We start from the raw sequence: 42,329 nt of genomic DNA on the forward strand, positions 1-42,329 counted from the left end.
GTTCTTAAGTAAATAAGGTTGGTTAAGTGTTTGTGCACTTATCATGCCATAAAATCCACGTTTGTTTGTGAGCGCTTGTAAAATTTTATTAGCTTCATTTTTTTGTTTATTATTGAGTAATACTCGAGCTTGCCAGTATTGCCATTCTTCTTTTAATTGATCTTCTGGTGATAATTGCGCTAGCCAATAGGCAATATCAGAAAAGTTATAGGCATCTATGGCAAGGCGGATACGCTTTTCGACCAATGCCGTATCATGATATTTAGTAATATAGCTATCACGCCATTTTATTTGTTCATTAGTAGCGGAATCTTTAAAGTAGCTGTTGGCTAAACTCTTTTGTAATTCAGCTTGCTCTACTTCAGTTAACGCCTGCTGTTTAACTAATTTTGGCAATAACAATGCAGCTAAATTCATATCAGTTTTTACTAAGCGAGGGAATGATGCTAAGACTACTTTTTTAGTGAAGGTGCTAGCTTTAATATTTTTTGAAAAATCCTCTAATTTTTTGGGATTATCAAGTACAGCGAGCAAATTGATTTTAGTTGTTTTGTTGTTGTCATCAAGTAGGTTAGTTAGATGTTTGGCCAATTTTAAATTATTTGCTTCAATAGCAAGTTCAATGCGTAATAGTATTAAATTAGCTGTTCGTTTACCTGCTTGAGTCCAAGCGTTGATTAATGGATCACATGCAGAAGGAAGCTCTTTGCCAGTCTTCCAAAGTGATTCGATAGTACTGAAGGTAGTTTGGTTATTTCCTTGTTGTAGTAATGCATACTGATAGCGACAATTAGAGAGAATAGAATTATCTTTTGGAAAAGAAATGATTGAATTCCAGTCTTGACGAGAACTTAGTTCTGTTAGATAAGATTGTATTAGTGAGTCTGTTAATGGAAAGTCCTTATATTGGTTAACAAAGTCACTTACCATTTCAGGTGAAACCAATTTGATATTTTTTTGAAAAAACTGTACAGCAGCATAAGGATATAATGGATAATTTTTTATGCTAGAAAGCAATATTTGTTGGTCTTCAAAATTAAGCGATTGATAGGAATTAAGCCATTTTTGATAATGTTCTCGTTGCTCCTTTTGCGACCTGTCTGCGTAAACACTACCTGTGTAAATACTACATGTACAAAGTAGACATATTATCAAAAAATAACGTAATACTAATTTCATCCCTTAACTCCTATATTAATTTAGTTCGTTAGATTAGCATATTCTGTTACGATTCGTCGATAATCAACTAACGGCTTAATTCCTACTAAAATACTCAACTAAATACTTGACTAAATTAAATGGATATATACAATAAAGCGATAACGCATAGGGGAATGATTAATGAAATTGACATCAAAAGGACGATATGCGGTGACAGCAATGCTTGATGTTGCATTACATGCTGATTCAGGGCCTGTATCACTTGCAGAGATTTCAGAACGTCAAGAAATTTCACTTTCTTATCTTGAACAATTGTTTGCTCGTTTACGTAAAAATGGCTTAGTACAGAGTGTTAGAGGTCCTGGTGGCGGTTATATATTGAGTCGCTCTATGGATCAAATTGCGATTAGCTCAATTGTTAAAGCTGTTGATGAGACAGTGCATGCAACAAAATGTCATGGGCAAGATGGATGCCAAGGTGGTGTGAGATGTTTAACTCACACATTGTGGAATGAACTAAGTGAGCGAATTGAGGACTTTTTAACTAGCATTACGTTAAGTGAATTGGTTAATGATAAAGAAGTTAAAGCCGTTGCTAGCCGACAAAGTAATATACAACACGTTCAGATCAATTAATAAAAATAGAATATAGAATTTGTCATTGGGAGTGATTAATGAAACTACCTATTTATATGGATTATGCAGCGACAACCCCTGTTGATCCTAGAGTTGCTGAAAAAATGATGCAGTATTTAACCCCAAATGGGATTTTTGGTAACCCGGCATCTCGTTCTCATAAATTTGGTTGGCAAGCAGAAGAAGCAGTTGATATTGCTCGCAATCAAATTGCTGATCTTATTGGTGCTGATTCACGAGAAATTGTTTTTACATCTGGTGCAACTGAAGCCGATAATTTAGCGATCAAAGGCGCTGCTCATTTTAATCAAGCGAAAGGTAAGCACATTATTACTTGTAAAACTGAGCACAAAGCCGTGCTTGATACTTGTCGCCAGCTTGAGCGAGAAGGTTATGAAGTAACTTATTTAGCTCCTGAATCAGATGGTATTCTTGATTTAGATAAACTTGCAGAGGCAATGCGTAGTGATACAACTGTTGTATCTATTATGCATGTTAATAATGAAACAGGTGTTATTCAAGACATCGAGAAAATTGGTGAAATGTGCCGTGAACGAGGCATTGTCTTTCATGTTGATGCAACGCAATCTGTAGGTAAATTACCCATTGATGTGGCCAAGTTAAAAGTTGATTTAATGTCATTTTCTGGTCATAAGATTTATGGTCCAAAAGGAATTGGTGGACTTTATGTAAGACGTAAACCTCGTGTGCGAATTGAAGCGCAAATGCATGGCGGTGGTCATGAGCGGGGTATGCGCTCAGGCACGTTACCTGTGCACCAAATTGTCGGCATGGGTGAAGCGTACCATATAGCCAAAGAAGAAATGGCAGCTGAAATGCCTCGCCTTTTAGCGCTAAAAAATCGTTTATGGAATGGGTTAAAAGATATCGAAGAAGTTTACCTTAATGGTTCTTTGGAACACAGTGTACCAAATATTTTAAATGTGAGTTTCGCGTATGTTGAAGGTGAATCGCTTATGATGGCTTTAAAGGATTTAGCAGTTTCATCTGGTTCGGCATGTACATCTGCGAGCTTAGAGCCTTCTTATGTGCTACGTGCATTAGGGCTTAATGATGAGCTTGCACATAGCTCAATTCGTTTTTCATTGGGTCGATTTAGTACTGAAGAAGAAGTGGACTATGTGATTAAATTAATTAAAAATTCTATTGATAAATTAAGAGATTTATCGCCACTTTGGGAAATGTTTAAAGATGGTGTTGATTTAACAAAAATTAAATGGTCAGCCCATTAATATTAGGAGCAAATTATGGCATACAGTGAAAAAGTTGTTGATCATTATGAAAACCCTCGTAATGTAGGTTCTTTTGATCAAAATGATCCTAATGTCGGTAGTGGCATGGTTGGGGCGCCTGCGTGTGGCGATGTAATGCGTTTACAAATCAAAGTGAATGATAATGGCATTATTGAGGACGCTAAGTTTAAAACCTATGGTTGTGGTAGCGCAATTGCATCAAGCTCTTTAGTAACCGAATGGATTAAAGGTAAATCATTAGATGAGGCCGAAGCGATTAAAAATACGGATATTGCTGAAGAGTTGGCTTTACCGCCTGTTAAAATTCACTGCTCGATCTTAGCCGAAGATGCGATTAAAGCAGCAATCGATGACTATAAAACGAAAAAAGGACAACGTTAATGGCAATCACATTGACTAATAGCGCTGCTGATCGTGTTCAAGCTTTTTTAGCTAATCGTGGAAAAGGTATTGGATTACGATTAGGTGTTAAAACATCCGGTTGCTCAGGTATGGCCTATGTTTTAGAGTTTGCCGATGTGATTAATGATGATGATAGTGTTTTTGAAGATAAACATGTCAAAGTTATCGTGGATAAAAAGAGCTTAGTTTATATTGATGGTACTGAACTTGATTTTGTTAAAGAAGGATTAAATGAAGGTTTCAAGTTTAATAATCCTAATACAAAGCACGAATGCGGTTGTGGCGAAAGCTTTAATGTGTAGTTGGACTAGTTATGGTTAATTACTTCGAGCTATTCAATTTACCACCTCAATTACCGGTGGATGTAGCGCTGTTAACAACTCATTATCAGCAGTTACAACGGCAATATCATCCAGACAATTTTGCTGTTGCAACCGATAGTGATAAAGTGGCAATGGTGCAAAAATCAGCAGCGATTAATGATGGTTATCAAATCTTAAAAAATCCAATTAAAGCTGCGGAATATTATCTATCTTTGCAAGGTTTTGATGTTGCCACAGAAAAAAATATCATTCATGATGCCGATTTTTTAATGGAGCAATTTGCTTTACGTGAGAAGCTTGATAGTATTGAAAACCAAGCTAATTTTCAAGCATTAGATGACTTTCATAAAGAAATTATCGAACGTGAAAAAATGGTATATAACCAATTATTACAACTCATAGTAAAACAAGACATAGTAAAACAAGATTGGCAAAGTGCGCTTAATCAAATCTATAAGCTTCGTTATCTAGCTCGATTGATTGAACAAATCGAAAAGTTACAAGACAAACAATTTGATTTATAATTTACGATAAATGATGAATCAATAGAGATAGATTAAATGGTATTATTACAAATTAGTGAACCAGGACAAACACCAATGCCACATCAGCGTCGCATTGCAGTGGGTATCGATCTTGGTACAACTAATTCACTCGTAGCAACGGTTCGTAGTGGGCAAGCCGAGGTTTTACCCGATTTGCAAGGCGATTCATTGTTGCCATCGGTTGTACATTACGGTGTTGATCATGATGATAACCCTGTTATTACTATTGGTAAATATGCCAAATCCAATGCTATAAATGATCCCCAAAATACGGTTAGTTCTGTTAAACGATTAATGGGTAGAAGTTTAGCAGATATAGAACAATCCCATTTTCCTTATACCTTTTCGCAAACAGAAAGTGGTGTCCCGTTATTAAATCTGCCTAATGGTCAGGTCAATCCAGTACAAGTCTCTGCTGATATCTTGGTTGCACTCGCCGAACGAGCAAGAGAAAGTTTAAACGGTGAAATTGACGGTGCTGTGATAACTGTGCCAGCTTACTTTGATGATGCCCAGAGGCAAGCAACTAAAGATGCAGCAAAATTAGCTGGTTTACATGTGCTTCGCTTATTAAATGAACCAACTGCCGCGGCCATTGCTTATGGCTTAGATTCTAAAAAAGAAGGGGTCATTGCCGTTTATGATTTAGGTGGCGGAACTTTTGATATTTCGATTCTTCGCCTAAATAAAGGCGTTTTTGAAGTGCTAGCAACCAGTGGTGATTCTGCTCTTGGTGGTGATGATTTTGATAGGTTGCTTGCTGATTATATAAAAAAGGAATTTGGCTTAACTGATAATATAGATCCTATTATTAACCAAAATATTAGCAATAAAGCGACGGATATAAAAATATTACTGAGCAATGAAGATGTTGCTATGTTTACACTTAATAATCAATCATTAACTATTACTCGTCAGCATTTTCAACAATTAATAGAGCCATTAGTTAAACGCACTTTGGCTGTTTGCCGTCGGGCGTTAAAAGATGCGCAAATAGGCGTGGATGAAGTGCTTGAAGTCGTTATGGTTGGTGGTTCTACTCGCGTACCGTTAGTAAGAGAATTAGTTGGTGATTATTTTAAAACCCAGCCGTTAACGTCTATTGATCCAGATAAAGTTGTTGCTGTTGGAGCTGCCATTCAAGCGGATATATTAGTAGGGAATAAATCTGATTCTGATATGTTGCTACTTGACGTTATTCCATTGTCTTTAGGGATTGAAACTATGGGGGAATTGGTCGAAAAGATTATTCCTCGTAATAGCACTATTCCATGTGCAAGAGCGCAAGAATTTACCACTTTTAAAGATGGTCAAACAGCCATGATGATTCATGTTTTGCAAGGTGAGCGTGAAAGTGTTGCCGACTGTCGCTCCTTAGCTCGGTTTACATTGAGGGGAATTCCTGCTATGCCCGCTGGCGGTGCACATATACGGGTGACTTTTCAAGTTGATGCTGATGGTTTATTAAGTGTTACGGCGATGGAAAAATCAACTGGTGTAGAAGCTACAATCCAAGTTAAGCCTTCTTACGGGCTGACCGATAAAGAGATTGCAACCATGATTCAAGATTCAATTAGTCATGCACAGCAAGATAAACAAGCCAGAATGCTTGCTGAAAAAAAAGTTGAGGCGGCACGTGTGCTAGAGAGTTTACAAGGTGCTTTAGCCAAAGATGCTGATTTATTAAACGATAACGAACTTAGTCAAATTTTAGCTGCTCAGCGCCAATTGCAAGTAGCACGTGAGTCAGATGATAGTTATACAATTGAAAAGTACATTAAAATTGTTGATAGTGTGACACAAGATTTTGCCGCTAGACGAATGGATAGGTCAATCCATCGTGCCTTAGCTGGCCATAAAGTTGATGATATTTAACTAACGAGATTATTATGCCAAAAATTACTTTTTTACCCAATGCCGATCTTTGCCCCGAAGGAAAAACTGTTGAAGCGCAGGAAGGTGAATCTATTTTAGACGTGGCATTGCGCAATGATATTGAAATCGAGCATGCTTGTGAGATGTCCTGTGCTTGTTCTACATGTCACTGTATTGTTCGTAAAGGGTTCGAGTCACTTGAGGAAAGTGATGAGCAAGAAGATGATATGTTAGACAAAGCCTGGGGAGTTGAGCCTCATAGCCGTTTAAGTTGTCAAGCTCGTGTAGCGAATGAAGATCTAGAAGTCGAAATTCCAAGATATAGCCTTAATCACGCCAAAGAAGATCATTAATTAATAGTCAGAATGATTATCTACCTATAATTTGATGTAAAGAATAATATTAAGCTTGGTGATTCGTTTTAAATTTCATAATTTTGAACCGATAATCAAGCAAACAGCCATATCTTTCGATTCTAAATATCTGTATTTATTTCTTGCCGTTAGTTAATTAACAGGGTATAATCAGCCCACTTTGTTTATTGCCTTTATATAAACAAATGATGAAAAGATATAATTTCTACATCAGAAAATAGTTAATTATATCGACAATACTCCCGATTTGGGGGTTACGAAAAAGAACGGATTACACTCTCCTGTCAATCGAAACAGGGAAAGAGGAGTAGTCTTTTGTTATAACTTTTAAATAATGGAGCTCTGGTCTCATGTCGAACCAAAGAATCCGTATCCGGTTAAAAGCGTTTGATCATCGTTTGATTGATCAATCAACTGCTGAAATTGTAGAAACTGCGAAGCGCACAGGTGCGCAGGTTCGTGGTCCTATTCCATTACCGACACGCAAAGAGCGTTTCACTGTATTGATCTCTCCGCACGTTAACAAAGATGCGCGTGATCAGTATGAGATTCGCACTCATAAGCGTCTAGTTGATATTGTTGAGCCAACTGAAAAAACAGTTGATGCCTTAATGCGTCTAGATCTTGCTGCCGGTGTTGATGTGCAGATCAGTTTAGGTTAATCCTAGGCTGAATGATTGAGAGGTCGAAACAATGATTGGTTTAATCGGTCGTAAAGTAGGAATGACACGAATCTTCACTGAAGAGGGTGTTTCTATTCCTGTCACCGTAGTAGAAGTTCAAAGTAATCGTATTACTCAAGTTAAAACCCTTGAGAATGATGGTTATCAAGCTATTCAGGTTACTACTGGCAGTAAAAAAGCAAGCCGCGTAAATAAACCTGAAGCAGGTCATTTCGCTAAGGCTGGCGTTGAAGCTGGTCGTGGTCTATGGGAATTCCGTTTTGAAGAAGGTGAATTTACTGTAGGTCAAAGTATTAACGTTGATATTTTTACTGACGTTAAAAAAGTTGATGTTACTGGAACATCTAAAGGTAAAGGTTTTGCTGGCGTTACTAAACGTTGGAATTTCCGTACTCAAGATGCGACTCATGGTAACTCTTTGGCACACCGTGGTCATGGCTCTATCGGTCAAAACCAAACTCCGGGTAAAGTGTTTAAAGGTCGTAAAATGGCAGGTCACTTAGGTAATGAACGTGTAACAGTTCAAAACTTAGATATTGTGCGTGTTGATGCAGAACGTAACCTTTTATTAATTAAAGGTGCAGTTCCTGGTGCAATCAATAGTGACGTAATTGTTAAACCGGCAATCAAGGCTTAACGTCGAGGAGATAGAGATGGAATTAGTAGTAAGAGACGCGCAAGCGCTTTCTGTTTCCGAAACTACCTTCGGACGTGAGTTTAATGAAGCGTTAGTTCACCAAGTAGTTGTTGCTTATGCATCTGCTGCTCGTCAAGGCTCACGCGCACAAAAAACTCGTGCAGAAATCGCTGGTTCAGGTAAAAAACCATGGCGTCAAAAAGGCACTGGTCGTGCTCGTTCAGGTTCTATTAAGAGCCCAATTTGGCGTAGTGGTGGTGTAACATTTGCAGCAAAACCACAAGATCATAGCCAAAAAGTTAACCGTAAAATGTATCGTGGTGCATTAAAGAGTATTTTCTCTGAATTAGTGCGTCAAGAACGTTTAGTTGTGGTTGAAACATTTACTGTTGAAGCACCTAAGACTAAATTATTAACTCAGAAATTAAATGATATGAATCTTAATGATGTTCTTATTATCGCTTCTGAAGTTGATGAAAATCTTTTCTTAGCAGCACGTAACTTGCATAAAGTTGATGTGCGTGATGTAGCAGGTATTGATCCAGTTAGTTTGATTGCATTTGACAAAGTGGTTATCACTGTTGATGCCGTTAAACAAGTAGAGGAGATGTTAGCATGATTCGTGAAGAGCGTCTGCTTAAAGTCCTGCGAGCACCACATGTTTCTGAAAAAGCATCTATTTCAATGGAAAAAACAAATACATTAGTATTGAAAGTTGCTAAAGATGCTACTAAGAGAGAGATTAAAGCCGCAGTTGAACAACTATTTGAAGTTAAAGTAGATGACGTTAATACACTTGTTGTTAAAGGCAAAGTTAAACGTCGTGGTCAACAAATCGGTCGCCGTAGCGACTGGAAAAAAGCTTACGTTACTTTAGCAGAAGGTCAAAATTTAGACCTTGCTGGCGTCGCTGAGTAATTCGGAGGAGTAAGAACAATGGCAGTTGTTAAGTGTAAACCTACATCTCCGGGTCGTCGCCACGTTGTTAAAGTGGTTAACCCAGAGTTGCATAAAGGTAAGCCTTATGCACCGTTGCTTGATTCAAAAAGCAAAACTGGTGGTCGCAATAATAATGGTCGAATCACTACCCGTCATATCGGTGGTGGTCATAAGCAACATTATCGTATTGTCGACTTTAAGCGTAATAAAGATGGTATTCCAGCAGTTGTTGAACGTTTGGAATATGATCCAAACCGTAGTGCAAATATTGCATTGGTTTTATATAAAGACGGTGAACGTCGTTATATTTTAGCGCCTAAAGGCTTAAAAGCAGGTGATCAGATCCAATCTGGTGTTGATGCATCAATTAAAACAGGTAACTGTTTACCAATGCGCAATATTCCAGTCGGTTCTACCGTGCATAACATTGAAATGAAACCAGGTAAAGGCGGACAACTTGCTCGCTCGGCTGGTAGCTATGTGCAAATCGTTGCACGTGATGGTGCTTATGTAACATTACGTCTACGTTCAGGTGAAATGCGTAAAGTATTATCTGATTGCCGCGCCACTATTGGTGAAGTGGGTAACTCAGAACATATGCTTCGCGTACTAGGTAAAGCGGGTGCAACGCGTTGGCGTGGTGTTCGTCCTACTGTTCGTGGTACAGCAATGAACCCGGTAGACCATCCACATGGTGGTGGTGAAGGTCGTAACTTTGGTAAACATCCTGTGTCTCCATGGGGTCAAAAAGCCAAAGGATTGAAAACGCGTAGCAACAAACGTACTGATAAGTATATTGTTCGCCGTCGCAATAAGAAATAATTAATATAGAGGATTAGCTATGCCACGTTCTCTCAAGAAGGGTCCTTTTATTGACCTACACTTGCTGAAGAAGGTAGAGAAAGCGGTGGAAAGCGGGGACAAGAAACCAATTCGTACTTGGTCCCGTCGTTCAACGATCTTTCCTAACATGATCGGTTTGACCATCGCTGTCCATAATGGTCGTCAGCACGTTCCAGTTTATGTTTCCGATGAAATGGTTGGTCATAAATTGGGTGAATTCGCGCCGACTCGTACTTATCGCGGTCACGCAGCTGATAAGAAAGCTAAGAAGAAATAAGTAGGAGAAAGAGATGGAAACAATTGCAAAGTACCGCCACGCTCGTTCTTCTGCACAAAAAGTTCGCTTAGTTGCAGATCTTGTTCGCGGTAAGAAAGTGTCTCAGGCACTAGATATTTTAACGTACACCAATAAAAAAGCGGCTGTACTTGTTAAAAAAGTATTAGAGTCTGCTATTGCTAATGCAGAGCATAACGATGGTGCTGATATTGATGATCTAAAAGTTGCGAAAATTTTCGTAGACGAAGGTCCAACCATGAAGCGCATTATGCCTCGTGCGAAAGGTCGTGCAGATCGAATTTTGAAGCGTACGAGTCACATCACCGTGATCGTCTCAGATCGCTAGGCTGGAGAATAGCAATGGGTCAAAAAGTAAATCCAAATGGTATCCGATTAGGCATTGTCAAGCCTTGGACATCTACATGGTATTCGGGTACAAAGACATTCGCTGATAATTTAGAAAGTGATTTTAGAGTGCGTGAGTTCTTAAATAAAGAATTAGCTCAAGCGTCAATCTCTAAAATTGTGATCGACCGTTCAGCAGAAACTAACGTTCGAATTACTATTCACACCGCTCGTCCAGGGATTGTGATTGGTAAAAAAGGTGAGGACGTTGAAAAATTACGTAATGCCGTAGCTTCTATTGTCAATAAATATAAAGACAAAAAAGAGAAGCGTGATGTTGCGGTACAAATTAATATTGCAGAAGTTCGCAAACCAGAACTTGATGCAAAATTAGTTGCTGACAGCATTACTTCTCAGTTAGAACGCCGTGTTATGTTCCGTCGCGCTATGAAACGTGCGGTACAAAACGCAATGAAAGCGGGTGCTAAAGGTATCAAAGTTGAAGTAAGTGGTCGTTTAGGCGGCGCTGAAATTGCTCGCAGTGAGTGGTACCGTGAAGGTCGTGTGCCTTTACATACCTTACGAGCTGATATCGACTATGGATTGTCTGAAGCATTAACTACCTATGGTATTATTGGTGTTAAAGTGTGGATCTTCAAAGGTGAGATCCTTGGTGGTATGGCTGCCGTTGAACAAGCAGAAAAACAACCTGCTGCTCAACCGAAAAAGCAGCGCAAAGGCCGAAAACAATAAGGAGCGTCGCTGATGTTACAACCAAAGCGTACAAAATTCCGTAAAGTGCACAAGGGCCGCAATCGTGGTCTTGCTGTAAGTACTGATGTTAGTTTCGGTACATTCGGTCTTAAGGCTGTAGGTCGTGGTCGTTTGACTGCGCGCCAGATCGAAGCGGCACGTCGTGCAATGACTCGTGCAGTTAAGCGTCAAGGTAAAATCTGGATTCGAGTTTTCCCTGATAAACCAATTACTGAAAAACCACTTGCAGTGCGTATGGGTAAAGGTAAGGGTAACGTTGAATACTGGGTTGCTCAGATTCAACCAGGTAAAGTCCTTTATGAAATGGACGGTGTACCGGAAGAAGTTGCTCGTGAAGCATTTGCGTTGGCAGCTGCAAAACTGCCAATTAAAACCACCTTTGTGATTAAGACGGTGATGTAAATGAAAGCAAAAGAGCTACGCGAAAAAAGCGTTGAAGAGTTAAATACTGAACTTCTTAATTTATTACGTGAGCAATTTAACTTACGTATGCAATTAACTGGAGGTCAGTTAACACAGACTCATATGTTAAAACAAGTGCGTCGTAATATTGCACGTGTTAAAACGTTATTAACTGAGAAGGCGGGTGCGTAATATGACTACTGAAGTAAAAATTCGTACTCAGCAAGGTCGTGTTATTAGCGACAAAATGGATAAATCTATAACTGTAGCTATTGAACGTAAAGTGAAGCATCCGTTATATGGTAAGTTCATTAAACGTACGACTAAATTGCATGTACATGATGAAAACAACGAGTGTGGTATTGGTGATACTGTAGAAATTAAAGAGTGTCGTCCATTATCAAAAACCAAATCTTGGACTCTTGTTCGAATCGTTGAAAAAGCAGTTATTTAATCTTTTTGATTGAAAACTGTACATAATATAATAAACGGCTTAGTAGCCGTTTATTTTATGCTATCCATTTTATATGAGTGGTGTTATACTATACGCCCTCACATAAGTGGGTTTTTGGTTGTCTATTCTTATCCATGGTAGTTGAGGTGGATGAAGGTAGATTAGACAATAATTTATTTATACGGAGCATTAAAATGATCCAAGAACAGACTAGGCTAGATGTTGCCGATAACTCTGGCGCACGTAGTGTAATGTGTATCAAGGTTCTCGGTGGCTCGCACCGTCGTTATGCAGCGGTAGGTGATATCATCAAAGTTACCATTAAAGAAGCAATTCCTCGTGGTAAAGTTAAGAAAGGTGATGTGCTTAAAGCTGTTGTAGTGCGCACTAGAAAAGGTGTTCGTCGTCCTGATGGATCTGTCATTCGTTTCGATCGTAATGCTTGTGTTATTTTAAACAATAACAGTGAGCAACCGATTGGTACGCGTATTTTTGGACCGGTCACTCGTGAACTTCGCTCTGAGAAGTTTATGAAGATCATTTCATTAGCACCAGAAGTACTGTAAGGAGCGGGTAATGGCAGCGAAAATCCGTCGAGAAGATGAAGTTATCGTGTTAACCGGTAAAGATAAAGGTAAACGCGGTAAAGTAAAAAGCGTTTTGTCTACAGGTAAAGTGATTGTTGAAGGTATTAATTTGGTGAAAAAACACCAAAAACCAGTACCTGCATTAAATCAAGAAGGTGGAATTGTTGAAAAAGAAGCAGCAATTAATGTTTCTAACGTGGCAATTTTCAACCCAGCTACAGGCAAAGCAGATCGCGTAGGCTTTCGTTTTGAAGACGGTAAAAAAGTCCGTTTTTATAAGTCTACTAATGAATTAATCAATTAAGTAATTTGGAGTGTACGATGGCGAAACTGCATGATTACTACAAAGCACAGGTAGTAAATAAACTGCAAGAACAGTTTGGCTACAAATCTGTCATGCAAGTCCCTCGGATCGAAAAGATCACCTTGAATATGGGTGTGGGTGAAGCAATTACTGATAAGAAATTATTAGATAATGCTGTTGCAGATTTAGCAGCAATCAGTGGTCAAAAACCACTTGTCACTAAAGCACGCAAATCAGTTGCTGGTTTTAAAATCCGTCAAGGGTATCCTATTGGTTGTAAAGTCACTTTACGTGGCGAACGTATGTGGGAATTTTTTGAACGTCTAGTTTATATTGCTCTTCCTCGTACTCGAGATTTCCGCGGTTTAAGCGCAAAATCTTTTGATGGTCGTGGTAACTATAGCATGGGTGTTCGTGAACAAATCGTTTTCCCTGAAATCGATTATGATAAAGTTGATCGTGTTCGTGGTTTAGATATTACTATCACAACTAGTGCACAATCAGATGAAGAAGGCCGAGCTTTATTATCTGCCTTTAACTTCCCATTTCGTAAGTAAGGTAGGGCATAATGGCTAAACAATCAATGATTGAACGCGATAAGAAACGCGTAAAGCTAGCAGAAAAATATTTTGCAAAGCGTCAAGAATTAAAAGCGATTATCTCTGATCTTAATGCATCAGATGAAGATCGTTGGAATGCAGTGCTTAAATTGCAAACGCTTCCTCGTGATTCTAGTCCATCACGTCAACGTCGTCGTTGTCGTCAAACTGGTCGTCCTCATGGCGTCCTTCGTAAGTTTGGTTTAAGCCGTATTAAGGTTCGCGAGTCAGCCATGCGTGGTGAGATTCCTGGTCTTAAAAAGGCAAGTTGGTAATCAGGGGAGTGTTATAGATGAGCATGCAAGATCCTATAGCAGATATGTTGACCCGTATTCGTAATGGTCAATCTGCGAATAAAGTTGCAGTCACCATGCCTTCCTCTAAGCTAAAAGTGGCAATTGCCAATGTGCTAAAAGAAGAAGGTTATATCGGGGACTATAAAGTTGTTGGTGACACTAAGCCAGAATTGGAAATTACTTTGAAATATTTCCAAGGCAAAGCTGTTGTAGAAAGTATTAAACGTGTTAGCCGTCCAGGTTTACGTATTTATAAGCGTAAAGATGAATTGCCAAAAGTTATGGCTGGATTAGGTATCGCAGTTGTTTCTACTTCTAAAGGTGTTATGACTGATCGTGCAGCACGCCAAGCGGGTCTTGGTGGTGAAATTATCTGCTACGTAGCGTAAGGGAGAAAAAAATGTCTCGTGTTGCAAAAGCACCTGTCGTTGTTCCTGCTGGCGTAGAGGTAAAACTCGATGGTCAGGTAATTACGATTAAAGGTAAAAATGGCGAATTATCTCGCACAATAAATAATGCTGTTGTGATTAATCAAGAAGAGGGTCAAATTAAATTTGCTCCTCGCGATGGCTTTGCTGATGCTTGGGCTCAAGCTGGTACGGCTCGTGCATTGATTAATGCGATGATTATTGGTGTTACTGAAGGTTTTACTAAAAAACTTCAGCTAGTTGGTGTCGGTTATCGTGCACAAGTTAAAGGTAATGCAATTGGTTTATCTCTTGGATATTCACATCCAATTGAACATCAATTACCTGCAGGTGTGTCAGCTGAATGTCCTTCTCAAACTGAAATTGTACTGAAAAGTGCTGATAAACAGTTAATTGGACAAGTGGCTGCAGATATCCGTGCTTATCGTCGTCCTGAACCTTATAAAGGTAAAGGTGTTCGTTACGCAGATGAAGTTGTGCGTACTAAAGAAGCTAAGAAAAAGTAAGGTAACACTATGGATAAGAAATCAGCTCGTATCCGTCGTGCAACTAAAGCGCGTCGCAAGATGCATGAATTACTTGCAACTCGCTTGGTAGTTCACCGCACTCCGCGTCATATTTATGCGCAAATTATCGCACCAAACGGATCAGAAGTACTGGCAGCCGCTTCTACATTAGAAAAAGCTATCAGTGAAAGTTTAAAATACACCGGAAACAAAGATGCAGCAGCGGCGGTTGGTAAAGCAATTGCAGAGCGTGCATTAGCGAAAGATATCAAAGAAGTTTCATTTGATCGTTCAGGTTTCCAATATCATGGTCGAGTTCAGGCGCTAGCAGATGCTGCTCGCGAAGCTGGCCTACAGTTCTAAGGTAGGAGTTAAAGATGTCAAACATCGAAAAACAAGCTGGTGAACTGCAGGAAAAACTAATCGCAGTTAACCGAGTTTCTAAAACCGTAAAAGGTGGTCGTATTTTTAGTTTTTCTGCACTAACAGTTGTTGGTGACGGTAATGGCCGCGTAGGTTTTGGATATGGTAAAGCACGTGAAGTGCCAGCAGCAATTCAAAAAGCAATGGAAAAAGCACGTCGTAATATGATTAATGTTGCTTTAAACAACGATACTTTACAGCATCCAGTTAAAGGTGCTCACACAGGTTCTCGTGTTTATATGCAACCAGCATCAGAAGGTACCGGTATTATCGCTGGTGGTGCGATGCGTGCCGTTTTAGAAGTTGCTGGTGTTCGTAACGTTCTAGCTAAAGCATATGGTTCTACTAACCCAATTAATGTGGTTCGTGCAACTATTGATGGCTTAGAAAATATGAAATCACCAGAAATGGTTGCTGCTAAGCGTGGTAAAACCGTCGAAGAAATTTTGGGGTAATTAACCATGGCAAAAACAATTAAAATTACACAAACCCGTAGTTCTATTGGTCGTCTACCGAAGCATAAAGCAACGTTAGTTGGATTAGGATTACGTCGTATTGGTCATACTGTTGAGCGTGAGGATACTCCTGCAATTCGCGGTATGGTAAACCAAGTTTATTACATGGTTAAAGTTGAGGAGTAATAGTAATGCGTTTAAATACTTTATCTCCTGCTGAAGGTTCAAAGCATGCACCGAAACGCCTAGGCCGAGGAATTGGTTCTGGGTTAGGTAAAACAGGTACTCGTGGTGTTAAAGGTCAAAAATCTCGTTCAGGTGGTGGCGTTCGCCGTGGCTTTGAAGGTGGTCAAATGCCTTTATATCGTCGTTTACCAAAATTTGGTTTTACCTCACGTAAAGCTTTAGTTACAGCTCAAGTTCGTCTTTCTGATTTGATGAAGGTTGAAGGCGATATTGTTGACTTAAATAGCTTAAAAGTTGCAAATGTGATTAATTCACATATCGAATATGCAAAAATCATGTTATCTGGCGAAGTAACTAAACCAGTAACTGTTCGTGGTATTCGAGTAACTAAAGGTGCTAAAGCTGCAATTGAAGCTGCTGGCGGAAAAATTGAGGAATAATTAGAAAGATGGCAAAGCAACCAGGATTAGATTTTCAAAGAGCACGAAGTGGTAGCGGTGAGCTTACAAGACGCTTAATGTTTGTGCTTTTAGCGCTTATTGTTTTTCGTCTAGGTTCTTACGTTCCAGTTCCTGGTATTGATACTAAAGCGTTATCGGACTTACTAGCAAAAGCATCTTCAAATGGTATTGTTGGTATGTTCAATATGTTCTCTGGTGGTGCTTTAAGCCGTGCTTCAATTTTTGCTTTAGGGATAATGCCTTATATTTCTGCATCGATTATAGTGCAGCTATTAACTACAATTAGTCCTAAATTGTCAGAATTGAAGAAAGAAGGTGAATCAGGTCGTAAGAAAATTAGTCAGTATACGCGTTATGGTACATTAGGGCTAGCGATAGTGCAGGCTGTTGGTATTGCGACTGGTTTACCTAATCATCCAGATTACGGTCATGTAGTGATTAATCCTGGATTTTCTTTCTATTTTATTGCATCGGTTAGCTTAGTTACTGGCACTATGTTTCTTATGTGGCTAGGTGAGCAGATCACAGAGCGAGGCGTAGGCAATGGTATTTCGATCATTATCTTTGCTGGTATTGTGGCTGGTCTTCCTCATGCAATATATGAAACTATTGAACAAGCTCGTTCTGGTTCACTGCACCCGATTTTACTATTAGTGGTCGCTGCCTTAGTGGTTGGTGTGACTTATTTTGTTGTTTTTGTTGAGCGTGGTCAACGTCGTATTGTTGTTAACTATGCACAGCGACAACAAGGTCGTCGTATTTATGCGGCGCAAAGCACGCATTTACCATTAAAGATTAATATGGCAGGTGTCATTCCTGCAATATTTGCTTCAACAATTGTTATGTTACCATCTATGATGGCTTCTTGGTTCCAAGGAGATGGTGAAGGCTGGAGATATATTATGGTACTTATCAATCAATATTTCTCTCATGATGAACCGTTATATATAATCTTTTTTGTGGCGGCAATTATCTTCTTTTGTTTCTTTTATACAGCATTGGTTTTCAATCCGAGGGAAACAGCAGATCAGCTTAAAAAATCTGGTGCATTTATTCCAGGTATCCGCCCAGGCGAACAAACTTCTAAGTATATTGACAAAGTGATGACTCGTTTAACACTAATTGGCGCGATATATATTACTGTTGTTTGTTTGATTCCAATGTTTATGACAAGTGCAATGAAAGTTCCAGTCCAATTTGGTGGAACATCGTTATTAATTGTTGTTGTTGTAATCATGGATTTTATGGCACAAGTACAGACTTTAATGATGCCAAATCGTTATGAGTCAATGTTAAAGAAAGCGAATCTTAAAGGCTACGGTCGGTAAGTTAGCCAGAAGTTACGGAGAAAAATATGAAAGTTCGTGCTTCAGTCAAGAAATTATGCAGAAATTGTAAAATCATTAAACGTAATGGCATTGTTCGTGTTATTTGCGTTGAAGGTAAACATAAACAACGTCAAGGTTAATTTATTTAACTGGAAGTTGATTTGCATATTTTTCTTGCCAAAGTATAGTAAAGCTGGCTAGAATAGCCAGCTTAGATTTAGTTGTGAATTCACCGTTTGAGTATCCTGAAAACGGGCTTTTCAGTATGGTGAATTTGCTAAACATTAACAATAAAGGAGTGCATAGTGGCCCGTATAGCAGGCATTAACATTCCTGATCAACAACATGCTGTGATTGCTTTACAAGCGATTTATGGTATTGGAGCTACCCGTGCTAAGACAATTTGTTCTGAAGCCGGTATTCCTGAAAATGTTAAGATCAGAGAACTATCTGAAGATCAGATTGAAAAGTTACGTGAACAAGTCGCTAAATTTACCGTTGAAGGTGATTTACGTCGTGAAGTAACTATGAGTATCAAGCGTTTATTAGACCTTGGTTGTTATCGTGGCATGCGTCACCGTCGTGGACTTCCTGTTCGCGGTCAACGCACAAAGACTAACGCTCGTACCCGTAAGGGACCGCGTAAGCCAATCAAGAAATAATTGAGGTATAATTAAATGGCAAAGACACCTGTTCGTACACGTAAACGTGTAAAAAAGCAAGTTTCTGATGGTATAGCTCATATTCATGCATCATTCAACAATACAATCGTAACTATTACCGATCGTCAAGGTAATGCGTTAGGTTGGGCAACCGCTGGTGGTTCTGGTTTCCGTGGCTCTCGTAAGTCAACACCTTTTGCAGCTCAAGTAGCAGCGGAACGTTGTGCTGAAGCTGTCAAAGATTACGGAATTAAAAATCTGGAAGTTATGGTAAAAGGACCTGGTCCTGGTCGTGAGTCAACAATTCGTGCATTAAATGCTGCGGGCTATCGCATCACTAACATTACTGATGTTACTCCGATTCCTCATAACGGTTGTCGTCCACCAAAGAAACGTCGTGTTTAATTTATTAAACATTGAATGTTTAGGATTATTGGAGAAATAAAATGGCAAGATATTTGGGACCAAAACTCAAATTAAGTCGTCGCGAAGGTACAGATTTATTCCTTAAATCTGGTGTCCGAGCGGTTGACAGTAAATGTAAATTAGAACAAGCTCCTGGGCAACATGGTGCGCGTAAACCGCGTTTATCAGATTATGGTGTTCAGTTACGTGAAAAACAAAAAGTTAGACGTATTTATGGAATTTTAGAACGTCAATTCCGTAATTACTACAAAAGCGCAGCGCGTATTAAAGGCAATACAGGTGAAAACCTACTTGGTCTTTTAGAACGTCGCTTAGATAACGTTGTTTATCGCATGGGATTTGGTGCTACTCGCGCTGAAGCTCGTCAATTAGTTAGTCATAAAGCTGTTCTTGTTAATGGTCGCGTTGTAAATATTGCATCTTACCAAGTTTCACCTGAAGATGTGATTAGTGTTCGCGAAAAGTCAAAAAAACAAGCACGTATTAAAGCCGCTTTAGAGTTAGCTGAACAACGTGAAAAACCAACATGGTTAGAAGTTGATGCTAGCAAAATGGAAGGCGTATTTAAACGCTTACCAGAACGTTCAGATTTATCTGCTGACATCAACGAACATTTGATCGTCGAACTTTACTCTAAGTAAAGTTTAGCACTTAAGAGAGGACATAATGCAGGGTTCTGTAACAGAGTTTTTAAAACCTCACCTAGTTGATGTTGTTCAATACAGCCAAACACACGCCAAAGTGACTTTAGAGCCACTTGAACGTGGTTTTGGTCATACTTTAGGTAATGCACTACGCCGCATTTTATTATCATCTATGCCGGGATATGCAGTAACCGAAGTTGAAATTGACGGTGTTCTGCATGAGTACAGTACTAAAGAAGGCGTTCAAGAAGATGTACTTGATATTTTGCTTAATTTAAAAAAATTAGCAGTGCGTGTACATACTAAAGATGATGTTATGCTGACGTTAAATAAATCAGGTATTGGTGCAGTAACCGCATCTGATATCACTCACGATGGTGATGTTGAAATTGTTAATCCTGATTTAGTAATTTGTCATCTTACTGATGCCAATGCTTCAATTAGTATGCGTATTCGTGTACAACGAGGACGTGGTTATGTCCCTGCTTCTGCTCGCGTTAAGTCAGAAGATGAAGAACGACCAATAGGTCGTTTGTTAGTTGATGCATGTTATAGCCCTGTAGAGCGTATCGCATATTCTGTTGATGCTGCTCGTGTGGAACAACGCACGGATTTAGATAAGCTTGTTATCGATATGGAAACAAATGGGACTATCGATCCTGAGGAATCTATTCGTCGTGCATCAACTATTTTGGCTGAACAACTTGAAGCTTTCGTTGATTTACGTGATGTGCGTCAACCAGAAGTGAAAGAAGATAAACCGGAATTTGATCCAGTTCTCTTACGTCCAGTAGATGATTTGGAATTAACTGTTCGGTCTGCTAATTGCTTAAAAGCAGAAGCAGTTCATTATATTGGTGATTTAGTGCAACGTACTGAAGTTGAGTTACTTAAAACTCCTAATCTTGGTAAGAAATCACTTACTGAAATTAAGGATGTACTCGCCTCTCGTGGCTTATCTTTAGGCATGCGTCTTGAGAATTGGCCACCAGCAAGTATTGTTGAAGACTAAGATAAAATTTATATAAGAAGGATAAAGTTATGCGCCATCGTAAAAGTGGTCGTCAACTGAACCGAAATAGCAGCCATCGTCAAGCAATGTTTCGTAACATGACAAGTTCACTTGTTGAACATGAAATCATCAAAACTACATTGCCTAAAGCAAAAGAGTTGCGTCGTGTTGTTGAACCGTTAATTACGCTAGCCAAAAGCGATAGCGTAGCTAATCGCCGTCTGGCTTTTGCTCGTATCCGTGATAAAGATACAGTGAAAAAATTATTTTCAGATTTAGGCCCACGTTTTGCTACCCGTCCTGGTGGTTATGTACGTATTTTAAAATGTGGTTTCCGTGATGGAGATAATGCTCCAATGGCTTATATCGAATTAGTTGATCGCCCTGCAGTAGAAGCAGAAGCAACAGCTGAATAATTATTAAATCATTGCGTATTAAAACCGGCTATATGCCGGTTTTTTATTTTCTCATTTACATTTATTGTAATTATATTTTAAATTATAAATTACCAACCTTATTTAAAGTTAGTTATTGGTTAAATGATACTAAAGCATTATCAACTAACTAAGACAGGTTGAATAACAATTATCGATGTAAGTGTAGTTAGCTAATAATGAGGCGGTGGTGTTTCTTCCGATAAGTTGGCAATATTCGATGATTGTGTTGCTTGTAGCTTTTGGGATAATAAAGTCAATTGCTCTTTTAATTTGCTGATATCTGCTTGAAGGGTTGTTACCATACGGTTTAATTCCTCAATGGTAACTTCTTGAAAAGCAACTTTAGTTTCAAGTAATTCTAGTTGTTGATTCATAAAAACAGGCTTATGTATGCATATAATGCTATATTGTAAGTAAAAATGGCTATCAAATCCATCCCCGTTCGGCAAAAGAGACATATTCGCCTTTACCAATTACAAGGTGATCAATAATACGAATATCAATCAAGTTACAAACTTGATCTATTTTTACTGTTAGCGCACGGTCAGCTTGACTGGGTTCAGCCATGCCTGAAGGATGGTTGTGTGCCAAAATTAATGCAGCGGCATTATATTGTAATGCTCGTCTAGCGATTTCTCGTGGGTGAACTTCTACACAATTATAGGTACCGATAAACATTTCTTCTGATGAAATAACATGATTTTGGTTATCTAGAAAAATCACCATAAAAACCTCACGTTCTTTATCTGCCAAACGGCTAGCTAAATAATGGTGGGTTAGTGCTGGTGAAGTTAGTGAGTTTTCATTGGATATTTTAACTTTTAGATAACGATGTGACAGCTCGACAACAGCTTTTAGTTGGGTGTATTTCGCTGTGCCTAACCCATGCTTTTTGCAAAAATCACTATGGCTTGCATTAATTAAGTTATAAAAAGAGCCAAACTCATTTAACAATTTTTGTGATAGTTCTAAAACAGGTAAGCCTTTGCTGCCTGTTCGTAAAAAAAGTGCCAGTAATTCTGCATCACTGAGAGTTTCAACGCCAAATTTTAACAGCTTTTCCCGTGGCATCAACGAAGCTGGTTGTGAAGACATAATGCTAAGTTCCAATAATAGCAAAATCTAGATTATTAATGGAAAAATTAACAGTACAAAACTGTGTTGTAAAATATTGGGATTTATTTCACAAATTATTAAGTAATATTTTGGATATCTGGCAAATAAAAAGCGCTGTATAGCGCTTTTATCATTAAATCCTAAACGGCGACAACTTAATGGCAACCGCAACCGCTATGCCCTCTGCCACAACAACCGCTATCATCATCTTCATGGTCGTGGCCACCACAACCGCAACCACCATGTCCGTGATCATGCCCATGTTCACCGTGAATATGACCGTGAGCGATTTCTTCTTCTGTGGCTTCACGAATAGCTAATACTTCAACGTTAAATTTTAGATCTTGTCCCGCTAGCATATGATTACCATCAATAGTGATATTATCGCCATCGATAGCGGTAATTTCAACTGGTAAAGAACCATGCTCAGTATCAGCAAAAAAGCGCATACCAACTTCTAATTCATCAACACCGACAAACACATCACGAGGAACATTTTGCACAAGTGCATCATTAAAATCACCATATGCATTAATTATCTCAACTTCAAATTTATCACCAACTTCATGACTTTCTAGGGCTTTTTCAAGATCTTGTAATAAGTTTCCTGCGCCATGCAAATACTCAAGCGGAGCAGTTGCTGTTGCTTCATCAACAAGAACGCCATCTTTCGTTCTAACTTGGTATGCTATACTTACTACTGTGTTTTTTGCTATTTTCATTTTATCTCCAACGGGCTATAACGAGCAAATAAGCTATAGATTTTAGCTGAAAAAAGATTATCTGTATGCTAATTTCTCTTTTATTTTGTAAAAATATTTTAGGAAAGTATAATGATCAAGTAGCATTATGAAAGCAATTTATTCAAATAAAATAAAAATATTGGGTATTATTCTTGATAAAGGTATTTTACTCACTTTCGATATTTAATCAGGATGAAGTGATAAATATTCCTTAATAAACAGATCTCATTCTAATATTGGCGCTAGCTAGGTAATTGATATTAGAAATAGTCCAGCTTTGAGATGATTTAATCGATGATCAAATAAAATTGTTTTATGAAGTTTTTTAAAATAAAAAAATTGATAGATAATTATTGTTTTTGTGGGATTCTTGTCCAATAGAAGCTATTTGAATTACTGATGAGGAGCTTTTGGCATAAAGCAGTTAATTGTTTATATTATTGGCAAATAACAGCTGATTATTCTCTAAATTCTGTAATGAATTGATGCAGTATTCGAGTCAATAAGACAAGTTTAATGCTCAATATCATCTCATATAAGATGTAATCAAATAGTATTCCTTATAAATAATTAGAATAATCTCTCCCGCCTGAGGCGAGAGAGAAAATCATAAGTTTATTTAAGCTCTAACTCATTCATTGCAGCAATACTAAACCCACCATCAACATGGATGACTTCGCCAGTAATGCCAGATGCTAGATTTGAGCATAAAAACGCAGCCGAATTGCCCACATCTTCGGTAGTAACTGTGCGACGAATTGGCGTGACTGATTCACAATGAGATAACATTTTCTTGAAGTCTTTAATGCCAGATGCTGCAAGCGTACGAATTGGTCCTGCTGAAATGGCATTAACGCGCACACCTTCTGGTCCCATGGCATTTGCCATATAACGAACATTGGCTTCTAATGATGCCTTAGCTAGGCCCATTACGTTATAGTTAGGAATCGCACGTTCAGCACCTAGATAAGAAAGAGTGACTAAAGCTGAATTTGGATTTAACATCGATCGGCATGCTTTTGCCATCGCAACAAAACTATAAGAGCTGATGTCATGTGCAATAGCAAACCCTTCACGAGTTACTGCGTTAACATAATCGCCATCTAATTGATCGCCAGGTGCAAAAGCAATAGCATGGACAAATCCGTCAAATTTATCCCAAGTTTTTGCAAGTTCTGCAAATAGTTCAGTGATGCTATCATCGTGAGCGACATCGCAAGGTAAAACGATTTTAGAACCAAAATCAGCAGCGAATTCTTCAACACGTGTTTTTAATTTATCATTTTGATAAGTAAAAGCTAATTCAGCTCCTTCACGATGCATCGCTTGTGCAATACCATAAGCAATAGAACGATTACTTGCAACACCAGTAACCAGTATGCGCTTACCTGCTAAAAATCCCATAAATTATTCCTCTAATGTTTCTACTTTAATAGATTAGGATAGTGACGATTATATGTTGATAACGGCAATTGCGCCACAATAAATTTATGTTTCGCAACTTGTTGTTATTTTATCTTGTGTTACTGTGAGTTGTTTATGTGCTTAGCCATTGACTATAATAGCTAACTATTAATTTGTTTTAAGGATGATGCAATTTGAAAAACTTAGTTAATTATAAAATGTTGCCAATTTGGGATGCGCAAAACTTACCGCCATCATTTAGCGAAAAGCACAATACCCAAGCGGGCACTTGGGCAAAATTACATATTATTGCTGGTAGTTTGGATTTTGAAATGCTAACTGAGCAAGGCGAGGTCATAAGTCGACATCACTATGATATTGAGCATCAACCACCATTTGTATTGCCTCAGCAGTGGCACCGTATTGCCAAGGTGTCAAATGACCTACAATGCCAACTCGCTTTTTATTGTCAACCCGAGGATTACACGCATAAAAAGTACCAAATGACTAAGACGCATTCTGAAGTCGTGTCAGCGTGTCAATTTATTCCTAGGGGGCGGGTGTTAGATCTTGGCTGTGGATCTGGTCGTAATTCGCTTTATCTTCAGCGGTTAGGCTTTGATGTAGAGGCGGTAGATAAATCTCAATCAAGTATTGAGAATCTACAACAAATTATTACAAACGAAAATTTGCCACGTATAAATGCTACGATTTATGATATTAACCAAGCAAACTTAAAAGGTGAATATGATCTAATTATCTCAACTGTTGTGATGATGTTTTTACAACCCGATAAAATCCCAGATATTATTCATAATATGCAACAAGTTACCCAATATGGCGGTTATAATTTAATTGTTTGCGCAATGTCAACGGATGATTACCCATGTTCTATCGGATTTTCATTCACATTTAAAAAACAAGAATTATTAAATTATTATCAAGATTGGGAGATCATAAAATATAATGAAGATATTGGTCAATTGCATAAAACAGATATTCATGGTAACCGAATAAAATTAAGGTTTGCTACACTTTTGGCGAGAAAACGATAAATATTACAGGATGAAATCCTGTAATATTAGCGCTTAGATTGTGAGTCTATGCATTGTTAATCCATGCTTAGTTGTTCACCAACAACAAACCATGTTTTACGAGAATTTAATAAATCTTGTGCTGACATCAGCTTTTTACCCGCAGGTTGTAGAAGTGTTATATTCAATGCATTTTGGCTAGTTGCAATACAAATACCATTTTTATCTGCTTTTAAAATAGTGCCTGCGGGTTGTTCTGTGTCAATTTCAACAACAGCGGCTTGCCATACCTTAATCGGCTCACCATTAATGTCAAAATAGCTAACTGGCCATGGGTTAAAAGCGCGAATACAACGTTCAAGTTGCTTAGCAGGTAAACTCCAATCAAGTTTTGCCTCCTGTTTTGAAAGTTTTTCGGCATAGGTTGCTTGTGATGAATCTTGCCTTTCTGGTTGGATTCTTCCTTCGCCGATTAAGGCTAATGTATCAAGTAGCGCTTGTGGTCCTAATTGGGCTAGTTTTTCATACAGTGATGCGCTGGTGTCGGTATGCTCAATTGGGCAAGAAAGTTTATATAACATATCACCCGTATCAAGTCCTGCGTCCATCTGCATGATAGTAACACCTGTAACTTGATCGCCAGCCCAGCAAGCACGTTGAATAGGTGCTGCACCACGCCAACGTGGTAGTAATGAACCATGCACATTCAAACAGCCTAATTTAGGCATATCAAGTACAGATTGTGGTAAAATCAGCCCGTAAGCAACAACAATCATAATATCAGCATTTAATTTTTCAATAATTTTTTGATTTTCTTCATTTTTAAGCGTTACTGGTTGATAAACAGTAATATCATGCTCAACAGCCAATTGCTTAACAGGGCTTGCTGTTAACTTATTACCACGACCAGCAGGTCGGTCGGGTTGAGTAAAAACAGCAATCACATTATGATGAGACTCAATTAGCGCCTTTAGATGAGTCGCGGCAAAATCAGGTGTGCCAGCAAAAATAATATTTAATGGTTTAGTTATATGTGGCATTAGCGTTATATCCATAATTAAAAGATAATAGAAATTATACCCCAAATTTTAGCAAGAATCTTTAATCAGCAAGGAGTGATATTTATTTGTGTGCTTTCGGGCGTGTTAAACTTGCTCCGTTGGTGGTTTATTCTGATGCCAAATAACAATCGTCCACAGCCGATTGGGGGGGTTAAAAATGGGATATTTGGCGCTTAAAAATCATTCAGAAAAACCATTGATTTTATTGAAGTTTTTATTTTTTCTGGATTAAAACATGAAATGTAATTTTAAACCCAGTGAAGTGAAGGCAATAGAAAGGTAATTTATACTAGCTACGTCGCATCACCACAATTTGGTGATTGTTATGCATTATAATCATTTTTCTAGGAAGAAACGATACTCGATTTTCATATTATTACAAGCTGAAAAGAATAAAAAGAGATAGATCAATGACTCAATGAGCATTTTTTGACAATAGATTGGGAGATAAAAAAGAAATTCGAAACATAATTAATGTAAATACCCCAAACTTAGTACACAACTCACGTAGAAAATCATGCCGCTTGTTTTAGTGTTTTATACTCAATCGGTGTCATGTTATTTAATGCCTCATGCGGTCTTTCGGTGTTATAAACCGTTAACCATTCTTCAGTTATTTTCCTTGCTTGTGTTAAGTTGTTAAAAAGATATAGATCGAGCACTTCAGTACGATAGGTACGATTAAATCGTTCAATATAGCCATTTTGATAAGGGCTACCGGGCTGGATATAATCAATGGTTATACCATGTAATTTAGCCCAGTTGGTAAAGGTTTTTCCTGTAAATTCTGGCCCATTATCGACCCGTATTTTTAATGGATACCCATGATATTCGGCCAGTTTATCTAAGTAACGGGTAATCCTTCCTGCGGGTAAGCTTACTGCAATATCAATACCTAACGCCTCACGATTAAAGTCATCGATGACATTGAATGTCCTAAAGCGACGTTGATTACGACTACTGTCACTCATAAAATCCATTGACCAACATTCACCTTGTTTATTGGGAGCCAATAACTTTTCTGGCTCCCGAGGTGGCATTCGTTGTTTTCGTTTTGTTTTAAGATTCAGTTTTAACTCACAATACACCCGATAAACACGTTTATGATTCCATTTATAGCCGAGCTTTCTGATACGATTAAAACACTTAGGAAAGCCCCAACGTAAATGCCGGTCTGTGATAGCATTCAACACCGAAATAATCACGAATCATCCTGTAACTTAGATTGATAGTAGTAAGCACAACGGCTTAAGCCAACAATAGCACAACTCATAACAATAGTAACTGAATGATTTTGTTGTAGTTGCTGTGCCCACGTTTTACGTGCCTTGGTGGGCACTAAAGCTTTTTTATGATTTCTTCCTGAAGCTGGGATTTTAAGCTCAGTTCGGCAAACATCTGTTTAAGCTTACGGTTTTCAGCCTCCAGCTCCTTTAAGCGTTTAATATCCGACGTTTCCATACCGCCGTATTTTTCCCGCCATTTATAGAAAGTTGAATTACCCATGCCATATGTACGGCACAACTCTTTAACGGGTACACCTGCCTCTGCTTCTTTTAAAATAGCGACGATTTGATGTTCAGTCATTTTTTTCATAATTAAATCCTCTTTTACTTTTATCATAGAGAATTTTCTACTTTTTTGCTGTACTATTTTAGGGGGTAGTTACAATAAAAAAAATACCATATTTATTGAACCCACGCCCAAGAGAAAACGGCATAAGTTTAAAAGCCAGTCTTTTTTTATTTTAAGACGTTAAGGCGAATTGCACTTCATGGTGCAGCCTAGAAAAATAAAATCAATGGCTTTTCTGACTGTTTTTTTAGTGCAAAATGTCTTGTTTTCAACTGACCAACCTATGAGCCTTGCTCTGCAAGCGTTGCTTGGACAATCCGCAATGCATCAAAAGTTTCTTTAACATCGTGTACACGAATAATTTGGGCTCCTTTCATGGCTGCAATTACGGCACATGAAACACTGCCGAGAGTACGTTCTTGTGGCGGTGCATTTAATACTTGCCCAATCATCGATTTTCGAGACATGCCAACCAATAAGGGTAAGTTGAAATGATGGAACTTTTCAAGCATTGCTAATAGGCGGTAATTATGGGCTAGCGTTTTGCCAAATCCAAAACCAGGATCGAGTATGATTTTTTCACGGGCAATACCAGCATTTAAGCAACGATCTATATGCTTTGCAAAAAATAGGTCGACTTCTTGATATATATCTTGCTTGTAGTACGGCGCATTTTGCATGGTTTTAGGATCGCCTTGCATGTGCATGATGCAAACAGGTAGCCCTGTTTGTGCAGCAGCTTCAATAGCTCCAGGCTCTGTAAGGGCTCGAATATCATTGATTAGGTGAGCACCTGCTTTAGCAGATTCTGTCATGACTTGTGGTTTTGAGGTATCAACCGATATCCAGACATCAAAATAACGAGCAATTTTTTCAACTAGGGGGATAACGCGGTTAAGCTCTTCATCAACGGAAACCTCGGTTGCACCTGGGCGTGTTGATTCACCACCTACGTCAATAAATGTTGCGCCAGCTTGAATCATGCTATCAACACGGCGCATGGCATCATTAAGATTGTTATAAGTCCCACCGTCAGAAAACGAGTCTGGCGTCATATTTATAATGCCCATAACTTGTGGGAATGAAAGATCCATCACTTGATTTTTAAAATGTATTTCCATGATTAAAAGCCTTATATGGTTAGTGTTAATAATGCAACAATTTAAATGGCATTGAAACTTATCAACTAGGTTGTTAAATTTTTAGCTTACTTGTTGTTTTATTCATGTAAATTTACTTATCATCTATTTTTATTTTACCGATAAAAAACGCGCCGTAGCGCGTTATATTTTATTTGAGCTTATTAACCTTTTGATTGAGGCGGTATGTCACTTCCTTCATTGGGTATTTTGCTTGCTGCGTGTTCGTCACTTTCAGTCCAATCATCAGGCGCTGTAATCGGGCGACGTGCAATTAAATCTGCAACTTGTTTTGCTCCAATGGTTTCATACTTCATTAGCGCATCTTTCATTGCATGAAGGATATCGATATTGTCAGTTAATATTTGACGAGCTCGTTGATAATTACGATCGATAATGGCTTTGACTTCTTCGTCGATAATTCTAGCTGTTTCGTCAGAAATATCTTTTGGTCGTCCGTATGAATTATCATCGGTTTCGTAAAATAATGGACCTAAGCGTTCAGAAAATCCCCATTGTGTTACCATCGCTCGTGCATATTGTGTGGCAACTTTTATATCATTTGATGCACCAGTAGAAATTTTATTGGCACCGTAGATGAGTTCTTCTGCAAGTCGTCCACCATAAAGGGTTGCAATATCGCCTTCCAGTTTTTCACGACTTTCACTAACACGATCACCTTCAGGTAGGAAGAAGGTTACACCAAGTGCGCGCCCACGTGGAATAATGGTGACTTTATGGATAGGATCATGATCAGGCATTAAGTAGCCAATAATGGCATGTCCTGCTTCATGATAAGCGGTTGAAATAAGTTGCTCTTGAGTCATGGTTAATGAACGTCTTTCCGTGCCCATGTTAATTTTATCTTTAGCTTCTTCAAATTCATCCATTGTGACCACACGCTTATTGCGACGTGCAGCAAATAAAGCCGCTTCATTGACTAAATTCGCTAATTCTGCACCAGAATAGCCCGGCGTTCCACGTGCTAGTACCGATAAATCAACATCAGATCCTAGAGGCACTTTACGCACATGCACTGCAAGAATTTGTTCTCGACCTTTCATATCCGGTAAGCCAATTTGTACTTGGCGGTCAAAACGACCTGGACGGAGTAAGGCAGGATCTAAAATATCAGCTCGGTTGGTTGCTGCAATAATGATGATGCCACTATTAGCTTCAAATCCATCCATTTCAACTAGCATTTGGTTTAATGTTTGTTCACGTTCATCATGCCCGCCCATTGAGCCTGCGCCACGTTTTCGGCCTACAGCGTCAATTTCGTCAATAAAGATGATACAAGGCGCATGTTTGCGCGCTTGTTCAAATAGATCTCGGACACGTGATGCTCCCACACCAACAAACATTTCAACAAAGTCCGAACCTGACATGCTGAAAAAAGGCACTTTGGCTTCGCCAGCGATTGCTTTTGCTAGTAATGTTTTACCTGTACCTGGAGGCCCAACCATTAAAATACCTTTTGGAATTCGTCCACCTAGTTTTTGGTATTTACCTGGATCTCTTAAAAAATCGACCACTTCAGTGACTTCTTGTTTTGCCTCTTCACTGCCAGCAACGTCGATAAATTTGGTTTTAACTTGGTCTGGCGTTAGCATTTTGGCTTTGCTTTTGCCAACTGACATTGGACCACCTTTACCACCACCTTGCATTTGGCGCATCATAAAGAGCCAGAACCCAATAAGTAAAATGATAGGGAACCAAGAAATAAATATGCTCATTATTAAACTTGGTCTTTCATCAGGTGCACCATAGACAGGTACTTTATTGGCTAACAAGTCATCCATTAGTTTTTCATCTAAATAAGGGATGTAAGTGACGTAGTTGCCATTATTTTTGGTTGTGGCAATAATTTCACGTCCTTTAATATGCACTTCTTGGAGATTACCAGCTGTGATATCGGAATTAAATTGGGTATAATTGACTTGAGGTCCGCTATTGGATATTGAACTGAATTGGTTAAATACAGTAATCAATACTACAGCAATAACTCCCCAGATCAGTAAATTCTTTACCATGTCGTTCAAAAGAAAAACCTCTCATAAAAATTAACAGTTACGACTAAATTTAACGAAGTATGGTACTACAAAATTATACAACTGGCTACTTCATCCCCATTGCAACAATATAAACTTCTCGAGACCTAGCTCGCGAAGCCTCTGGCTTACGAATTTTGACTGTTTTAAACATCAAACGTACCTGTTTTAGGTATTCTTCAAATCCTTCACCTTGAAACACTTTGACAATAAAATTACCATTAGGCGCAAGCACATCTCTACACATCTCTAATGCAAGCTCTACTAAATACATGGCTCTGGGGATGTCAACAGCAGGTTGCCCGCTCATATTTGGCGCCATATCTGACATGACAACCTGAACTTTTTCTTCACCAACTCGCTCAAGTAACGCTTTTAGAACGGCTTCGTCCCGAAAATCACCTTGCAAAAAGTCAACACCTACAATGGGATCCATTGGTAACAAATCACAAGCAATAATGCGACCTTTGTTACCTATAAGTGATGCAACATATTGTGACCAACCACCAGGAGCTGCACCTAAATCAACAACGGTAATACCTGGTTTGAATAATTTGTCACTTTTTTGTATTTCTTCAAGTTTAAACCACGCTCGAGATCGTAGCCCTTTTTTTTGCGCTTGTTGTACAAAGCGATCATTAAAATGCTCATTGAGCCAACGTGTTGAGCTTGCAGAGCGTTTTTTGTTACTCACTGCGAATAAATCCTTAATGTAAAGAGGTCACTTTATTGATTACAAATATATATAAGGGTAGAATAACAAAATTGCAACTTAATATGATAAAAAATTTAATGAATTTATCGAATAAACAAAAACAGTACTTAAAAGGCGAAGCCCATCATTTAAAACCTATTGTCATGATTGGTGCTAACGGGTTTACCGAAGGTGTACTTGCCGAAATTGACAATGCCTTAAATTTCCATGAATTAATTAAAATTAAGGTTTCTGCTGAAGATCGTGAAACTAAAAAGCTTATTTGCGATGCCATTATTCGTGAAACCAAGGCTTTGCCAGTGCAATTGGTGGGTTCTAATTTTACTATTTTTAGACCAAGTGAAGATAAGAAAATCACTTTACCTAAATAAATACGACAACAGGGCTATCAGCCCTGTTTGTTATTTATAATGTATTGAAGATTAGATATATTCCACTTTAATAATATCAAATTCCACATCACCACCTGGCGTTTTAATTTGTACTGTATCGCCATCTTCTTTGCCGATTAAACCTCTAGCAATCGGTGAATTGACTGAAATAAGATTTTGCCTGTAATCTGCCTCATCATCACCTACGATACGATAGGTTGTTTCTTCGTCTGTTTCTACATTGATAACGGTTACTGTTGCACCAAAAATAATACGCCCAGTATTTTTTACTTTAGTTATGTCAATAATTTGTGCTTGTGAAAGTTTGCCTTCAATTTCTTGAATACGGCCTTCACAAAAGCCCTGCTGTTCTCTTGCGGCATGGTATTCAGCATTTTCTTTTAAATCGCCGTGAGCTCTTGCTTCAGCTATGGCTGCTGTTATTTGTGGTCTTTTGACATTTTTGAGCTCTTCAAGTTCGGCTCGTAATAATTCAGCTCCCTTAACCGTCATTGGGATTTGTTTCATCTAGGTATCTCCCGTTTTTACTTATAGTAAATAAAAATAACTCTCCCTTATCTTAATCAAAGAAGGGGAAAGTGAGTTGTTCAGTTATTATTTAAAAACATATAATGAAAGTTTATATCTTAACTGTAAAACCAACTTAACCACAAATCATTTATACGCAATGAGGTGCTATTTTGGTTAAAATCAGTTATCGTAATGCAATTATTCATAGTTCATTATAACAATTAAATTTATTTATGCGACGATTACGATTTTATATCATCATTTTTCTATTCATTTTTTGGCTTTTAGTTTTGTTGTCTTATTTTGTTGTGCAAACCTCTTTTGGCGCTAAAGTAGTTAGTCAGCAATTATCTAGATTAAGTTCTTATACAATTTCAATAGGCAACGTTCATCATTCGTTTTCAAATTTCTATGAATTGGCTTTTGATGAAGTCGTGGTGAGCGATAATAAGCAAGAATTTATTCATATTCCTAAATTAGTGATAGGATTGGATAAAAGCAATCTTTGGCAATTATCCCACTTTAATTATATTACCATTATTAACGGTGCGGTTGCTGATACTCACTTTGGCCACTATACCTTTTCAAGCAATATGCTAAAATTTGTTAATTCAAACGTTGATGTTCTGGCCAACAATGGAAAAGACAAACTTTCATTCAATAAAATTAATGGGGGCATTCAACCTTTTATTTCATCGGGAGCAGGTCAATATCAATTTGATTTTTCTTCACAAGATGTTTTAGTGAATCAAATTCCAATAAAATCACTACTTATTCAAGGGTTCCATCGCGATGGTGTTACAACGATTACTAATTTAGGTGGAAATATTCATAATGGCTTTTTTGTGAGTAAATTAAAAGTACTTGCTGATAATAGTTTGAATATTGATCAATTAAAGTTACATAATATCAATTTCCAATCAACAGATGACGTGTTTTGGAGCAACTATTCCCATATTTTGCCAAAATTAACTATTAAGCAATTATCAATACTTGAAAGTAGTATACAATTGCCTCATTTTTTAATTGAGAAAGGCAATATTGAAGCAACCAATCTTTGTTATGATGATAAATGGCGTTTTGAGCAAAGTTCTTTTACTTTTAATGCTGATAATGTTGTTTTACATGAGCAGTCATTTTCGTCGGTATTGGTTCAATTATCATCCGATAATCAAGCAGTGACGATTCAAAAAGCGTTAGCGAAATGGAATAAAGGCAGTATAAATTTTTCTGGAAAATGGAAAGATAATGACCTACAGCTAGAGAAATTAACATTAGCCGATATCAATTATGACGTTCCTGAAAAATTTGAGCTACCCGTGTTACCCGATATTTTTAAGCATATTATAGTTGATAAGCTTGATATTTTACAAAGTTTAATAATTAGAAAATACAGTGATTTCCCGTTTAGCCTATATAATTTTCAAGCTTCAGGTTCAAATGTTGTTTTAGCTGAAAATCAAAAATTAGGCATATTTTCAGGAACTGTGTTTTTTAAATCAGAAAAAGGTTCGTTCAATAAAATTGATATTCGTTATCCAGATCTGGTTCTAAAATTTGATTCTCAACATCATGCTTTATTAACTTTTGGCTCTTTAGTTGATAGTGGCATGATAGAATCCCAAGTGGATATTGATCTGTTGCAAAATGAACCGTTATCTTTGAAATTTAATGCATATAATATCACCAGTTCGTTGTTAGAAGACTGGAAATTGGTAAAGCAACCTCCAACAGCGATAAATTATTCAGCTAATTTACATGGACAATTTCGACCATTTAGCTTTGCAGGGGTGTTTTCGACAAACGAGGGAAATGATTATATTATCAATCTTGAGCATTGATTTTTATAAAAGCATCGTTATATAACTGGTTAAGATGTATAAGATGCGCTTTCTATGTGTGTTTGAGCGTGAAAGCTCAACAATTAGTATGATATGAGGGTGTTATTTTGCTTGTAAGATTAGATAAATGGCTTTGGGCTGCAAGATTTTATAAGTCTCGCTCATTAGCTCGAGAAATGGTTGAAGGTGGTAAGGTACATTATAATGGTCAGCGCTCTAAACCAAGTAAAACTGTTGAAGTTGGGGCCATTTTAACGCTTCGCCAAGGTTTGGATCAAAAAACAATTCAAATTTTAGCTATTAGCGAGCAACGAAAAACTGCTACTGAGGCTCAACAACTTTATCTAGAAACTGCCGATAGTATTGTTAAACGAGAAGCAATGGCACAAGCACGTAAACTCAATGCATTGACAATGCCGCATCCCGATAGAAGACCTGATAAAAAGGAGCGGCGCGATTTGATTAAATTTAAATACAATAGGCAACAAGGTGACAACAATTAATATGGATACTTTAAATCGTTTTTTATTTGATAATCATCCGATTCGTGGTGAAATTACCCGTCTTGAGCAGACGTATGAAGCGATTTTAGATAATCATTCATACCCAATTGCGGTACAAAAATTACTTGGTGAATTGTTGGTTGTAACCAGTTTATTAACCGCAACACTAAAATTTGAAGGTGATATTGCTGTGCAGTTGCAGGGTGATGGCGCTTTATCTTTAGCGGTAGTGAATGGTAATGATCAACAACAGTTACGTGGTGTTGCTCGAGTTAACGGCGAGATCGCTGATAATGCGACGCTTAAAGATATGGTAGGTAATGGTTATGTTGTTATCACTATCACACCAAAACACGGTGAGCGTTATCAAGGAATTGTCGGATTAGAAAAAGATACGCTTATTGGTTGTATCGAAAACTATTTTATGCAATCGGAACAACTGCCAACGCGCTTATTTGTCAAAACGGGAGTGTATAATAATAAGCCAATGGCAGCAGGCATTTTATTGCAAGTTTTGCCCGCTCATGAAAACCCCTATGAATCATTTGAGCATCTTAGTGCATTAACTGAGACAATGACTAGCGATGAGCTGTTTCAGCTTCCGACTGATGAGATTTTATACCGCCTATATAATCAAGAAGACGTACGCCTTTTTGAAACACAGGATATTATTTTTAAGTGCGGATGTTCACGCCAACGTTGCGAGAATAGCTTAATGACCTTACCAAATAATGAGGTTGATGAAATTCTAGCTGAACAGGGCGGCAAAATTGATATTCATTGTGATTATTGCGGAAAGCATTATTTATTTGATTCAATCGATATTGCCGAAATGAGAAGCAAACATAACTTTAGTTATCATTGATATTGCAGATAAAAAGAACCACTAAAACTTATAAAGTTTTAGTGGCAAAGTGAAATATAGGGAAATTAAACCCGCATTTAGTCTATCAGAATTGGCAAAAGATACCAATTTTTTTAACAGTTTCATGTAATTTTTTATTAAAGACACTGATAAACCTGCTTTTCATTAATAAAAATTTAGAATAAAGAACATATTTGATCTAAATTTTTGTCTAACTAACATATATTATCTATATAGATATCTTCAACAAGAGCGTGTTGATTACTGATCTTCCATTTAATATTAAAATGGTAAAGCGTCAGTCCATAGGTTTGTTCATTAATTTTTTTTTGTTTGTAGGCAGGCCTTGGATCTTGAGAAATAACTTGGGTAATGAGCTCAGTGAGCTGAGGATAATCCTGTTTTTGTAAATCTAAAATTAATTGTGCTTTTTGTGAAAATGTAACAGTTAGCTTTTCTTCTGGTGTAGATTGTGCGTATCCTGCAAATGCATCTGAATGGCTGTCACAATAAGGAATATAAGGCTTGATATCAATAATTGGTGTGCCATCGACTAAATCTAGGCTACCTAGTTTTAAAATGACCTGTTTATTTTCAACAAGGATGTCTTTTAATTCAACAGCAGAAAGCCCTATATGGTTAGGTCTAAATGGTGAACGTGTAGCAAATACTCCCATTGTTTTATTGCCGCCTAAACGCGGAGGGCGTACGGTTAATCTCCATTTTTCAGGAGCAATATGGTGAAACAGGAATAATAGCCATAAATGTGAAAACTGTTCCAGCCCTTTAACACTGACGGGATCATTGTAAGGCGCTAATAAGTAAAGCTCGCCTTGTCCTGCGTTAACTAAATTAGGTTGCCTTGGCACAGCAAATTTTTCACTATAAGGGGAACGGATTATGCCGATTGGCTTTATTTGATATGTCATTGTTTATTGATTTATAGAAAATTTTTAAGTGGATTGGTTTATTTTCTTTATGCTAATCGTTTTCATGCTAATAGCTTTTATGCTAATAGCTTTCCGCCGATAACAGAAGCCGGCGGAATTGATAGTAATAAGTATTTATTGTAAGTTATTACCAACCGCGAATAGCGCCACCATTAAAGATTTGGTTAGCTTTTTCTGCCACTGCGTCAGTTTGGTATGCTTTAACAAAGTTTTTTATGCTTTCATTCTCTTTGTCAGCTTCACGAGAAACAATAATGTTAACATAAGGGGATTCTTTATCTTCTACAAAAATACCATCTTTACTTGGTGTTAAGTTGGCTTGCCCTGCAAAGGCGTTATTGATAATTGCAAGATCAACTTGAGCATCATCTAATGAACGTGGCAACATTGGTGCTTCAAGTTCAACGATCTTATAGTTGTAAGGATTGCTAGTGATATCAAGTACAGTAGGCAATAAACCTTTAGATTTATCAACTGTAATCATGCCTTCATGTTGTAATAATAATAACGCTCGTCCTAAGTTGGTTGGGTCATTAGGAATAGCAATAGTTGAATTAGCTGGAATAAAGAAGGTTTCACCGCGTGGTGATGTCACTTTTACACCTTCACCTGTTTCTGTTGATTCTTCAATCGGTTTTAATTTGCGAGAATAGCTTGAAATTGGATAAACAAATGAGTTTCCAACAACAGCTAATTTATAGCCACGTTCTTTTATTTGCTCATCTAAATAAGGCTTATGTTGGAACGCGTTTACTTCAATTAAGCCATCATTTAATGCTTGGTTTGGTGTAACGTAATCGTTAAAAATAACTAGTTCAACATCTAAATTATAAAGATCTTTTGCTTGTTGTTTAGCTACTTCGGCAACCTCTTGTTCAGGACCAGAAATCACTCCTACTTTGATAGAACTTACTTTAGCAGGCTCTGCTGATTTGTTATCTGTTGTAGCTGGTTGTTTATTATTATCACAGCCAGTTAAAAAAAATGTACTTACCAATGTGCTAATAAGTACTAGCTTTTTAATAGACATATATTTCTCCCAAAATTAATGATGTGTAACTCGTTTAACAATCCTATTGCCAATAAATTGAATAATAAAGACAATAATAATTAATATAACCAAAACAGTATTCATTATAGCAGGCTTGTAGCCGTTGTAACCATATTGAATAGCTAGTTGTCCAAGACCTCCAGCGCCAACGGCTCCGGCCATCGCAATGTATCCTGTCAAAGTAATTAAGGTAATCGTCATGCTATTAACAATTACAGGTAATGATTCAGGTAATAAAACCTTATATATAATTTGAAATGGTGTTGCTCCCATTGAGCGAGCCGCCTCAATTAACCCTTTAGGTACATCTAACAATGCATTTTCAATCATGCGTGCAATTAATGGCGATACACCAATACTTAACGGTACTACAGCTGCTTGTTTACCTATAAAGGTTCCCATTAACAACGTGGTAAAAGGAATAATCCATACAATTAGTATAATGAACGGAATAGAACGAAATATATTAGTAATAAATGAAATAGCACTATTAGTTATATAGCAATCTAAGATCTGCCCTTTGCGTGTTGTATAAAGCAATATTCCAATAGGTAATCCAATCACTGTTCCCCAAAAACCCGATAGAAAGATCATATAAAGGGTTTCATCAGTGGCTTGTGCCATTTTCAATAGCATAGCTTGATTAAAACCATTGTATGATGAACAAAAAGCAACAAAGTCACCCCAAAAGCTGTATTGGGATAAATAATGAAATAGTGATTCGAAAGGTTTAAAGGAAGGAATAAAATCAAACATAGCCGAGAACCTCTACTTGGGTATTATTTTTTATTAAAAATTGAATTGCTGGTGCCATACTTTTCGGGTTCCCTTTCATTTCTGCTAGCATTAAGCCAAATTTAACCCCCCCTGCATAATCCATTTGTGCACTAATAATATTACTATCAATTTCAAATTCTTTAGCAATTTGCGATAACAAGGGGGAGTCGACAGAAACTCCCGTAAACTCTAAACGTACTAAAGGATTGAGCCCTTCTTTTGGTTCAGGTGATAGCCTTGTTAAATAATCATCAGGAATATTAAGATGCAAGGTTGATTGAATAAATTGTCGTGCAATATCTGTTTTTGCATGTGAGAACATTTCACCTACTGATGATTGTTCAACCAATTCTCCATTGCTGATCACTGCTACTTGATCACAAATTTGTTTTACTACATCCATTTCATGTGTGATTAATAAAATGGTTAGCCCTAATTTTTGGTTGATATCTTTTAATAATGCCAAAATTGAATGAGTGGTTTCAGGATCAAGGGCACTTGTTGCTTCATCGCATAATAAAACTTTGGGCTCACTTGCTAAAGCTCGGGCAATGGCAACACGTTGTTTTTGACCGCCAGACAAATTGGAAGGATAAGCATCGGCTTTTTCAGCTAAGCCAACTAATTCAATTAATTCATTAACCTTTTGCTTGATTTTTGATTTTGGGGTTTGGCTTAATTCAAGAGGAAATGCAATATTATCAAATACTGTCCGTGAAGAAAGTAAGTTGAAGTGTTGAAAAATCATGCTTATCTTTTGACGTATTTTGATTAACTTTCTATTTGGTAGATGTGTTATTTCTTGATTATCAAAAAAAATTTTACCACTAGTCGGTTTTTCTAGAAGATTAACACAACGAATAAGTGTGCTTTTTCCTGCCCCTGATTTACCGATAACACCATAAATTTTTCCTTGAGGAACATGTATTGTAATGTCTTTTAATGCATGAATTGGCGTTTTATTATGTTCGAATATTTTCGAAATATGTTGTAACTGTATCATAATATATAAAAATAAAATGTGAATAGGCGAATATTAAGACGTCTAGACATCTAAGTCAATCGATAATATGCTATGTGAAGTAGAGCAATACCTAAATTAAAAGGAAAAGAGTCAATATGAAACCAGCTATTTTTTTAGATCGAGATGGTACTATTAATGTAGATTATAATTATGTGCATACCATTGATAAATTTCATTTTATTGATGGTGTTATTGATGCGATGCAAGAGCTCAAGAAAATGGGTTTTTTGTTAGTCATCACAACAAACCAATCAGGTATTGCCCGAAACATATTTACTGAAGAACAATTTCACACGTTGACAGAATGGATGGATTGGTCACTACAAGATCGCGGTGTTGATTTAGATGGTGTGTATTATTGCCCTCATGATCCGTTAATTGATAACTGTGAATGTCGCAAACCAAGTCCCGGTATGATTCAAACAGCAGCCAAAGAACTAAAAATTGATATTGCTAATTCCTATATGGTTGGGGATAGAGTGTCTGATTTATTGTCGGGTAAAAAAGCGGGTGTTAAAAAAACCGTATTAGTAAAAACGGGTGATACCATAACAGAAGAAGCATTAGAACAAGCTGATTGGGTTATTGATAGTTTGGCTGATCTGCCAAAAAGAATAAAAAACCAATCTTGATTGTGGTTTTAACTAATACAGTGTTTAGATTAAACGCTGTATTAAAGTGATACTTTTAAGTCTTAGTGAGGCAATGGTTAATCCAATAAAACAGGCACTAATAAAAGTAACAACAGTTATACCTAGCTGATTTATAGAAAAAGAATAGTTGCCAAATATAAAAATAAGCAAAGTAATAAGTACTATTAAGCTCCAATATGGAAAATCAACTTTATCCTGTTTAGATGTTACAATTGGTAAATAATAAATAGTCCCACCAAACTCATACCGATTAATGAACTACCATGTTGTAATAATTTATAAATTGGAATTTCCATTTTCCCTATATTAACAGTATTTTGTAATAAACTGAAAGTTGAACAAAGCACCCCCCCAATGCTGACAGCAATATTTATTCCAGTTGAAAGTTAAATAATTAGCAAATCACCTATAAAAGAAATTAGGTAAATTTTTAATTAAAGTATTTCGGACAATAAAATGAAAAATATAAGTCATAACTAGGGTCATTGATAAATCAAATAAAAATATACCAGCTAGACTATGACTTAAAGTGCTTTTTACCTCCATTCTTAAGAAGTATTCAAAATCGGGCACCATACTACCAATAATCAAAGCCGTCATAGAAAATAGGTGGGGTTTCTTATATAGAGGTAATATAATAGCAGGATGAGCGAATGTAAAAGGCATTTTTTATTCTAACTTAATAAAGCGTGTTTAATTTGAAGTTATTTTGTCTGTTATAAAAAATATAATTAACTAGCAAAGATATTAAAATTTGCATTTACAATAACTAACTTTAGTTTGTTTTTAGCTCATCTTGAATAAAAAAAACGCAAACAAGAATAAAATGCACAATAACCCCTTGCGCGAATTTTTAAAGTCCCTATAATGCGCATCCACTGACACGGCGTCAGCGAAAAGCTGAGGCAAGTTAGTGAAAAAAGTAAGATCAAAAATTTTGAAAAAAAGATCTTGACGAATAAAAAAGGTTAGCGTAGTATACGCAACCCTTAAGACAGCGAAGTAAATTAACGGAAGGTTGATTTAGAAAAGCTGTTAGCTCTTTAAAAATAAGAAACAGACAATCTGTGTGGGCACTTGCGAGACAAAAGATTAAAGTCTACGGACTAAAAAATTAAGTCTTGATAAGTGACACTGAAGATTCATTTGAATATGTCAGAGACAGTTATTGAGCATCAAACTTTAAATTGAAGAGTTTGATCATGGCTCAGATTGAACGCTGGCGGCAGGCTTAACACATGCAAGTCGAACGGTAACATAAGTGCTTGCACTTGATGACGAGTGGCGGACGGGTGAGTAAAGTATGGGGATCTGCCGAATGGTGGGGGACAACAGTTGGAAACGACTGCTAATACCGCATAAAGTTGAGAGACCAAAGCATGGGACCTTTGGGCCATGCGCCATTTGATGAACCCATATGGGATTAGCTAGTAGGTGGGGTAAAGGCTCACCTAGGCGACGATCTCTAGCTGGTCTGAGAGGATGGCCAGCCACACTGGAACTGAGACACGGTCCAGACTCCTACGGGAGGCAGCAGTGGGGAATATTGCACAATGGGGGGAACCCTGATGCAGCCATGCCGCGTGTATGAAGAAGGCCTTCGGGTTGTAAAGTACTTTCGGTGATGAGGAAGGTGTTGTATCTAATAGGTGCAACAATTGACGTTAATTACAGAAGAAGCACCGGCTAACTCCGTGCCAGCAGCCGCGGTAATACGGAGGGTGCGAGCGTTAATCGGAATGACTGGGCGTAAAGGGCATGTAGGCGGATAATTAAGTTAGGTGTGAAAGCCCTGGGCTCAACCTAGGAATTGCACTTAAAACTGGTTAACTAGAGTATTGTAGAGGAAGGTAGAATTCCACGTGTAGCGGTGAAATGCGTAGAGATGTGGAGGAATACCGGTGGCGAAGGCGGCCTTCTGGACAGATACTGACGCTGAGATGCGAAAGCGTGGGGAGCAAACAGGATTAGATACCCTGGTAGTCCACGCTGTAAACGATGTCGATTTGGAGTTTGTTGCCTAGAGTGATGGGCTCCGAAGCTAACGCGATAAATCGACCGCCTGGGGAGTACGGCCGCAAGGTTAAAACTCAAATGAATTGACGGGGGCCCGCACAAGCGGTGGAGCATGTGGTTTAATTCGATGCAACGCGAAGAACCTTACCTGGTCTTGACATCCACAGAATCCTGTAGAGATATGGGAGTGCCTTCGGGAACTGTGAGACAG

The 42,329-nt window shown here is 37.8% G+C and carries 57 protein-coding genes, 1 rRNA gene and 1 pseudogene; 42 read left to right on the forward strand and 17 right to left on the reverse strand.

Annotated features, from left to right (window positions below):
- Positions 1–1,179, reverse strand: a 1,179-nt coding sequence (locus A9G30_RS01105) for a hypothetical protein (RefSeq protein ID WP_141671938.1), incomplete at its 3' end; no start/stop codon positions are given.
- Positions 1,180–1,341: 162 nt separating this feature from the next.
- Between A9G30_RS01105 and iscR the strand changes: the two genes are divergently transcribed.
- From iscR to rplQ, 35 genes are all read left to right on the forward strand, one after another.
- Positions 1,342–1,797: a Fe-S cluster assembly transcriptional regulator IscR gene (gene iscR, locus A9G30_RS01110; RefSeq protein ID WP_065567165.1), complete on the forward strand. Its 456-nt coding sequence runs from the start codon at positions 1,342–1,344 to the stop codon at positions 1,795–1,797.
- A gap of 38 nt (positions 1,798–1,835) precedes the next feature.
- Positions 1,836–3,050, forward strand: coding sequence for an IscS subfamily cysteine desulfurase (locus A9G30_RS01115; RefSeq protein ID WP_065587788.1), 1,215 nt, complete (start codon positions 1,836–1,838; stop codon positions 3,048–3,050).
- A gap of 15 nt (positions 3,051–3,065) precedes the next feature.
- Entirely contained in the window at positions 3,066–3,452 is a 387-nt protein-coding gene (gene iscU / locus A9G30_RS01120) for a Fe-S cluster assembly scaffold IscU (protein WP_065567163.1), read from the forward strand.
- Positions 3,452–3,775: an iron-sulfur cluster assembly protein IscA gene (gene iscA / locus A9G30_RS01125; protein WP_065579537.1), complete on the forward strand. Its 324-nt coding sequence runs from the start codon at positions 3,452–3,454 to the stop codon at positions 3,773–3,775. The genes iscU and iscA overlap by 1 nt, the downstream gene beginning before the upstream one ends.
- A gap of 11 nt (positions 3,776–3,786) precedes the next feature.
- The gene (gene hscB, locus A9G30_RS01130) at positions 3,787–4,320 is read left to right on the forward strand and encodes a Fe-S protein assembly co-chaperone HscB (protein ID WP_065587789.1); all 534 of its coding nucleotides are present in this window, start codon (positions 3,787–3,789) and stop codon (positions 4,318–4,320) included.
- A gap of 36 nt (positions 4,321–4,356) precedes the next feature.
- On the forward strand, positions 4,357–6,216 hold the full coding sequence (hscA, locus tag A9G30_RS01135) for a Fe-S protein assembly chaperone HscA (RefSeq protein WP_065587790.1): 1,860 nt from the start codon (positions 4,357–4,359) through the stop codon (positions 6,214–6,216).
- A gap of 14 nt (positions 6,217–6,230) precedes the next feature.
- Positions 6,231–6,569, forward strand: a complete 339-nt coding sequence (gene fdx / locus A9G30_RS01140) for an ISC system 2Fe-2S type ferredoxin (protein ID WP_065567160.1) — start codon at positions 6,231–6,233, stop codon at positions 6,567–6,569.
- A 371-nt stretch (positions 6,570–6,940) separates the two neighbouring features.
- Positions 6,941–7,252, forward strand: coding sequence for a 30S ribosomal protein S10 (rpsJ, locus tag A9G30_RS01145; RefSeq protein WP_006120582.1), 312 nt, complete (start codon positions 6,941–6,943; stop codon positions 7,250–7,252).
- Positions 7,253–7,283: 31 nt separating this feature from the next.
- Positions 7,284–7,910 (forward strand): 50S ribosomal protein L3, encoded by a 627-nt coding sequence (rplC, locus tag A9G30_RS01150; RefSeq protein ID WP_065567159.1) that lies wholly within the window; start codon positions 7,284–7,286, stop codon positions 7,908–7,910.
- A 16-nt stretch (positions 7,911–7,926) separates the two neighbouring features.
- The gene (gene rplD / locus A9G30_RS01155; protein WP_065567158.1) at positions 7,927–8,529 is read left to right on the forward strand and encodes a 50S ribosomal protein L4; all 603 of its coding nucleotides are present in this window, start codon (positions 7,927–7,929) and stop codon (positions 8,527–8,529) included.
- Complete coding sequence (gene rplW, locus A9G30_RS01160) at positions 8,526–8,828, forward strand: 50S ribosomal protein L23 (RefSeq protein ID WP_034885052.1); 303 nt, start codon at positions 8,526–8,528, stop codon at positions 8,826–8,828. Before rplD ends, rplW begins: the two co-directional genes overlap by 4 nt.
- Before the next feature lie 18 nt (positions 8,829–8,846).
- Positions 8,847–9,671 (forward strand): 50S ribosomal protein L2, encoded by an 825-nt coding sequence (rplB, locus tag A9G30_RS01165; RefSeq protein ID WP_065558580.1) that lies wholly within the window; start codon positions 8,847–8,849, stop codon positions 9,669–9,671.
- 19 nt (positions 9,672–9,690) lie between these two features.
- Entirely contained in the window at positions 9,691–9,969 is a 279-nt protein-coding gene (gene rpsS / locus A9G30_RS01170) for a 30S ribosomal protein S19 (RefSeq protein WP_024496505.1), read from the forward strand.
- A gap of 13 nt (positions 9,970–9,982) precedes the next feature.
- Entirely contained in the window at positions 9,983–10,315 is a 333-nt protein-coding gene (gene rplV / locus A9G30_RS01175) for a 50S ribosomal protein L22 (RefSeq protein WP_034884235.1), read from the forward strand.
- 14 nt (positions 10,316–10,329) lie between these two features.
- On the forward strand, positions 10,330–11,067 hold the full coding sequence (rpsC, locus tag A9G30_RS01180) for a 30S ribosomal protein S3 (protein WP_034884234.1): 738 nt from the start codon (positions 10,330–10,332) through the stop codon (positions 11,065–11,067).
- Between the two features lie 12 nt (positions 11,068–11,079).
- Complete coding sequence (rplP, locus tag A9G30_RS01185) at positions 11,080–11,490, forward strand: 50S ribosomal protein L16 (protein WP_034911153.1); 411 nt, start codon at positions 11,080–11,082, stop codon at positions 11,488–11,490.
- Positions 11,491–11,682, forward strand: coding sequence for a 50S ribosomal protein L29 (gene rpmC / locus A9G30_RS01190; RefSeq protein ID WP_065567157.1), 192 nt, complete (start codon positions 11,491–11,493; stop codon positions 11,680–11,682).
- A gap of 1 nt (position 11,683) precedes the next feature.
- A complete protein-coding gene (gene rpsQ / locus A9G30_RS01195) occupies positions 11,684–11,944 on the forward strand; it encodes a 30S ribosomal protein S17 (protein WP_034911151.1) in 261 nt (86 codons plus the stop codon).
- A 194-nt stretch (positions 11,945–12,138) separates the two neighbouring features.
- Complete coding sequence (rplN, locus tag A9G30_RS01200) at positions 12,139–12,510, forward strand: 50S ribosomal protein L14 (RefSeq protein WP_025314392.1); 372 nt, start codon at positions 12,139–12,141, stop codon at positions 12,508–12,510.
- A gap of 10 nt (positions 12,511–12,520) precedes the next feature.
- On the forward strand, positions 12,521–12,835 hold the full coding sequence (gene rplX / locus A9G30_RS01205; protein ID WP_065567156.1) for a 50S ribosomal protein L24: 315 nt from the start codon (positions 12,521–12,523) through the stop codon (positions 12,833–12,835).
- A 17-nt stretch (positions 12,836–12,852) separates the two neighbouring features.
- Positions 12,853–13,392, forward strand: coding sequence for a 50S ribosomal protein L5 (rplE, locus tag A9G30_RS01210; RefSeq protein ID WP_065558584.1), 540 nt, complete (start codon positions 12,853–12,855; stop codon positions 13,390–13,392).
- 11 nt (positions 13,393–13,403) lie between these two features.
- On the forward strand, positions 13,404–13,709 hold the full coding sequence (gene rpsN, locus A9G30_RS01215; RefSeq protein ID WP_025314395.1) for a 30S ribosomal protein S14: 306 nt from the start codon (positions 13,404–13,406) through the stop codon (positions 13,707–13,709).
- Positions 13,710–13,726: 17 nt separating this feature from the next.
- The gene (gene rpsH, locus A9G30_RS01220) at positions 13,727–14,119 is read left to right on the forward strand and encodes a 30S ribosomal protein S8 (RefSeq protein WP_065567155.1); all 393 of its coding nucleotides are present in this window, start codon (positions 13,727–13,729) and stop codon (positions 14,117–14,119) included.
- Positions 14,120–14,130: 11 nt separating this feature from the next.
- Positions 14,131–14,664: a 50S ribosomal protein L6 gene (gene rplF, locus A9G30_RS01225; RefSeq protein ID WP_065587791.1), complete on the forward strand. Its 534-nt coding sequence runs from the start codon at positions 14,131–14,133 to the stop codon at positions 14,662–14,664.
- A gap of 9 nt (positions 14,665–14,673) precedes the next feature.
- Positions 14,674–15,027, forward strand: a complete 354-nt coding sequence (gene rplR / locus A9G30_RS01230) for a 50S ribosomal protein L18 (protein WP_025314398.1) — start codon at positions 14,674–14,676, stop codon at positions 15,025–15,027.
- Between the two features lie 14 nt (positions 15,028–15,041).
- Positions 15,042–15,542 (forward strand): 30S ribosomal protein S5, encoded by a 501-nt coding sequence (gene rpsE / locus A9G30_RS01235; protein WP_025314399.1) that lies wholly within the window; start codon positions 15,042–15,044, stop codon positions 15,540–15,542.
- 6 nt (positions 15,543–15,548) lie between these two features.
- The gene (gene rpmD, locus A9G30_RS01240; protein ID WP_025314400.1) at positions 15,549–15,728 is read left to right on the forward strand and encodes a 50S ribosomal protein L30; all 180 of its coding nucleotides are present in this window, start codon (positions 15,549–15,551) and stop codon (positions 15,726–15,728) included.
- 5 nt (positions 15,729–15,733) lie between these two features.
- A complete protein-coding gene (rplO, locus tag A9G30_RS01245) occupies positions 15,734–16,168 on the forward strand; it encodes a 50S ribosomal protein L15 (protein ID WP_065567153.1) in 435 nt (144 codons plus the stop codon).
- A gap of 8 nt (positions 16,169–16,176) precedes the next feature.
- Positions 16,177–17,517, forward strand: a complete 1,341-nt coding sequence (gene secY, locus A9G30_RS01250; protein WP_065587792.1) for a preprotein translocase subunit SecY — start codon at positions 16,177–16,179, stop codon at positions 17,515–17,517.
- A 26-nt stretch (positions 17,518–17,543) separates the two neighbouring features.
- On the forward strand, positions 17,544–17,657 hold the full coding sequence (gene rpmJ, locus A9G30_RS01255; RefSeq protein WP_025314403.1) for a 50S ribosomal protein L36: 114 nt from the start codon (positions 17,544–17,546) through the stop codon (positions 17,655–17,657).
- A gap of 165 nt (positions 17,658–17,822) precedes the next feature.
- Positions 17,823–18,179, forward strand: a complete 357-nt coding sequence (gene rpsM / locus A9G30_RS01260) for a 30S ribosomal protein S13 (RefSeq protein WP_065567151.1) — start codon at positions 17,823–17,825, stop codon at positions 18,177–18,179.
- 15 nt (positions 18,180–18,194) lie between these two features.
- On the forward strand, positions 18,195–18,584 hold the full coding sequence (gene rpsK / locus A9G30_RS01265; RefSeq protein WP_025314405.1) for a 30S ribosomal protein S11: 390 nt from the start codon (positions 18,195–18,197) through the stop codon (positions 18,582–18,584).
- Between the two features lie 41 nt (positions 18,585–18,625).
- A complete protein-coding gene (gene rpsD, locus A9G30_RS01270; RefSeq protein WP_065567150.1) occupies positions 18,626–19,246 on the forward strand; it encodes a 30S ribosomal protein S4 in 621 nt (206 codons plus the stop codon).
- Positions 19,247–19,271: 25 nt separating this feature from the next.
- Complete coding sequence (locus tag A9G30_RS01275; protein ID WP_065567149.1) at positions 19,272–20,261, forward strand: DNA-directed RNA polymerase subunit alpha; 990 nt, start codon at positions 19,272–19,274, stop codon at positions 20,259–20,261.
- 29 nt (positions 20,262–20,290) lie between these two features.
- Positions 20,291–20,677, forward strand: a complete 387-nt coding sequence (rplQ, locus tag A9G30_RS01280; protein ID WP_065558593.1) for a 50S ribosomal protein L17 — start codon at positions 20,291–20,293, stop codon at positions 20,675–20,677.
- A 191-nt stretch (positions 20,678–20,868) separates the two neighbouring features.
- Here the strand turns inward: rplQ and A9G30_RS01285 are convergent, their stop codons facing one another.
- From A9G30_RS01285 to fabI, 4 genes are all read right to left on the reverse strand, one after another.
- Positions 20,869–21,072 carry a SlyX family protein gene (locus A9G30_RS01285; RefSeq protein WP_065567148.1) on the reverse strand — a complete coding sequence of 68 codons (204 nt, stop codon included), beginning with the start codon at positions 21,070–21,072 and terminating at the stop codon, positions 20,869–20,871.
- A 52-nt stretch (positions 21,073–21,124) separates the two neighbouring features.
- A complete protein-coding gene (gene radC / locus A9G30_RS01290; protein ID WP_065587793.1) occupies positions 21,125–21,793 on the reverse strand; it encodes a RadC family protein in 669 nt (222 codons plus the stop codon).
- Positions 21,794–21,969: 176 nt separating this feature from the next.
- On the reverse strand, positions 21,970–22,536 hold the full coding sequence (gene slyD / locus A9G30_RS01295) for a peptidylprolyl isomerase (RefSeq protein ID WP_065587794.1): 567 nt from the start codon (positions 22,534–22,536) through the stop codon (positions 21,970–21,972).
- Between the two features lie 636 nt (positions 22,537–23,172).
- Entirely contained in the window at positions 23,173–23,961 is a 789-nt protein-coding gene (fabI, locus tag A9G30_RS01300) for an enoyl-ACP reductase FabI (RefSeq protein ID WP_065567144.1), read from the reverse strand.
- A gap of 194 nt (positions 23,962–24,155) precedes the next feature.
- Between fabI and tehB the strand changes: the two genes are divergently transcribed.
- A complete protein-coding gene (tehB, locus tag A9G30_RS01305; protein WP_065567143.1) occupies positions 24,156–25,016 on the forward strand; it encodes an SAM-dependent methyltransferase TehB in 861 nt (286 codons plus the stop codon).
- Between the two features lie 56 nt (positions 25,017–25,072).
- Here the strand turns inward: tehB and fmt are convergent, their stop codons facing one another.
- The 5 genes and pseudogenes from fmt to rlmE all read right to left on the reverse strand — a co-directional run bounded on the left by fmt (position 25,073) and on the right by rlmE (position 31,515).
- Positions 25,073–26,026 (reverse strand): methionyl-tRNA formyltransferase, encoded by a 954-nt coding sequence (fmt, locus tag A9G30_RS01310; RefSeq protein ID WP_065587802.1) that lies wholly within the window; start codon positions 26,024–26,026, stop codon positions 25,073–25,075.
- Positions 26,027–26,571: 545 nt separating this feature from the next.
- Positions 26,572–27,652, reverse strand: a pseudogene (locus A9G30_RS12275) (IS3 family transposase).
- A 260-nt stretch (positions 27,653–27,912) separates the two neighbouring features.
- Positions 27,913–28,752, reverse strand: a complete 840-nt coding sequence (folP, locus tag A9G30_RS01325) for a dihydropteroate synthase (RefSeq protein ID WP_065587795.1) — start codon at positions 28,750–28,752, stop codon at positions 27,913–27,915.
- 182 nt (positions 28,753–28,934) lie between these two features.
- Entirely contained in the window at positions 28,935–30,812 is a 1,878-nt protein-coding gene (ftsH, locus tag A9G30_RS01330; RefSeq protein WP_081295530.1) for an ATP-dependent zinc metalloprotease FtsH, read from the reverse strand.
- 76 nt (positions 30,813–30,888) lie between these two features.
- Positions 30,889–31,515, reverse strand: a complete 627-nt coding sequence (rlmE, locus tag A9G30_RS01335; RefSeq protein WP_065566576.1) for a 23S rRNA (uridine(2552)-2'-O)-methyltransferase RlmE — start codon at positions 31,513–31,515, stop codon at positions 30,889–30,891.
- Positions 31,516–31,613: 98 nt separating this feature from the next.
- Between rlmE and yhbY the strand changes: the two genes are divergently transcribed.
- On the forward strand, positions 31,614–31,907 hold the full coding sequence (gene yhbY / locus A9G30_RS01340; RefSeq protein ID WP_065566588.1) for a ribosome assembly RNA-binding protein YhbY: 294 nt from the start codon (positions 31,614–31,616) through the stop codon (positions 31,905–31,907).
- 51 nt (positions 31,908–31,958) lie between these two features.
- Here the strand turns inward: yhbY and greA are convergent, their stop codons facing one another.
- Positions 31,959–32,435, reverse strand: coding sequence for a transcription elongation factor GreA (gene greA / locus A9G30_RS01345; RefSeq protein ID WP_065566577.1), 477 nt, complete (start codon positions 32,433–32,435; stop codon positions 31,959–31,961).
- 293 nt (positions 32,436–32,728) lie between these two features.
- Between greA and A9G30_RS01350 the strand changes: the two genes are divergently transcribed.
- The 3 genes from A9G30_RS01350 (at position 32,729) to hslO (ending at position 35,647) form a co-directional block, all read left to right on the forward strand.
- On the forward strand, positions 32,729–34,279 hold the full coding sequence (locus A9G30_RS01350; protein ID WP_141671939.1) for a hypothetical protein: 1,551 nt from the start codon (positions 32,729–32,731) through the stop codon (positions 34,277–34,279).
- A gap of 107 nt (positions 34,280–34,386) precedes the next feature.
- A complete protein-coding gene (gene hslR / locus A9G30_RS01355; RefSeq protein ID WP_218057679.1) occupies positions 34,387–34,782 on the forward strand; it encodes a ribosome-associated heat shock protein Hsp15 in 396 nt (131 codons plus the stop codon).
- Between the two features lies 1 nt (position 34,783).
- On the forward strand, positions 34,784–35,647 hold the full coding sequence (gene hslO, locus A9G30_RS01360) for an Hsp33 family molecular chaperone HslO (RefSeq protein WP_065587798.1): 864 nt from the start codon (positions 34,784–34,786) through the stop codon (positions 35,645–35,647).
- Positions 35,648–35,862: 215 nt separating this feature from the next.
- Here hslO and tsaA read toward each other — a convergent pair whose 3' ends face one another.
- From tsaA to metN, 4 genes are all read right to left on the reverse strand, one after another.
- A complete protein-coding gene (gene tsaA / locus A9G30_RS01365) occupies positions 35,863–36,576 on the reverse strand; it encodes a tRNA (N6-threonylcarbamoyladenosine(37)-N6)-methyltransferase TrmO (RefSeq protein WP_065566581.1) in 714 nt (237 codons plus the stop codon).
- Positions 36,577–36,724: 148 nt separating this feature from the next.
- Entirely contained in the window at positions 36,725–37,627 is a 903-nt protein-coding gene (metQ, locus tag A9G30_RS01370) for a methionine ABC transporter substrate-binding lipoprotein MetQ (RefSeq protein WP_065587799.1), read from the reverse strand.
- A gap of 15 nt (positions 37,628–37,642) precedes the next feature.
- Complete coding sequence (locus tag A9G30_RS01375; RefSeq protein ID WP_065566589.1) at positions 37,643–38,284, reverse strand: methionine ABC transporter permease; 642 nt, start codon at positions 38,282–38,284, stop codon at positions 37,643–37,645.
- A gap of 112 nt (positions 38,285–38,396) precedes the next feature.
- Positions 38,397–39,428: a methionine ABC transporter ATP-binding protein MetN gene (gene metN, locus A9G30_RS01380; protein ID WP_065587800.1), complete on the reverse strand. Its 1,032-nt coding sequence runs from the start codon at positions 39,426–39,428 to the stop codon at positions 38,397–38,399.
- A gap of 116 nt (positions 39,429–39,544) precedes the next feature.
- Between metN and gmhB the strand changes: the two genes are divergently transcribed.
- Positions 39,545–40,081, forward strand: a complete 537-nt coding sequence (gene gmhB / locus A9G30_RS01385; RefSeq protein WP_065566584.1) for a D-glycero-beta-D-manno-heptose 1,7-bisphosphate 7-phosphatase — start codon at positions 39,545–39,547, stop codon at positions 40,079–40,081.
- A 227-nt stretch (positions 40,082–40,308) separates the two neighbouring features.
- Here the strand turns inward: gmhB and A9G30_RS13515 are convergent, their stop codons facing one another.
- Complete coding sequence (locus A9G30_RS13515) at positions 40,309–40,449, reverse strand: DUF4184 family protein (RefSeq protein WP_176700819.1); 141 nt, start codon at positions 40,447–40,449, stop codon at positions 40,309–40,311.
- Between the two features lie 55 nt (positions 40,450–40,504).
- Entirely contained in the window at positions 40,505–40,768 is a 264-nt protein-coding gene (locus A9G30_RS13520) for a DUF4184 family protein (protein WP_065587801.1), read from the reverse strand.
- A gap of 518 nt (positions 40,769–41,286) precedes the next feature.
- On the opposite strand from A9G30_RS13520, the gene A9G30_RS01395 reads away from it, so the two are divergent.
- Positions 41,287–42,329: ribosomal RNA gene (locus A9G30_RS01395) — 16S ribosomal RNA — on the forward strand; the annotation flags it as partial.

Source organism: Gilliamella sp. Fer4-1 (assembly GCF_001690515.1).
GTDB lineage: Bacteria > Pseudomonadota > Gammaproteobacteria > Enterobacterales > Orbaceae > Gilliamella > Gilliamella apicola_C.

Coding starts and splice junctions, on each gene's coding strand:
- rpsQ (WP_034911151.1), top strand. CDS start 11,684: ATGACTACTGAAGTAAAAATTCGTACTCAGCAAGGTCGTGTTATTAGC.
- A9G30_RS13520 (WP_065587801.1), bottom strand. CDS start 40,768: ATGCCTTTTACATTCGCTCATCCTGCTATTATATTACCTCTATATAAG.
- rplQ (WP_065558593.1), top strand. CDS start 20,291: ATGCGCCATCGTAAAAGTGGTCGTCAACTGAACCGAAATAGCAGCCAT.
- rpmJ (WP_025314403.1), top strand. CDS start 17,544: ATGAAAGTTCGTGCTTCAGTCAAGAAATTATGCAGAAATTGTAAAATC.
- rplR (WP_025314398.1), top strand. CDS start 14,674: ATGGATAAGAAATCAGCTCGTATCCGTCGTGCAACTAAAGCGCGTCGC.
- gmhB (WP_065566584.1), top strand. CDS start 39,545: ATGAAACCAGCTATTTTTTTAGATCGAGATGGTACTATTAATGTAGAT.
- rplF (WP_065587791.1), top strand. CDS start 14,131: ATGTCTCGTGTTGCAAAAGCACCTGTCGTTGTTCCTGCTGGCGTAGAG.
- rplX (WP_065567156.1), top strand. CDS start 12,521: ATGGCAGCGAAAATCCGTCGAGAAGATGAAGTTATCGTGTTAACCGGT.
- hscA (WP_065587790.1), top strand. CDS start 4,357: ATGGTATTATTACAAATTAGTGAACCAGGACAAACACCAATGCCACAT.
- rpsH (WP_065567155.1), top strand. CDS start 13,727: ATGAGCATGCAAGATCCTATAGCAGATATGTTGACCCGTATTCGTAAT.
- rplD (WP_065567158.1), top strand. CDS start 7,927: ATGGAATTAGTAGTAAGAGACGCGCAAGCGCTTTCTGTTTCCGAAACT.
- rplO (WP_065567153.1), top strand. CDS start 15,734: ATGCGTTTAAATACTTTATCTCCTGCTGAAGGTTCAAAGCATGCACCG.
- A9G30_RS01275 (WP_065567149.1), top strand. CDS start 19,272: ATGCAGGGTTCTGTAACAGAGTTTTTAAAACCTCACCTAGTTGATGTT.
- secY (WP_065587792.1), top strand. CDS start 16,177: ATGGCAAAGCAACCAGGATTAGATTTTCAAAGAGCACGAAGTGGTAGC.
- greA (WP_065566577.1), bottom strand. CDS start 32,435: ATGAAACAAATCCCAATGACGGTTAAGGGAGCTGAATTATTACGAGCC.
- metQ (WP_065587799.1), bottom strand. CDS start 37,627: ATGTCTATTAAAAAGCTAGTACTTATTAGCACATTGGTAAGTACATTT.
- rpsE (WP_025314399.1), top strand. CDS start 15,042: ATGTCAAACATCGAAAAACAAGCTGGTGAACTGCAGGAAAAACTAATC.
- rplV (WP_034884235.1), top strand. CDS start 9,983: ATGGAAACAATTGCAAAGTACCGCCACGCTCGTTCTTCTGCACAAAAA.
- rpsD (WP_065567150.1), top strand. CDS start 18,626: ATGGCAAGATATTTGGGACCAAAACTCAAATTAAGTCGTCGCGAAGGT.
- A9G30_RS01115 (WP_065587788.1), top strand. CDS start 1,836: ATGAAACTACCTATTTATATGGATTATGCAGCGACAACCCCTGTTGAT.
- folP (WP_065587795.1), bottom strand. CDS start 28,752: ATGGAAATACATTTTAAAAATCAAGTGATGGATCTTTCATTCCCACAA.
- radC (WP_065587793.1), bottom strand. CDS start 21,793: ATGTCTTCACAACCAGCTTCGTTGATGCCACGGGAAAAGCTGTTAAAA.
- iscR (WP_065567165.1), top strand. CDS start 1,342: ATGAAATTGACATCAAAAGGACGATATGCGGTGACAGCAATGCTTGAT.
- metN (WP_065587800.1), bottom strand. CDS start 39,428: ATGATACAGTTACAACATATTTCGAAAATATTCGAACATAATAAAACG.
- rpsJ (WP_006120582.1), top strand. CDS start 6,941: ATGTCGAACCAAAGAATCCGTATCCGGTTAAAAGCGTTTGATCATCGT.
- rplE (WP_065558584.1), top strand. CDS start 12,853: ATGGCGAAACTGCATGATTACTACAAAGCACAGGTAGTAAATAAACTG.
- rpmD (WP_025314400.1), top strand. CDS start 15,549: ATGGCAAAAACAATTAAAATTACACAAACCCGTAGTTCTATTGGTCGT.
- tsaA (WP_065566581.1), bottom strand. CDS start 36,576: ATGACATATCAAATAAAGCCAATCGGCATAATCCGTTCCCCTTATAGT.
- A9G30_RS01285 (WP_065567148.1), bottom strand. CDS start 21,072: ATGAATCAACAACTAGAATTACTTGAAACTAAAGTTGCTTTTCAAGAA.
- rpsK (WP_025314405.1), top strand. CDS start 18,195: ATGGCAAAGACACCTGTTCGTACACGTAAACGTGTAAAAAAGCAAGTT.
- rpmC (WP_065567157.1), top strand. CDS start 11,491: ATGAAAGCAAAAGAGCTACGCGAAAAAAGCGTTGAAGAGTTAAATACT.
- rpsN (WP_025314395.1), top strand. CDS start 13,404: ATGGCTAAACAATCAATGATTGAACGCGATAAGAAACGCGTAAAGCTA.
- iscA (WP_065579537.1), top strand. CDS start 3,452: ATGGCAATCACATTGACTAATAGCGCTGCTGATCGTGTTCAAGCTTTT.
- fdx (WP_065567160.1), top strand. CDS start 6,231: ATGCCAAAAATTACTTTTTTACCCAATGCCGATCTTTGCCCCGAAGGA.
- slyD (WP_065587794.1), bottom strand. CDS start 22,536: ATGAAAATAGCAAAAAACACAGTAGTAAGTATAGCATACCAAGTTAGA.
- yhbY (WP_065566588.1), top strand. CDS start 31,614: ATGAATTTATCGAATAAACAAAAACAGTACTTAAAAGGCGAAGCCCAT.
- rplP (WP_034911153.1), top strand. CDS start 11,080: ATGTTACAACCAAAGCGTACAAAATTCCGTAAAGTGCACAAGGGCCGC.
- hslO (WP_065587798.1), top strand. CDS start 34,784: ATGGATACTTTAAATCGTTTTTTATTTGATAATCATCCGATTCGTGGT.
- hscB (WP_065587789.1), top strand. CDS start 3,787: ATGGTTAATTACTTCGAGCTATTCAATTTACCACCTCAATTACCGGTG.
- rpsC (WP_034884234.1), top strand. CDS start 10,330: ATGGGTCAAAAAGTAAATCCAAATGGTATCCGATTAGGCATTGTCAAG.
- fabI (WP_065567144.1), bottom strand. CDS start 23,961: ATGGGATTTTTAGCAGGTAAGCGCATACTGGTTACTGGTGTTGCAAGT.
- rpsS (WP_024496505.1), top strand. CDS start 9,691: ATGCCACGTTCTCTCAAGAAGGGTCCTTTTATTGACCTACACTTGCTG.
- iscU (WP_065567163.1), top strand. CDS start 3,066: ATGGCATACAGTGAAAAAGTTGTTGATCATTATGAAAACCCTCGTAAT.
- rplW (WP_034885052.1), top strand. CDS start 8,526: ATGATTCGTGAAGAGCGTCTGCTTAAAGTCCTGCGAGCACCACATGTT.
- rplB (WP_065558580.1), top strand. CDS start 8,847: ATGGCAGTTGTTAAGTGTAAACCTACATCTCCGGGTCGTCGCCACGTT.
- rplC (WP_065567159.1), top strand. CDS start 7,284: ATGATTGGTTTAATCGGTCGTAAAGTAGGAATGACACGAATCTTCACT.
- rplN (WP_025314392.1), top strand. CDS start 12,139: ATGATCCAAGAACAGACTAGGCTAGATGTTGCCGATAACTCTGGCGCA.
- A9G30_RS01375 (WP_065566589.1), bottom strand. CDS start 38,284: ATGCTATTGAAAATGGCACAAGCCACTGATGAAACCCTTTATATGATC.